The following is a 54,481-nucleotide window of genomic DNA, read 5'->3' as shown; positions in this document are numbered from 1 at the left end:
CCAAGGCGATCATTGCCCATGTCGAGGGCAACCGCTTTGCCCTGCTGGAGCGCCTGACCCAGGAGCTGCTGGACCTGGTGATGAGCAACGCCTCGGTGCAGTACGCCGAAGTCGAAGTCGACAAACCCCACGCCCTGCGTTTTGCCGAGTCGGTGTCGATCACCCTCGCGGCCAGCCGCGCCAGCGCCTAGAAAACTGCCACAAGTGGCAAGTGCCCGCCTGGGCGCTTGCCCCTGTCCCGGAGAAACCCCATGACTGAACAACAACGCCTGGAACTGGAAGCCGCGGCCTTTCGCCGCCTGGTGGCCCACCTGGACAGCCGCAAGGACGTGCAGAACATCGACCTGATGAACCTCGCCGGGTTCTGCCGCAACTGCCTGTCCAAGTGGTACAAGGCCGAGGCCGACGAACGCCAGATCGAGGTCAGCCTCGATGACGCTCGTGAAGTGGTGTATGGCATGCCCTACGCCGAATGGAAAAATCTCTACCAGAAAGAAGCCAGCGCCGAGCAGCAAGCGGCGTTCGCCAAAGGAAAACCCCAATGACTGACCTGAACACCCTGCGCGCCAGCCTGAACAGCGGTGAACACGCTTTTGCCGACACCCTGGCCTTTGTCGCCGCCGGCTATGACTACCAGCCCCAGGCCTTCAACAACGGCGGCGTGGAAAACGCCGCCGGGCAGAACGAAGGTTCGTGCAAGACCTTGGGCCTGGCCCTGCTGGAAGGCCTGAGCGACGAAGAGGCCCTGCTGGCCTTCGGCGAACACTACCGCTCGGTACTGGCCACCCCCGAAGGCACTGACCACGGCAATATCCGCGCCCTGATCGTTCACGGCCTGGCCGGGGTCAAGTTCTCCACCCAGCCGCTGACCCGCCGCTGATCCGCATTCTGTAGGAGCGCTGGCTCGCCGGCGAAGGCGTCAGCACAGCGGCGCAAGGCTCGAGGGCCTGTTCGCCGGCAAGCCGGCTGCTACCGTGCAACACCCATAAAAAAACCGGCTTGCGCCGGTTTTTTTATGGGTGGCAAATCAGAACGAAGCGTTCTGCAGGCCGTCCAGGTAACGCTCGGTGTCCAGTGCCGCCATGCAACCGGCACCGGCCGAGGTGATGGCCTGGCGGTAAACGTGGTCGGCCACGTCGCCGGCAGCAAAGATGCCCTCGACGCTGGTGGCGGTGGCATTGCCGTCACGGCCGCCCTGCACGACCAGGTAACCGTCCTTGAGGGTCAGCTGGCCTTCGAACAGCGAGGTATTCGGGGTGTGGCCGATGGCGATGAACACGCCGTCGACCTTCAGCTCGTCGAAGCTGCCGTCGTTGTTCTTCAGGCGGGCACCGGTCACGCCCATGTTGTCACCCAGGACTTCGTCCAGGTTGGCATTGAGCTTGAGGATGATCTTGCCTTCGGCCACCCGGGCGTTGAGCTTGTCGATCAGGATCTTCTCGGCGCGGAAGGTTTCGCGACGGTGGATCAGGGTCACGGTGCTGGCGATGTTGGCCAGGTACAGCGCTTCTTCAACAGCGGTGTTACCGCCACCGACCACTGCCACCGGCTTGTTGCGATAGAAGAAGCCGTCGCAGGTGGCACAGGCGGAAACACCCTTGCCCATGAACGCTTCTTCCGAAGGCAGGCCCAGGTAGCGAGCGCTGGCACCGGTGGCGATGATCAGGGCGTCGCAGGTGTAGGTCGCGCTGTCACCGGTCAGGGTGTAGGGCTTGGCTGCGAAGTCCACGGCATTGATGTGATCGAAGGCGATTTCAGTCTCGAAACGCTCGGCGTGCTCGCGCATCCGCTCCATCAGGGCCGGGCCGGTCAGGCCATGCACGTCACCGGGCCAGTTGTCGACTTCGGTAGTGGTGGTCAGCTGGCCACCGGCCTGCATGCCGGTGATCAGCAGCGGCTTCAGGTTGGCACGGGCGGCATAGACGGCGGCGCTGTAACCGGCAGGGCCGGAACCGAGAATAATCACACGCGAATGGCGTACTTCAGACATGACTCACTCCTATCGACCGGCCCGGCTAGCCTGGCGCGGAACGCCGGATTGCCGGCTGGAATAAAAAAGGACGGCGAAACCTTGGGGAAGGCTTGAACTCGTCCGTCCAAAAAATAATGGGTGAAGCGTATAGAGGGGGCGAAGATTAAGGAAATACGGTTTAACAATCCAGCTCATAGGCGGTCTCTATCCTCAGGAGGCCTATTTGAAAGGGTCTTTGTTACCGTTGATGTCGACTGCTTCGCCGTGCTTTCGCCCCCAGGACAAAGCCGGTAAGGTCGGCGCGTTTTCATTCTGCTCGGAGCGCTCTATGCCCGCCCCTGTCCTGTCCGGCCCGCAATACCTGCGTGAAGGCCTGAAGCTGGTCCTCAGCCCCGGCCTGCGCCTGTTCGTGCTCCTGCCCCTGGCAATCAACCTGGTGCTGTTCGTCGGATTGATCTATTTCGCCGGCCATCAATTCAGCCTCTGGGTCGATGCGCTGATGCCGTCCCTGCCCAGTTGGCTGAGTTTCCTCAGCTATGTCATCTGGCCGCTGTTCGTGGTGCTGGTGGCCTTCATGGTGTTTTTCAGCTTCACCATGCTGGCCAACATCATCGCCGCCCCCTTCAACGGCTTTCTATCGGAAAAAGTCGAAACTGTGGTCCGTGGCACCGATGATTTCCCGCCCTTCAGCTGGGGCGAACTGATCGCCATGATCCCCCGCACCCTGTCCCGGGAAATGCGCAAGCTCGGCTACTTCCTGCCCCGCGCCATCGGCCTGTTCATCCTGTCGCTGATCCCGGTGGTCAACCTGATCGCCGCGCCGCTGTGGCTGCTGTTCGGCGTCTGGATGATGGCCATCCAGTACATCGACTACCCGGCGGACAACCACAAGATGAGCTGGCAGGACATGCTCGCCTGGCTGCGCCAGAAGCGCTGGCAGAGCCTGGGCTTTGGCGGCATCGTCTACCTTGCGCTGCTGATCCCGCTGGTCAATATCCTGATGATGCCGGCCGCCGTGGCCGGTGCCACGCTGTTCTGGGTGCGTGAACGCGGGGTGGAGAACCTGCCGGCCAAATAAGGCCGGGGCGTCATAAATCCATCATCGCAAGGTCACAATGGCGACATGGCCTCAGCCGACACTGAGGCCATGACGACAGCTCTGCATATCACCCTCATCACTGAAACCTTCCCACCGGAAATCAATGGCGTGGCCAATACCCTTGGCCGCCTCTGCGAGGGCCTGCGTGCCCGTGGGCATCAGGTTGAGCTGGTGCGCCCGCGCCAGGGTTGCGACCAGAGCCGGGCCAGCGACGAAGCCCTGCTGCTGTGCCGGGGCTGGCCGCTGCCGGGCTACCCGGGGCTTCAATGGGGCCAGTCGTCGATGCACAAGCTGCTGCGACGCTGGAAACGCCAGCGCCCGGACGTGCTCTATATCGCCACCGAGGGGCCGCTGGGGCTGTCTGCGCTGCGGGCCGCCAAGCGCCTGGGAATCTCCGTGGTCAGCGGCTTTCACACCAACTTCCAGCAGTACTCCAGCCAATATGGCCTGGGTTTGCTGACCCGCTTGCTGACCCACTATCTGCGCTGGTTCCACAACCGCTCGCAACTGACCCTGGTACCCAGCGCCAGCCAGCACCTGGAGCTGGAGCGCCGGCATTTCGAACGCCTGGCCCTGCTGTCCCGGGGCGTCGACAGCCAACTGTTCCACCCAGCCAAGCGGCTCGATACGCTGCGGGCCGACTGGGGCCTGGGCACCGATGACCTGGCGGTGATCCACGTCGGGCGCCTGGCGCAGGAGAAGAACCTGGGCCTGCTCAAGCGCTGCTTCGAACGCCTGCAGGCGACTTATCCACAGCGCAGGATGAAGCTGATCGTGGTGGGTGACGGCCCGCAACGTGGGGCTCTGGAAAAAAGCCTGCCCGAGGCCCTGTTCTGTGGCAGCCAGCGGGGCGAAGCCCTGGCCGCCCACTACGCCTGCGGGGATCTGTTCCTGTTTCCCAGCCTCACCGAAACCTTCGGCAACGTGGTGCTGGAGGCTCTGGCCTCGGGGCTCGCGGTGGTGGCCTACGATCAGGCTGCCGCAGCACAGCATATCCGCCATGGCTACAACGGTGTGCTGGCCATGCCCGGCGACGAAAGCGCCTTCTGCGACGCTGCCAGCTGGCTGCTGGAAGAACCGGAAACCTTGCGCCGGGTACGCCTCAACGCCCGCCAGCATGCCAGCCGCCAGGGCTGGGCCGCGGTTATCGAGCAGTTTGAAGATCGCCTGCGCAGTGCCTGCGAGCACGGGCCGGCCGAGGATTACGAAGGGCTTATCGAAGCGACGGTCAAACCCCGCAGCGCCGTGGAGACACTCGGCACGGCAAGGGGGCTGCCCCCCTCGCCGCCCGGAGCAGGCAGTTAAACCAGGGTCATCAGCGCGTCACGGCTGAATGGCAGGATGTCCTGCTCGCGACCTTCACGGACTTTCTGCGCCCAATCCGGATCCACCAGCAGTGCACGGCCCACGGCCACCAGATCGAACTCGTCGTTGTTCAGACGCTGCAGCAGGTTTTCCAGGCTGGCCGGCTGCGCCACCTTGTCGGTGTTGACCATGAACTGCAGGAACTCGCCGTCCAGGCCGACGCTGCCCACGGTGATGGTGGGCTTGCCGGTGAGTTTGCGAGTCCAGCCCGCCAGGTTGAGGTCGGAACCTTCGAACTCCGGCTCCCAGAAGCGGCGGGTCGAGCAGTGGAAGATATCCACACCGGCATCCGCCAGCGGCTTGAGGAAGGCCTCCAGAGCTTCCGGGGTCTGCACCAGGCGCGCGCTGTAGTCCTGCTGCTTCCACTGGGAAAAACGCAGGATGATCGGGAAATCCGGACCGACGGCAGCCCGCACGGCCTGGATCAGCTCAATGGCGAAGCGCGAGCGCTGGGCCAGGTCGCCACCGTATTCATCGGTACGCTGGTTGGTGCCTTCCCAGAAGAACTGGTCCACCAGGTAACCATGGGCGCCATGGATCTCCACGCCGTCCATGCCGATGCTCTGGGCATCCTTGGCGGCCTGGGCAAAGGCAGCGATCACCTCCTGGATGTCCTGGTGGGTCATGCCGTGCACCAGCACCTTGCCGTCCTTGAGCTTCTCGGTCGGGCCGTAGCCGGGCACGCTGGCGTCCGGCTCGGTGCCCAGGCGCCGCACATTGCCCACATGCCAGAGTTGCGGGACGATCTTGCCGCCTTCGGCGTGGACCGCATCCACCACCTTCTTCCAGCCGGCCAGGGCCGCCTCGCCATGGAACTGCGGCACATTGGGGTAACCATTGGCAGCCTGGTGACCCACCGTGGTGCCCTCGGTAATGATCAGGCCGACACCCGCAGCAGCGCGGCGGCGGTAATACTCAATGACCTTGGAGTTGGGCACGCCACCGGGGGAAAACGACCGGGTCATTGGTGCCATCACCACGCGGGTCGGCAGTTCCAGCGCGCCGAGTTGAAAGGGTTTGAACAAGGCTTGAACAGGCATGCTGCGCTCCGAGAAAAAGGCTTGAGTCGATATTCGACGCACAAGACTGCGCCGGGTACCGGCCCCGGCGCACTTATGATGAGGATAATATTCCCCCCTCAATGCGCTGCCCAGCATTATTGATTTGAGTGATTTAGATGCAAAAACGCCGCATTGCAGCGGCGTGAAAGAGGTGCCCGTCAGTGGTTAGCTCAGGGCCTTTTCGATGGCCTGGATCACTGTCGGATCATCGGGAGCGGTACGCGGCGAGAAACGCGCCAGTACCCGGCCGTCCTTGCCCAATAGGAATTTCTCGAAGTTCCAGGTGATGTCCCCGGGAAACTCGGCGCCTTCGCCCGCCAGCAGGCGGTACAGCTGATGGCGCTCGGGACCGTTCACGTCCAGTTTGCTGCTCAAGGGAAAGGTCACCCCGTAGTTGAGGCTGCAAAACTCCTGGATCTCCTGCTCAGTGCCCGGTTCCTGCCCGGCGAACTGGTTGCAAGGCAACCCCAGCACGCTGAATCCCTGGGCCTTGTATTGCTGGTAGAGATTCTCCAGCGCCGCATATTGTGGTGTCAGACCACATTTGGAGGCGACGTTGACCACCAGCACGACGTGCCCCTTGAAGGGCGCGAGCGGCAGCTCCTGACCATCCAGGGCTTTCAATTTAAGGTCGTGAAAAGCACTCATGACGAACTCCAAATTCCTGTGTTCTTACAGAAAACAGCCTCTCGACAGTACAGCCAAAAGCCGCGGACTAAAAAGGCGCCCTCGGGCGCCTCTCCAGTAAGCTTGAGCTTAGCGCAGAAAATCAGTGGTGATGGCCACCTTCGCCATGGACGTGACCATGAGCGATTTCTTCCTGGCTGGCGTCACGGATGGCAACGATCTTGACCTGGAAGTTCAGGCGCTGACCGGCCAGCGGGTGGTTGCCGTCGACGGTCACGTCGTCGCCGTCCAGGTCACGGATGGTCACGATCTGCATCTGGCCGTCCGGAGCGGAAGCGTGGAACTGCATGCCCACTTCCAGTTCGTCGACGCCTTCGAACATGCTGCGGCTCAGGGTGCTGACCAGTTCGGCAGCGTATTCGCCGTAGGCATCTTCAGGTTCTACGGAGACTTTCAGTTCGTCACCAACTTGCTTGCCTTCCAGGGCCTTTTCCAGACCAGGAATGATGTTACCTGCGCCTTGCAGGTAAACCAGCGGGGCGCCGCCGGCAGAGCTGTCGATGACCTCACCAGCGTCGTTGGTGAGGGTATAGTCGATGGAGACAGCCTTATTGGCGGCGATCAGCATGGGGCGGGACCTTTTGCATAAGAATGAAGAACGTCCAAGTTTAGCGAAGCAATCGCTCGAAAGCGAACGGAACCCGGACCAACGGAACGTGAAAAATCACTCGACAATCTGCGGTTTTCATCAGGATGAAGAGGGCCATTGGGTGGCTGAACTGTCCTGCGGGCATACCCAGCACCTGCGCCACCAACCGCCCTGGCAGTCCCGGGCCTGGGTCCTGGAGCCGCAGTTGCGGGCGGAAAAAATAGGCCAGTGCTTTGCCTGCGGCTGGTGTGCTCAAGCCCCGGATAACGATAACCTTAGCGCCTGACTTCAGGCAGACGGCCAAAGACCGTCGCCTTTGCCATGCACCTTCTGAGAATTCGCATGCAAACTTTTTTCATCGCGCCCACCGATTTTGGAGTGGGTCTGACCTCCATCAGCCTCGGGCTGGTGCGTACGCTGGAACGGGCTGGCCTCAAGGTCGGCTTCTTCAAACCCATAGCCCAACCTCACCCCGGTGACACCGGCCCCGAGCGTTCCACCGAACTGGTGGCGCGCACCCATGGCCTGAAACCGCCACAACCCCTGGGCCTGGCCCATGTGGAGCGGATGCTCGGCGACGGCCAGCTGGATGAGTTGCTGGAAGAAATCATCACCCTCTACCAGCAGGCGGCCATCGGCAAGGATGTATTGATCGTCGAAGGCATGGTGCCGACCCGCAGCGCCAGCTACGCCGCCCGGGTCAACCTGCACCTGGCAAAAAGCCTGGATGCCGAGGTGATCCTGGTATCCGCCCCGGAAAACGAAGTGCTCACCGAGCTGTCCGGCCGGGTCGAGTTGCAAGCGCAGCTGTTCGGCGGCCCGCGGGACCCGAAAGTACTGGGGGTGATCCTCAACAAGGTGCGCACCGACGAAAGCATGGAGGCGTTTTCCGCGCGCTTGAAGGAACATTCGCCCTTGCTGCGCAGCGGCGACTTCCGCCTGCTGGGGTGCATCCCCTTCCAGCCGGAGCTCAATGCCCCGCGTACCCGGGACGTGGCCGACCTGATGGGCGCCCAGGTGCTCAACGCCGGCGACTACGAAAGCCGGCGCATGACCAAGATCATCATTTGCGCCCGCACCATGCGCAACACCGTGGAACTGCTCAAGCCCGGCGTGCTGGTGGTGACCCCGGGCGACCGTGACGACATCATCCTCGCCGTGAGCCTGGCGGCCATCAACGGCGTGCCCCTGGCCGGCCTGCTGCTGACCAGCGACACCCTGCCCGACCCGCGGATCATGGAGCTCTGCCGGGGCGCCCTGAACGCCGGCCTGCCAGTGCTTTCGGTGAGCACCGGGTCCTACGACACCGCCAACCAGCTCAATGGCCTGAACAAGGAAATTCCCATCGATGACCGCGAGCGCGCGGAAATCATCACCGACTTCGTCGCCAGTCACCTGGACGCCAACTGGCTGCACCAGCGCTGCGGCACCCCACGGGAAATGCGCCTGTCACCTGCGGTGTTCCGCTACCAGTTGATCCAGCGCGCCCAGCAGGCCAACAAGCGTATCGTCCTGCCCGAAGGCAGCGAGCCGCTGACCGTGCAGGCCGCCGCCATCTGCCAGGCCCGAGGCATCGCCCGCTGCGTGCTGCTGGCCAAGCCCGAGGACGTGCACGCGGTGGCCCGGGCCCAGGGCATCGAACTGCCCGAAGGCCTGGAGATTCTCGACCCGGACCTGATTCGCCAACGCTATGTAGAGCCCATGGTGGCCCTGCGCAAGAGCAAGAGCCTCAACGCTCCCATGGCCGAGCAGCAGCTGGAAGATCCGGTGGTGATCGGCACGGTGATGCTGGCCCTGGATGAAGTCGATGGCCTGGTTTCCGGGGTCATCCACTCCACTGCCAACACCATCCGCCCGGCCCTGCAGTTGATCAAGACCGCGCCGGGCTGCAGCCTGGTGTCCTCGGTGTTCTTCATGCTGTTCCCCGAGGAAGTGCTGGTGTATGGCGACTGCGTGATGAACCCGCACCCCAGCGCCAGCGAGCTGGCGGAAATCGCCCTGCAGAGCGCCGACTCGGCAGCCGCCTTCGGTATCACCCCGCGCGTGGCGATGATCAGCTACTCCAGCGGCGACTCGGCCAGCGGCGAGGAAGTGGAGAAAGTTCGCGAAGCCACCCTGCTGGCTCACGAAGCCCAGCGTTCGCTGCTGATCGACGGGCCGTTGCAATACGACGCCGCGGCCAACGAAAACGTCGCCCGGCAACTGGCCCCCAACAGCCAGGTCGCGGGCAAGGCCACGGTCTTCGTGTTCCCTGACCTCAACACCGGCAACACCACCCACAAGGCGGTGCAACGCAGCGCCGATTGCGTGAGCCTGGGGCCGATGCTGCAAGGCCTGCGCAAACCGGTGAACGACCTGCCCCGGGGCGCCCAGGTGGACGACATCGTCTACACCATCGCCCTTACCGCGATTCAAGCCGCCAACCGACCTATGGATGTCTAAATGCTGGAATTCCTACCTGCCGTGGTGCGCGGAATCATCGCCTCGCTCCTGTTGGCGCTGAACACCATCCTGCTGTGCTCGTTCCTGTTCTGCGTGGCGTTGGTCAAGGCCCTGCCCTTCGCCCTCACCCAGCGCTTGAGCCTGTGGCTGATGAACCACACCCACGAAGCCTGGATCAGCAACAACAAGGCCTGGATGCAGTTGGTATGCCGTACCCGTTGGCACGTGCAGGGCCTGGAAGGCCTGGATTACCAGCACTCCTACCTGGTCACCAGCAACCACCAGAGCTGGGTCGACATCATGGTCCTGCAGTACGTGCTCAACCGGCGTATCCGCCCCCTGAAGTTCTTCCTCAAGCAGGAGCTGATCTGGGTGCCGGTGATTGGCCTGGCCTGGTGGGCCCTGGGCTTTCCGTTCATGAAGCGCTACTCCAAGGCGTACCTGGAGAAGCACCCGGAAAAGAAAGGCAAGGACCTGGAAACCACGCGCAAGACCTGTGCGAAGTTTCGCAACAACCCGGTGGGCATCTTCAACTTCGTCGAGGGCACGCGCTTTACCGACGCCAAGCACGCCCAGCAACAATCGCCGTTCCGCTACCTGCTCAAGCCCAAGGCCGGCGGCATCGCCTTTGTCCTGGATGCCATGGGCGAGCAACTGCAGTCGATCATCGATGTGACCATCCACTACCCAGCGGGCCGCCCCGGTTTCTGGGACCTGCTGTGCGGCAGGGTCAAGGATGTGGTGGTGCGTTTCGAAGAGGTGCAGATCCCGGCGCAGTTCCTTGGCAAGAACTACGAGCAGGACACGGCCTATCGCCAGGAATTCCAGGGCTGGATCAACCAGCAGTGGCTGGACAAGGATGCGCTGCTCGAAACGCTGCATCGGGAGTATCCGGCAAGACCCTGAGGGCCTTTTCGCTGGCAAGCCAGCTCCTGCGGTCCTGCACCCTACTTACCGGCGAACGCTATCTGAAGCGCACAAAAAAGCCCGCAGCCGATCACTCGGCTGCGGGCTTTTTGCTATGGCTTAGATCGCGCCGCGGCCGCGCAACAGGTCCAGCACCTGCTTGACGCTTTCTTCCAGCGACAGCGACTGGGTGTCGATCACCAGATCGGCATTCAGCGGCACGTCATAAGGGAAGGACTCGCCCGGGATGTTATCCCCGCCGGCCGCGTACAGGCCTTGCGGATCACGCTCGGCGCACACCGCAGGCGATGCCTGGACATACACCGTCAGCAGACGCTCCTTGCCGATCAGGTCCTTGGCCTGCTCGCGCCCTTCGGCACTCGGTGCCACGAACGCGGCCAGGGTCAGCAGGCCGGCTTCGTTGAACTGACGGGCGACGTGGGCCGCACGGCGCCAGTTCTCGGTCCGCCCGGCACGGTCCTGGGGCAGGCCCTTGTTCAGGTCATGCCGCAGGTTCTGGCCATCGAGCACATACACCGCGCGCCCCATGTCGAACAGCTTGCGCTCGACCGCGTAGGCCAGGGTGCTCTTGCCCGCACCCGACAGGCCGCTGAACAGCACGGTAGCCGGTTGCTGGCCGAAACGCTGGGCACGCTCTTCGGTGGCTACATGAGCCAGCTTGCCGTGTTGGGTGACGCTGCCATGGGCCACCGGCTGGGCGATGATCATGCCGGCGCCGACGGTGCCGTTGGTCAAGCGGTCGATGACGATGAAAGCACCGGTGGTGCGATTGCTTTCGTAACCATCCAGGGCAATCGGCGCGTCGAGGCTGATCTTGACCTTGCCGATCTCGTTCAGTTGCAGCGCGCTGGCCGCGCCCTCTTCCAGGGTGTTCACATCGACCTTGTGATGGATGCTGGCAATCGAGCCCGGCACATAGCTGGTGGCGCGCTTGATGTCGTACTTCTTGCCCGGCAGCATCGGCTCTTCGGCCATCCATACCAGCATGGCTTCGAAGCTGTCGGTGACCGGCGGCACGTTGTCGGCATGCACCAGCAGGTCGCCGCGGGAGATATCGATTTCATCTTCCATGGTCAGGGTCACGGCCTGGCCCGGGCCGGCCTGTTCCAGTTCACCTTCGAAGGTGACGATGGACTTGACCCGGCTGCTCTTGCCCGACGGCAACACGACGATCTCGTCGCCCTTGTGCACGATGCCGCTGGCCAGGGTGCCGGCAAAACCACGGAAGTTCAGGTTCGGACGGTTGACGTACTGCACCGGGAAACGCAGGTCGGTGAAGTTGCGGTCGCCGGCCACCTCCACGGTCTCGAGGATTTCCATCAGCGACTGGCCGGTGTACCAGGGCGAGCGCTCGCTCTTGTTCACCACGTTGTCGCCCTTGAGCGCTGACATCGGCACGAAGTGCAGGCTGGTGGGCTGCAGCTTCAGGCCCTTGGCGAACTTCAGGTAGTCGGCCTTGATCGATTCGAACACGCCTTCATCGAAGTCCTTGAGGTCCATCTTGTTGATGGCCACGACGATGTGCTTGATGCCCAGCAGGGAGGCGATGAAGCTGTGGCGACGGGTCTGGGTCTGCACGCCGTAGCGGGCGTCCACCAGGATGATCGCCAGGTCACAGGTGGATGCACCGGTGGCCATGTTGCGGGTGTACTGCTCATGGCCGGGGGTGTCGGCGATGATGAACTTGCGCTTGGCGGTGGAGAAATAGCGGTAGGCGACATCGATGGTGATGCCCTGCTCACGCTCGGCCTGCAGGCCGTCGACCAGCAACGCCAGGTCGATGTCGTCACCGGTGGTGCCGACCTTCTTCGAGTCCCGGGTGATGGCTTCCAGATGGTCTTCGTAGATCATCTTCGAGTCGTGCAGCAGGCGCCCGATCAGGGTGCTCTTGCCGTCGTCGACGTTACCACAGGTCAAAAAGCGCAGCAGCTCCTTGCGTTCGTGCTGGCCCAGGTACGCGAGGATGTCCTCGCTGATCAAATCAGATTGATGCGACATGACAGCCCCTTAGAAATAACCTTGACGTTTCTTGTCTTCCATTGAGCCGGCGCCATCGTGGTCGATGACCCGGCCCTGGCGCTCGGAAGTTCGCGTCAGGAGCATTTCCTGGATGATGTCCGTCAGGCTCTCGGCCTCGGACTCCACCGCGCCCGTCAACGGGTAGCAGCCAAGGGTACGGAAACGTACTTTCTTTTTGACGATGCGGGCTTTCTCTTCATCGGACAGATGCTCGAGGATGCGCTCGTCATCGATCATGATCAGGGTGCCGTTCTTCTCGATCACTTCACGCTCGGCGGCGAAGTACAGCGGCACGATCGGGATGCCTTCGAGGTAGATGTACTGCCAGATGTCCAGCTCGGTCCAGTTGGACAGCGGGAACACACGGATCGACTCGCCCTTGTTGACCTTGCCGTTGTAGACGTTCCACAGCTCGGGGCGCTGGTTCTTCGGGTCCCAGCGGTGCTTGCTGTCGCGGAACGAGTAGACGCGCTCCTTGGCGCGGGACTTCTCTTCATCGCGGCGGGCACCGCCGAACGCGGCGTCGAAACCATGTTTGTCCAGAGCCTGCTTGAGGCCCTCGGTCTTCATGATGTCGGTGTGCTTGGCACTGCCGTGGGTGAAAGGGTTGATGCCCTGGGCCACGCCATCCGGGTTGACGTGGGTGATCAGGTCCAGGCCCAGCTCTTCGACCATGCGGTCGCGGAACTTGTACATTTCCTGGAATTTCCACTGGGTATCGACGTGCATCACCGGGAACGGCAGCTTGCCGGGGAAGAACGCCTTGCGAGCCAGATGCAACATCACGGCGGAGTCTTTACCGATGGAGTACAGCATCACCGGGTTGTCGAACTCGGCGGCCACCTCGCGGATGATGTGGATGCTTTCCGCCTCCAGCTGTTTCAGATGCGTCAGTTTGTCGACCATGGCTACTCACGAAAGCTTTCTTATGGACGGCCATCGGGCCGTGTTCGAGCGGGGCATGCTAGCACAGCGACCTGCTTCTAATCAGGGAGCCAACTAGAACGAAACGGTATATGAATATACCGCTCCGTTAGGCCCCAAGCGCCACTCTGCGGGAGCTGGCTTGCCAGCACAGGCGCTTTCGGGCGCACCTTCGGGCTGACCGGCAAGCCGGCTCCTGCCGGGGGTCAGATGGGGTTGGGGCAATCGATGAACAGGTGTTCGAGGGCAAAGCGCCGGGCCAGGTAGTCACCCAGGGCCTGGACGCCATAACGCTCGGTGGCGTGATGGCCGGCGGCAATGAAGCTGATGTCGTTTTCCCGGGCACTGTGGAAGGTCTGCTCCGAGGCTTCGCCACTGAGGTACAGGTCGACGCCGGCCTGCACCGCCTGGTCGATGTAGCCCTGGCCGCCACCGGTGCACCAGCCGACCCGACGGATCATCTCGCTGCCTTCGATCAGCAGCGGCTCTCGCCCCATTGCCTCTTGCACCCGGCGGGCAAAGTCCCGCGCGGTCATCGGCTCGCTGAGGGAACCCACCAGGCCGACGACCTTGGGGTTTTCCGGGTCCAGGGGGCCTTCCACGGTGATGTCCAGCTGACGGGCCAGTTGCACGTTGTTGCCCACTTCCGGGTGCAGGTCCAGGGGCAGGTGATAGGCCAGCAGGCTGATGTCGTGCTTGAGCAGGGTTTTCAGCCTACGCTGCTTCATGCCGGTGATGCAGGGGTTCTCGCCCTTCCAGAAGTAGCCGTGATGCACCAGCACCAGGTCGGCCTTGGCCTCCACCGCAGCGTCCAGCAACGCCTGGCTAGCGGTCACGCCACTGACGATGCGCATCACCTGCGGGCGCCCTTCGACCTGCAGGCCATTGGGGCAGTAATCGGCAATACGTGAACTGCCCAGGTAACGGTCCGCTTCTTCCACCAGTGTGCTCAGGGCAACGGCCATAAAAGACTCCTAAATATCCCGTTCAGAGGCACGCGCGGCCTCGTATAATGCGCGACATTATGGGCCGTGCGCAGCCCTTCGTAACCACCCAGGACTTGCTCAATGCTCAAGGCTCTGCGTTTTTTTGGCTGGCCGCTACTGGCCGGCGTGCTTATCGCGTTGTTGATTATCCAGCGCTACCCGCAATGGGTGGGCCTGCCCAGCCTCGACGTCAATCTGCAGCAAGCCCCGCAAACCACCAGCACGCAACAGGGGCCGGTGTCCTACGCCGACGCCGTGGTGATCGCCGCGCCCGCGGTGGTCAACCTGTACACCACCAAGGTCATCAACAAGCCGGCTCACCCGCTCTTTGAAGACCCGCAGTTCCGGCGCTTCTTCGGCGACAACCTGCCCAAGCAGCAGCGCATGGAATCGAGCCTGGGCTCGGGGGTGATCATGAGCCCCGAGGGCTACCTGCTGACCAACAACCATGTGACCTCCGGTGCCGAGCAAATAGTGGTGGCCCTCAAGGACGGCCGCGAGACCCTCGCCCGGGTGATCGGCAGCGATCCGGAAACCGACCTGGCGGTGCTCAAGATCGACTTGAAGAACCTGCCTTCGATCACCGTCGGCCGTTCGGAAAACGTCCGCGTCGGCGACGTCGCGCTGGCCATCGGCAACCCGTTCGGGGTCGGCCAGACCGTGACCATGGGCATCATCAGTGCCACCGGGCGCAACCAGCTGGGCCTGAACAACTACGAAGACTTCATCCAGACCGACGCCGCCATCAACCCGGGCAACTCCGGTGGCGCCCTGGTGGACGCCAACGGCAACCTGACCGGGATCAACACCGCGATCTTCTCCAAGTCCGGTGGCTCCCAGGGCATCGGTTTTGCGATCCCGATCAAGCTGGCCATGGAAGTGATGAAGTCGATCATCGAGCACGGCCAGGTCATCCGCGGCTGGCTGGGGATCGAAGTGCAACCCTTGACCCAGGAGCTGGCAGAGTCCTTCGGCCTGGCCGGGCGCCCGGGAATCGTGGTGGCGGGGATCTTCCGCGACGGCCCGGCGCAGAAAGCCGGGATGCAACTGGGTGACGTGATCCTCAGTATCGATGGCGAACCTGCCGGCGACGGCCGGCGTTCGATGAACCAGGTGGCGCGGATCAAACCGACGGACAAAGTCTCGATCCTGGTCATGCGCAACGGCAAGGAACTCAAGCTGACGGCAGAAATCGGCCTGCGACCACCGCCCGCGCCCGTCAAAGAAGAAGAGTGAAGCTGGGCCCGGCCATGCCGGGCTAACAGCATACACTCTCATTAGTCATGTTATATTGTTTCAATATCGCTATTGGAACAGCCCCATGACGTCCCGAAGAATCCTCCCCTTGGCAGGCCTGACCCTGGGCCTGCTGGCAGATCCGCTGCTGGCCAAAGAACCTGAGCCGCTGGAACTTGAAACCACCCGTATCAGCACCGAATACGAATCCGCCACGGGCCCGGTCAAGGGCTACCGGGCCACACGCTCGGCCAGCGCGACGAAGACCGATACGGCGATCCGCGACATTCCCCAATCCATCAGCGTGATCCCCGCCAGCGTGCTCAGGGACCTGGGCAGCAACAACGTCGAACGCGCCCTGGAGTTTGCCGGCGGGGTTTCCAAGCAGAACAACTTCGGCGGGCTGACCCTGTATGAATACAGCGTGCGCGGCTTCACCACCTCGGAGTTCTACAAGGACGGCTTCAGCGCCAACCGCGGCTATCCCAGTACCCCGGACGCCGCCACTGTCGAGCGCATCGAAGTGCTCAAGGGGCCGGCCGCCAGCCTCTACGGCCGTGGCGACCCCGGCGGCACGGTGAATATCGTCACCAAGAAACCCCAGCCCGAAGCCTTCGCGACCTTGCAGACCAGTGCTGGCAGCTGGGACCGCTACCGCACCGCCCTGGACCTCAACACCCCGCTGGATGCCCAGGGCAACCTGCTGTCCCGAGTCAACCTGGCCGTGGAGGACAACCACAGCTTTCGCGACCACGTGGACAGCCGCCGGGTGTTCGTCGCGCCTTCCTTCAGCTGGCAGTTGAACCCGGACACCAGCCTGCTGCTGGAAAGCGAATGGGTGCACCACAGCTCGACCTTCGACCGCGGCATCGTGGCACCGAACAATCGCTGGAGCGGCGTCTCCCGCTCGACCTTCCTCGGCGAACCCGATGACGGCAACATCGACAACCACAACAACATGCTCCAGGCCACCCTGGAACACCACCTCAATGACAGCTGGAAACTGCGTCTGGCCAGCCACTACAAGGAAGGCAAACTCTGGGGCTTCGCCTCCGAAACCCGACCGCTGAACGCCGACCGGCACACGGTCAACCGGCGCTACCGCGAGCGGGACAACAACTGGCATGACAGCATCACCCAGCTGGAACTGCGCGGCCTGTTCGACCTCGGCAGTTGGCAGCATGAACTGCTGATCGGCAGCGAATACGAGAACTACCGCAAGAACGAGCGGGTCACCAGCATTGCCGGCGGCGCCTATGCCATCGATATCTACGACCCGATCTACGGTCAGGCCAAGCCCAACGGCAAACGCTCTGGCACGGACTTTTTCGAGCATGTCGAAAGCCAGGCCCTCAACCTGCAGGACCAGATCATCTTCACTGACCGCCTGCGAGGCATGGTCGGCGCCCGCTTTGAACACTTCGAGCAAAAGATCGACGACCACACCACCGGCAAGCGCAGCCGCCAGAACCACGATGCCCTGACCCAGCGCGCCGGCCTGCTCTACCAACTGACCCCGCAGGTGGGGCTGTTCGCCAACGCCTCCACCTCGTTCAAGCCCAACAATGGGCTGGATGCGGGCGGCAAGACCTTCAAGCCCGAGGAAGGCGTCGGCTATGAAGTGGGGATCAAGAGCGAGCTGTTCGACCAGCGCTTGAGCGCCACCCTCGCCGCCTTCCATATCGACAAGGAAAACGTCCTGGCCCTGGACCCCGGCACCGACGCCAGCCGCGCCATGGGCAAGGCCCGCAGCCAGGGCTTCGACCTGCAGTTCAGCGGCCAGTTGACCGACGCGGTGCGCGTGATAGGCGCCTATGCGCTGATTGATGCGCAAGTCACCAAGGGCGACCCGGCAATCCCCGCCGGCAGCCGCATTCTCGGCGTGGCCAAGCACAGCGCCAGCCTGCTGGGGGTCTATGAATTCCAGGACGGCCGGCTCAAGGGCTCGGACATCGGCGCAGCCCTGACCTATGTCGGCGACCGCTCGGGCGAGGCCGGAGGCCGCTTCGAGCTGCCCGCCTACCGCACCCTGGACCTGCTGGCCCACTACAAGGCCAGCGACAACCTGACCCTGGGCCTGAACCTGAACAACCTGTTCGACGAGAAGTACTACGAACGCTCCTACAGCAACTACTGGGTCAATCCCGGCGAACCGCGCAATTTCACCCTCAGCCTCACACTCAACCTGTAGAAGAGAGCCGCCATGCACAGCCTCAAATCCATCGCCCTGCTGGGCCTGCTCGCCACACTAGGCGCCACCCAGGCCTCGGCCCACGGCCTGTGGACCGAACAACGACGCGGCAATATCGAAGTGATCTACGGCCACGGCGCCGAAGACGACGCCTTCAAGGCCAAGAAGATCAGCGGTGCCTGGGCCTATGACGGCGCGGCCAGAATGATTCCGGTGACCGTGCAACGCCTGGCGGACCACGCACGCCTGCAACCGCTCAAGCCGCCGGCGGTGCTGGCCGTGGCACTGGACAACGGCCCCTGGTCGCAAACCGTGGACAAGCGCTGGGTCAACCAGGGTCGCAGCAAGGTCCCGGGGGCCATCGCCTCGACTCACACCTACAAGTACAGCCTGGCGATCTATCAACCGGGAGCGAAGCTGCCCAAGCTGGAACAGCTCAAGCTGGTGATCCTGCCGGAAGTCGACCCGCTGACCGTCGGCCCGGGCAAGAACCTGCCGGTGCGGGTGCTGCTGGATGGGCAGCCCGTGGCCGGGGTGAAGTTGATTGGCGATTACCGCAATGCACCGAGCACCCTGAGCACCGAGACCGATGCCCAGGGACGTGCCCAAGTGCTGGTGAGGAACGAAGGCTTGAACGTGATTGCCGCAGAGCTGGAGGTAGCGCTCAAGGACAACCCGGATGTGGCCTCACGCGGCCTGTTCAGCTCCCTGACCTTCCTCGGCGAGCCGCACCACGAATAAAGGTACGGCCGCCTCGGAAGCCAGGCGCCTGGACTACAGCTCGCCCAGGCCGTCGATCAGCGCCTGGTTCTGTTCCTGTGTGCCGATGCTGATCCGCAGGAACTGAGCGATCCGCTGCTGCTTGAAGTGGCGCACTATCACCCCTTGCTCGCGCAGCTTGGCCGCCAGGCCGGCTGCGTCGTGCCGCGGGTGACGGGCAAAGATGAAGTTAGCCGCCGACGGCAGCACTTCGAAGCCCTTGGCCTGCAACTGCGCCACCACCCATTCGCGACTGTCGATCACTTGCTGGCAGGTCTTGGCGAAGTACTCACGGTCCTCGAAGGCCGCAGCCGCTCCGACGATCGCCAGGCGATCCAGCGGGTAGGAGTTGAAGCTGTTCTTGACCCGCTCCAGGGCCTCGATCAGATCCGGGTGCCCTACCGCCAGGCCCACTCGCAAGCCGGCCAGGGAGCGCGACTTGGACAGGGTCTGGGTCACCAGCAGGTTCGGGTAGCGATCCACCAGGCTGATGGCGGTCTGGCCGCCGAAGTCGATGTAGGCCTCATCCACCACCACCACGGAGTCCGGGCTGGCCTTGAGGATCTGCTCCACCGCATCCAGGGCCAACAGGCAGCCGGTGGGCGCATTCGGGTTGGGGAAGATGATCCCGCCGTTGGGCCTGGCGTAGTCGGCCACGCGGATCTGGAAATGCTCGTCCAGCGGCACCGCTTCGTGCTCGATGCCGTACAGGCCGCAATACACCGGGTAGAAGCTGTAGCTGATGTCCGGGAACAGCAGCGGTTTTTCCTGCTGCAGCAGGCCATGGAAAATGTGCGCCAGGACTTCGTCGGAACCGTTGCCGAGGAACACCTGGTTACCCTGCACCCCGTAGTAACTGGCCACCGCCTGCTTGAGCAGGTCACCGTTGGGGTCCGGATACAGGCGCAGGTTATCGTTGAGTTCGGCCTGCATCGCCGCCAGGGCCCTGGGCGACGGGCCATAGGGGTTTTCATTGGTGTTGAGCTTGACCAGCTTGGTCAGCTTCGGTTGTTCGCCCGGCACGTAGGGCACCAGGTTCTTGACGAACGGACTCCAGAATTTGCTCATGTTCATTGCCCCTGATCTTGGTCGTCGACGATGCGGTATTCGGCGCTGCGGGCGTGGGCGGTCAGCGACTCGCCACGGGCCAGCACCGAGGCGGTGCGGCCCAGCTCGGACGCGCCCTGCTCGGAGCAGAAGATGATCGACGAACGTTTCTGGAAGTCATACACCCCCAGCGGAGACGAGAAACGCGCGGTGCCGGAAGTCGGCAGCACGTGGTTCGGCCCGGCGCAGTAATCCCCCAGCGCTTCGCTGGTGTGGCGGCCCATAAAGATCGCCCCGGCGTGGCGGATCTGCGGCAGCCAGGCTTGCGGGTCGGCCACGGACAGCTCCAGGTGCTCGGGGGCAATGCGGTTGGCCACTTCAATGGCTTGCTGCATGTCGCGGACCTTGATCAGGGCTCCACGGCCGTTGATCGAGGTGTTGATGATTTGTGCGCGCTCCATGGTTGGCAGCAGCTTGGCGATGCTTGCCGCGACTTTATCCAGGAACTCGGCATCCGGGCTGACCAGGATCGCCTGGGCGTCTTCGTCGTGCTCGGCCTGGGAGAACAGGTCCATGGCGATCCAGTCCGGGTCGGTCTGGCCGTCGCAGACCACCAGGATTTCCGACGGGCCGGCGATCATGTCGATGCCGACCTGGCCGAACACATGGCGCTTGGCGGTGGCCACATAGATGTTGCCCGGGCCGACAACCTTGTCCACCTGGGGCACGCTTTCGGTGCCGTAGGCCAGCGCGGCCACGGCCTGGGCGCCGCCGATGGTGAACACCCGATCGACCCCGGCGATGCAGGCGGCAGCCAGTACCAGTTCGTTGACCTCGCCACGCGGGGTCGGCACCACCATCACCACCTCGGTAACGCCCGCCACCTTGGCCGGAATCGCGTTCATCAGCACCGACGACGGGTAGGACGCCTTGCCCCCCGGTACGTACAGGCCGGCGCGGTCCAGCGGCGTGACCTTCTGGCCCAGCACCGTGCCGTCGGCCTCGGTGTAGGTCCAGGAGTCCTGTTTCTGCTTCTCGTGGTAGCTGCGCACCCGCGCCGCGGCCTTTTCCAGGGCTTCGCGCTGGGCCACGGTGATCCGGGTCAGGGCCAGCTCCAGGCGCTCGCGCGGCAGGATCAGGTCTGCCATGGAGGCCACTTGCAAGCCGTCAAAACGCTGGGTGAACTCCACCAGCGCCGCATCGCCGCGCTCGCGCACGGCCTTGATGATGTCCAGCACCCGCTGATTGACCGAATCGTCAGAGACACTTTCCCAGCTCAGCAGATGATCCAGATGACGGGCGAAATCCGGGTCGGCAGCGTTGAGTCGGCGAATTGCAGTCGGAGCGGTCATAGCGAAGGCCTCAATGATTGGCGAATGCACAAAAGGGCAAGCTTGGATTTGCAAAGCTCAGGCGCCCCAAGACTACCAAGCCATCCGCGTGGGCACCTGAGTATTCTGGCTATGACGCGGATAGATGGGCGCGGCTCAAGGCCACGCATGTGAATCAGCCGCGGTGTCGCGATTCCACTGCCTTGCGCAGGGTATCGATCAACGCCTGGATACGGGCGTGCTGCATCTTCATCGATGCCTTGTTGACCACCAGGCGGGAGCTGATGGTAGCAATCAGTTCCTGGGGTTCCAGGCCGTTGGCCCGCAGGGTATTGCCAGTGTCGACCACGTCGATGATCTTGTCGGCCAGGCCGATCAGCGGCGCCAGTTCCATGGAACCGTAGAGCTTGATGATGTCCACCTGACGACCCTGCTCGGCGTAGTAGCGCTTGGCTACGTTGACGAACTTGGTGGCCACGCGCAGGCGGCCCTTGGGTTCTGCGGCGCCAATGGCACCGGCAGTCATCAGCTTGCACTGGGCAATCTGCAGGTCCAGTGGCTCATACAGGCCCTGGCCGGTGTACTCCATCAGGACGTCCTTGCCGGCCACCCCGAGGTCGGCAGCGCCATGCTCGACATAAGTCGGCACGTCAGTGGCACGCACGATCAGCAGGCGGACATCGTCCTGGGTCGTGGGGATGATCAGTTTGCGGCTCTTGTCCGGATTCTCGGTTGGCACGATGCCCGCTTCAGCCAGAAGCGGCAGCGTGTCGTCGAGGATACGGCCCTTGGACAGTGCGATGGTCAACATGAGTAACGTAAGTCCTTATGCGGCGACTGATGCCCGGACGCAAACGGCGCCAGACATGCGTCGAGCCTGAAGACAGGCTCGACGTGAAACAGATTCGACTGTGGGCACCTCCCTGTGCCCGTCATGCAACTAGCCCGGTACGCGGCGGATCTTGGCGCCGAGCATCTGCAGCTTCTCTTCGATGCACTCGTAACCACGGTCGATGTGGTAGATGCGATCGATCAGGGTGTCGCCTTCGGCCATCAGGGCCGAGATCACCAGGCTGGCCGAAGCCCGCAGGTCGGTAGCCATGACAGGCGCGCCCTTGAGGATTTCGGTACCGGTAACGATGGCGGTGTTGCCTTCGACCTGGATCTTGGCGCCCATGCGGTGCAGCTCATAGACGTGCATGAAGCGGTTTTCGAAGATGGTCTCGATCACCGCGCCAGTACCTTCGGCAATCGCGTTCAGGGAAATGAACTGCGCCTGCATGTCGGTGGGGAACGCCGGGTACGGAGCGGTACGCACGTTGACCGCCTTGGGGCGCTTGCCGTGCATGTTGAGTTCGATCCAGTCGCTGCCGGTGGTGACTTCAGCGCCGGCTTCCTTGAGCTTTTCCAGAACGGCTTCAAGGATGGTCGGATCGGTGTCCTTGACCTTGACGCGGCCGCCGGTGACGGCTGCAGCCACCAGGTAGGTGCCGGTTTCGATACGGTCGGGCATGACCTTGTAGATCGCCGAATGCAGACGCTCGACGCCATCGATGGTGATGGTGTCGGTGCCGGCGCCGGAAATCTTCGCGCCCATGGCGATCAGGAAGTTCGCCAGGTCCACGACTTCTGGTTCGCGAGCGGCGTTCTGCAGCACGCTGCGGCCACGGGCCAGGGCGGCAGCCATCATGATGTTCTCGGTACCGGTCACGCTCACGGTATCGAAGAAGAAATTCGCGCCGCGCAGGCCACCCTCAGGCGCCTTGGCCTTGATGTAGCCGCCTTCGACGTCGATCACCGCGCCCATGGCTTCCAGGCCGCGGATGTGCAGGTCTACCGGACGCGAGCCGATGGCGCAACCGCCAGGCAGGGCCACTTCGGCTTCGCCGAAACGGGCAACCATCGGGCCCAGTACCAGGATCGAGGCGCGCATGGTTTTCACCAGCTCGTAGGGTGCCACCAGGGTCTTGATGGTACGCGGGTCGATTTCGACGCTGAGCTTCTCGTCGATCACCGGCTCGATGCCCATGCGACCGAACAGCTCGATCATGGTGGTAATGTCGTGCAGGTGCGGCAGGTTGGCCACGGTGACCGGGCCATCGCACAGCAGGGTTGCCGCCAGAATCGGCAGCGCGGAGTTCTTGGCCCCGGAAATGCGGATCTCGCCATCAAGGCGAACGCCGCCGGTAATAATCAATTTATCCATAACAGTCTCGACGCCCTTGGGCTCAGGTGCGCTCGGCCCAGGCCGCGCGGCTGAAAAATTTCATGGTGATCGCGTGGATGCTGCCATCGGCAATCCATGGATTCAAATGGGCATAGATGCTCTGCTGACGCTTCACCGGGCTCAAGGCCGACAGTTCGTCGCTAATCACGTTCAGCTGAAAGTTGCAGCCTTCGCCCTCAACTTCTACCTGAGCTCCGGGCAGCTTTCCCTCAAGAAAGCTCTTCACTTCGTTGGCCTGCATGCTCAACCTCAATCGGCGCCCTGTGCGCGCGGGTCGGACATCATACAAAAAAGCCCCGCGCCTGCGAACCCCGCATAGCAGGACTCTGACGGGGGGCTTCTATATAGGGATGTGGGTTATTGGGGATGGGCGAAGATTTCGGTGACTCCGGAGACCTCGGCGATCTCGCGCATGTCCTCGGGCAGCGCACGAACGCTCACCGCCTTGCCCAGTGCCTGGCCATCACGCATGAAGGCCAGTAGCAGCGCGAGGCCGACGCTGGAGGACTTCTCCACCGCCGAGCAATCGAGCACCAGCGCCGGTGCCTGGCTCGACTTGATCAGTGCCTGGCCCTGCTTGCGCAGGCCCGGGCCGCTGCGGTAATCCAGCACGCCGCTGATCAACAGTTCCCCGGCGTCACCGAGGCGCACGGCCGATTCACTCATTGCGCAGCCTTTTGTGCAGCGTCTTCGGTCACTTCCTTGGCCTTGGCCACCTCACCGGCCCAGCCGTCGATGGTCTTGTCCAGGTTGTTGCCATTGCGCTGCATCGCGTCGGCGAACTGATCACGGAACAGCTTGCCGATATTGATGCCGTTGATGATCACGTTACGCACTTTCCACTCACCGTTGATCTTTTCCAGGGTGTAGGACACTGGGTAGATCGCGCCGTTGTTGCCCTTGACCTGCATATCGACGCTGGTGCGGGTGCCGCTTTCATCCTTGGCCGGAGAAACCGTGATGCCCTGGTTGTTGTACTCCAGCAAGGCATTGCCATAGAACTGCATCAGGCTGCGCTTGAAATTTTCCTGGAAGCGCACCATCTGCTCCGGCGTGGCCTTGCGCGAATACTTGACGGTCATGATGCTGCGGGAAATGCCGTCAGCATCCACCACAGGACCGACGATGCTGTTCAAGGCATTGTAGAAGTCGTTCGGGCTTTGCTTGTACTTCTCTTTATTGGCCGCCAGGTCAGCGAGCAGACGGGTGGTCGTGTCCTGCACCAGATCATGCGCGGAAGGCGTGCTTGCCGCGTTGGCCAGCAACGGCAGAGCCGCCAGCAGCACCAACAGGCCACGTCGCAAGATAGATATCATCGAAAAACTCCTCATTTGGCGTCTTTGCTAACGGTATTGAGCAGGAATTTACCGATCAGGTCCTCCAGCACCAGCGACGACTGGGTGTCGTGAATGGTTCCACCATCCTTGAGCAAGGCTTCTTCCCCGCCCACGCTGATACCGATGTATTTTTCACCCAACAGGCCAGCAGTCAGGATAGATGCAGTGGAGTCAGTCGGCAGATTATCCACGCGCTTTTCCAATTGCATCGTTACCCGGCCAGTGAAGCTGTCACGGTCCAGATCGATCGCCGTGACCTTGCCGATGGTCACGCCGGCCATGGTCACTTTGGCTCTGACCGTCAAACCGGCGATATTGTCGAAGTAGGCGTAAAGTTTATAAGTATCGGTGCTCGCGGTTGGAGACAAGCCACTGACTCGCAGGGCAAGCAACAGCAAAGCCAGGATGCCGGCCAGCAGGAAAAGGCCGACACCGATTTCCAGGGTGCGGTTTTGCATCAGAAATCTCCAAACATCAAGGCGGTCAGAATAAAGTCCAAGCCGAGTACGGCCAACGAGGCATACACCACGGTCTTGGTAGTGGCACGGCTGATCCCCTCTGAAGTGGGCTCACAGTCATAGCCTTGGAAAACGGCGATCCAGGTCACTACAAACGCAAAAACAATACTTTTGATCACACCGTTGAGCACGTCACCACTGAAGGTCACGCTGTTCTGCATGTTCGCCCAGTAGGAGCCGTCGTAGACTCCCAGCCAGTCGACAGCGACCCACGAACCGCCCCAGATGCCCACCACGCTGAAAATCATCGCCAGCAACGGCAGGGAAATGAAGCCGGCCCACAGGCGCGGCGCAATGATGTACTTGAGCGGGTCGACACCGATCATCTCCAGGCTGGAGAGCTGCTCGGTGGACTTCATGTTGCCGATTTCCGCGGTCAGCGCCGAACCGGCACGCCCGGCGAACAGCAGCGCAGTCACTACCGGCCCCAGCTCCCGCAACAGGGTCAGGGCCACCATCTGCCCCACCGCCTGCTCCGAACCGTAGCTGGAAAGGATATTGAAGCCCTGCAGCGCCAGCACCATGCCGATGAAGATCCCGGACACGACAATGATCACTAGGGACATCACGCCCACTGAGTGCAGTTGCTTGACCAGCAGGCCAAAGCTGCCGCCTATGCCACCGCGGCCCAGCAGCGCATGGAACAGGAACAGCGTGGAACGCCCCAGTACCGCCAGGACATCGATGCCTGAGCGACCGAAGAGGCGAACCCTCTCGATTAGCGATATTTTGCGCATCAGCGCTTCCTCAGAAGATCTGCGCGGTAGTCCGTCGCTGGAAAGTGGAACGGCACCGGGCCGTCGGGATCGCCCTTCATGAACTGACGGATACGCGGATTATCGGAGTCCATCAGCTCTTCGGGAGTTCCCTGGCCCAACACCTGGCCATCGCCCACTACATATAGGTAGTCGGCAATGCTCGCGGTTTCCGCCAGGTCGTGGGAAACCAGGATGCTGGTGATACCCAGGGCATCGTTGAGCAGCCGGATCAGGCGCACCAGAACGCCCATGGCAATGGGGTCCTGGCCCACGAAAGGCTCGTCGTACATGAGGATCTGCGGATCCAGGGCAATCGCCCGGGCCAGGGCGACCCGGCGCTTCATGCCGCCGGACAGCTCGTCGGGCATCAGGTCGACCGCGCCGCGCAAGCCCACCGCCTGTAACTTGAGCAGGACGATGTCACGAATCATTTCGTCCGGCAGTTGGGTGTGCACCCGCAGCGGAAAGGCCACGTTCTCGAACACGTCCAGGTCGGTGAACAGTGCGCCGCTCTGGAACAGCACGCCCATCTGCTTGCGCGCGTCGAACAGATCGCTGCGCGAAAGGCTCGGCAGATTCTGGCCATTGACCCACACTTCGCCGCTGCTGGGCCGCAACTGCATGCCCATCAAGCGCAACAGGGTGGTCTTCCCACAGCCGGAAGGCCCCATGATGCCGGTGACCTTGCCCCGCGGAATACGGATATCCACGTTATTGAAAATGCTGCGCGTACCGCGCTTGAAGGACAGTCCCTTCAGCTCGACCGCGTAGGCGTTATCGGCACTCATCTAAACTCCTTGCGATGCAGCCTATCACTCGGACGCTTGGCTCCCTGCCGGGAGTACATGCCCCTGGGCAGGCCGAACTGGCGGCGAACTATATCACTGCTGATACGGAGCCCCCAAGGCCGACGCCACCCCCGTTCAGGTCGACGACAGGCAAAAACCAGGCTTTCCTCACGCCCGGCAGACAAAGCCTGACGAACTTGCGTGAGGGATTTGTTCATTACCGCTATAATCGCCGCCTTTTCATCGGGCTATACGATTTCAGACATGAGCCAATCCAGCGACCTGATTCAATCAGCACAACGCACCATCCGCCTCGAACTACAGGCAGTAGAAGGCTTGCTGCCCCATATCGACGCAGATTTCGTACGCGCTTGCGAGATGATTCTGGCCAGCAAAGGCCGCGTAGTGGTGGTCGGCATGGGCAAGTCCGGGCACGTCGGCAACAAGATTGCCGCTACCCTGGCCAGCACCGGGACCACGGCCTTCTTCGTCCATCCTGCCGAAGCCAGCCATGGCGACATGGGCATGATTACCCGCGATGACGTGATCCTGGCCCTCTCCAACTCCGGCTCCACCAACGAAATCGTCACCCTGCTGCCCCTGATCAAGCGTCTGGGCATCCAGTTGATCAGCCTCACCGGCAACCCCGAGTCGCCGCTGGCCAAGGCGGCTGACGTCAACCTCAACGTCCACGTCGAGCACGAAGCCTGCCCGCTGAACCTGGCACCGACCTCCTCGACCACCGCCGCCCTGGTCATGGGCGACGCCCTGGCCGTGGCGCTGCTGGAAGCCCGGGGTTTCACTGCCGAGGACTTTGCCTTCTCCCACCCGGGTGGTGCCCTGGGCCGTCGCCTGCTGCTCAAGGTGGAGAACGTCATGCACGAAGGCAGCGATCTGCCCCAGGTGCAACGCGGCACCCTGCTCAAGGACGCGCTCATGGAAATGACCCGCAAGGGCCTGGGCATGACCGTGATCCTGGAGGCCGACGGCCGCCTGGCCGGGATCTTCACCGACGGCGACCTGCGTCGCACCCTGGATCGGGCCATCGATATACACCATGCCACCATCGATTCGGTGATGACCCCTCATGGCAAGACCGCACGTGCCGACATGCTGGCCGCCGAAGCCCTGAAAATCATGGAAGACCACAAGATCAGCGCCCTGGTGGTGGTGGACAAGGAAGACCGGCCGATCGGCGCCTTGAACATGCACGACCTGCTGCGCGCGGGAGTGATGTGATGAGTGCCGACCTGCTGCAACGCGGTAAAAACATCAAGCTGGCGGTATTCGATGTCGACGGCGTGCTGACTGACGGGCGCCTGTACTTCCTCGAAGACGGCAGCGAGTTCAAGACCTTCAACACCCTGGACGGCCAGGGCATCAAGATGCTCATGGCAGCCGGCGTACAGACGGCGATCATCAGCGGGCGCAAGACCCCGGTGGTAGAGCGCCGGGCCAAGAACCTGGGGATTCCCCACCTGTACCAGGGCCGCGAAGACAAGCTGGTGGTATTGGACGAGCTTCTTGGCCAACTGGGCCTAAGCTATGAACAGGTCGCCTATCTGGGCGACGATTTGCCCGACCTGCCGGTGATCCGCCGCGTGGGGCTGGGCATGGCGGTGGCCAATGCCGCAGCGTTTGTCCGCGAACACGCCCACGGCGTCACCGCGGCCCGCGGCGGCGAAGGTGCCGCCCGCGAGTTCTGCGAACTGATCCTGCGTGCCCAGGACCGCCTTGAAGCAGCCAATGCCGCTTACTTATAGAGCCTTCCCATGCTGAGCAAAAAGATTCGCAACATCCTGATCTTCGGGACCATCGCCCTGCTGTTCGCAGCGGTCGGTTACTGGAACATCAGCCCGGAACGCTTCCTCGACAAGCCGGTGGCCCAGGTCGACGAAAGCGCCATTGACTACTACGTGATCAACGCCCGCAGCGTGCAGTACCTGCCCGACGGCAAACTGCAGTACGAAATGACCTCGGACAAGGTCGAGCACGTCAAGGCCAGCGAAGTGACCCTGCTGACCAAGCCGGACCTGCAGATGTACCGTGGCACCACGTTCCCCTGGCATGTCCAGAGCGAACGCGGCGAGGTCAACCCGGACGGCACCGAGGTCGAGCTGATCGATTCGGTACGGGTTTCCCGCACCGACGAGCACAACCGCAACCTGCTGATCACCACGACCCGCATGACAGTATTCCCGCAGAAGCAATATGCGCAGACCGAGCAAGCCGTTAGAATCGACGGCGCCGGCGGCGTGACTACGGCCAAGGGAATGAAAGCGTATTTGAAAGACGGCAGGATGAACCTGCTATCGAACGTAAGAGGACAGTATGAGGCTCGTTAAAACCCTCCCTATTTTGCTCAGTCTGGGCGCAGCACTGGGAAGCGTGAGCGCCTGGGCTCTGCCGAACGATAGCCAACAGCCGATCCGCATCCAGGCCGACGACGCCCAGCTGGACGACAAGAACGGCGTGGCCACCTACAAGGGCGATGTCATCATCACCCAGGGCTCGATGAAGATCACCGGTAACACCGTGACCATCACCCGGTCCAAGACCGGTGAAATCGACGTGGTGACCTCGGTGGGCAACCTCGCCTACTTCGAGCAACTGCAGAAGCAGACCGACCCGAAACCGGTCCAGGCCTACGCCGTGACCATCCAGTACCATGCCCAGCAGAACCGCATCGTGCTGATCGACAAGGCCAAGGTCATCAACGACGGTAATACCACCGAAGGCGAGAAGATCGTCTACGACACCGTCAAGCAGGTTGCCAACGCCGGTCGCGCCAATGGCAGCTCGGTTACCGCGCCGCGTCCGCGGATCGACATGGTCATCCAGCCGAAAAAGAAAACCGACGAGCAAAAGGCCCAGTAATGGCAACTTTGAAAGCTCAGCACCTGGCCAAGAGCTACAAGAGCCGCCAGGTCGTGCGTGATGTCAGCCTGTCCATCGACAGCGGTCAGATCGTCGGCCTGCTCGGCCCCAACGGCGCCGGCAAGACCACCTGCTTCTACATGATCGTCGGCCTGGTCCAGGCCGATCAGGGCCGCGTCCTGATCGACGACCTGGATGTCAGCCACCAACCGATGCACGGCCGCGCACGCGCCGGTATCGGCTACCTGCCCCAGGAAGCCTCGATCTTTCGCAAGCTGTCGGTGGCCGACAACATCATGGCCATCCTCGAGACCCGCAAGGAGCTCGACAAGGCCGGCCGTCGCCAGGAACTGGAAAGCCTGCTGCAGGAATTCCACATCAACCACATCCGCGACAACCTCGGCATGAGCCTGTCCGGTGGTGAGCGGCGCCGCGTGGAGATCGCCCGGGCCCTGGCCACCGCGCCCAAGTTCATCCTGCTGGACGAACCCTTCGCCGGTGTCGACCCGATCTCGGTGGGCGATATCAAGCAGATCATCCACCACCTCAAGGCCAAGGGCATCGGGGTGCTGATCACCGACCACAACGTCCGGGAAACCCTGGACATCTGCGAGACCGCCTACATCGTCAACGACGGGCAACTGATCGCCGAAGGCGACTCCGAGACCATCCTGGCCAACGAACTGGTCAAGGAAGTCTATCTGGGCCATGAGTTCCGCCTGTAAGGGCTGATGTGTTGGGCTGGACGCCAGGGCGCCGGGAACAATAAAACCCTACAAACTTTATTGTTACAGCGCTCTAGGCAAACACTTCAGTTTCAGGCATATAATTTGCTTATGTTTGGCGCTCCGGCGCCCTGTAGTGGATGGCGCATGTGCGCCGGCAAATAAGGTGTTAAGCCCCTGCCATGAAACCATCGCTAGTCCTTAGAATGGGCCAGCAGCTGACGATGACACCGCAGCTGCAACAGGCCATCCGCCTGCTCCAATTGTCGACCCTGGACCTGCAACAGGAAATCCAGGAAGCCCTGGAGTCCAACCCGATGCTCGAACGCCAGGAAGAAGGCGACGACTTCGACAACAGCGACCCCCTGGCCGACAACACCGAGTCCAAACCCAATACCGAGATCCAGGAGCCCTCCTACCAGGAAACCGCCCCCACGGTGGACAGCCTCGAGGACGGTGAGTGGAACGAGCGCATCCCCAACGAACTGCCGGTCGACACCGCCTGGGAAGACGTCTACCAGACCAGCGCCAGCAGCCTGCCCAGCAGCGATGACGACGAGTGGGACTTCACCACCCGCACTTCCGCGGGCGAGAGCCTGCAGAGCCACCTGCTCTGGCAACTGAACCTGGCGCCGATGTCGGACACCGACCGCCTGATTGCCGTGACCCTGATCGACTGCATCAACAATCAGGGCTACCTGGACGAAACCCTCGAGGAGATCCTCGAAGCCTTCGATCCGGAACTGGACATCGAACTGGACGAGATAGAAGCCGTCCTGCACCGCATCCAGCAATTCGAACCCGCGGGCATCGGTGCCCGCAACCTGGGCGAGTGCCTGTTGCTGCAACTGCGCCAGTTGCCGGCGAAAACGCCCTGGCTGGGCGAGGCCCAGCGCCTGGTCAGTGACTACATCGACCTCCTGGGCAGCCGCGACTACAGCCAGCTGATGCGGCGCATGAAGCTCAAGGAAGATGAGTTGCGCCAGGTCATCGAGCTGGTGCAGAGCCTCAACCCCCGTCCCGGTTCGCAGATCGAATCCAGCGAAGCCGAATACGTGGTCCCGGACGTCATAGTGCGCAAGGACAACGAACGCTGGCTGGTGGAACTGAACCAGGAATCCGTGCCGCGCCTGCGGGTCAACGCCCAGTACGCCGGTTTTGTACGCCGCGCCGACACCAGCGCCGACAACACCTTCATGCGCAACCAGTTGCAGGAAGCCCGCTGGTTCATCAAGAGCCTGCAAAGCCGCAATGAAACCCTGATGAAGGTCGCCACCCAGATCGTCGAGCACCAGCGCGGCTTTCTCGAATATGGCGATGAAGCGATGAAGCCGCTGGTTCTGCACGATATCGCCGAGGCGGTGGGCATGCACGAATCGACGATTTCCCGGGTGACCACGCAAAAATTCATGCATACCCCACGGGGCATATATGAGCTGAAATACTTTTTCTCCAGCCACGTCAGCACTTCGGAAGGCGGTGAATGCTCGTCCACGGCGATCCGCGCGATCATCAAAAAATTGGTGGCCGCGGAAAATCAGAAAAAGCCGTTGAGTGACAGCAAGATCGCTGGTTTACTGGAGGCACAAGGCATTCAGGTAGCCCGTCGTACCGTCGCCAAGTACCGCGAATCCCTTGGGATCGCGCCTTCCAGCGAACGTAAGCGGTTGATGTAGCCGCAGGGCTGGCCACAGCGTTTCAGAGTGTGTTTGAAAAGGGCCTGGTGTCGTTTTCAAACGTAGTCTAGGTGGCAGGCAACCCAGCCTGCCGCGTTATGCACTGGCAACGAAGGAGAAGCTGTATGCAAGTCAACATCAGTGGACACCAACTCGAAGTGACTGAACCCCTGCGCGTCTACATCGGCGAAAAACTCGACCGGCTGGAGAGGCACTTCGACAAGATTACCAATGTGCAGGTCACCATGGCTGTCGAGAAGCTGAAGCAGAAAATCGAAGCCACCCTGCACATCCACGGTGGGGAGGTCGTTGCCAACGCAGAACATGACGATATGTATGCCGCAATCGACCTGCTCACGGACAAGCTTGACCGCCAACTGAAAAAGCATAAGGAAAAGCAACTCCACCTTCTCCAAGGCACGGGTCGCTAACACTCCCCTCCCATGATCCGACTTGAAAGCATCCTGACCCCCGGCCGTTCCCTGGTGAACGTGCCGGGCGGCAGTAAAAAACGCGCCCTCGAACAAATTGCCAACCTGATCAGCCGTGAAGTGCCTGATCTGGAGATGCAGGATGTCTTCGAGAGCCTGATTGCCCGTGAAAAACTCGGTTCCACCGGTTTTGGCAACGGCATCGCCATTCCCCACTGCCGCCTCAAAGGCTGCGAGTCGCCCATCAGTGCGCTGATGCACCTGGACGCTCCGATCGATTTCGACGCCATTGATGGCGCACCGGTCGACCTGCTGTTCGTCCTGCTGGTTCCGGAAGCCGCGACCGATGCACACCTGGAACTGCTCCGGCAGATCGCCAGCATGCTCGATCGCAAGGAAGTCCGTGACCGGCTGCGCAGCGCCACCAGCAACGAAGCCTTGTATCAGGTCGTTCTGGACGAGCAAAACGGTCAGTAATCATGCGTTTGATCATCGTTAGCGGCCGCTCCGGCTCAGGTAAAAGCACCGCCCTCGATGTTCTCGAGGACCACGGCTACTATTGCATCGACAACCTGCCAGCCGGCTTGCTGCCGGAACTGGCTGAACGTGCGTTGATCCACACCGAACTGGCGCAACCGCTGGTGGCGGTGTCCATCGATGCCCGCAACCTGCCCAGTCATCTGTCGCGCTTCCCCGAATTGCTGGAAGAAGTGCGCAGCCGGCATATCCAGTGCGATGTGCTGTACCTGGATGCCGACGAAGAGACCCTGCTCAAGCGCTTCTCCGAGACCCGTCGGCGCCACCCGCTGAGCAGCGCCAACCGCTCCCTGGCCGAAGCCATCCACGATGAAACCCAACTGCTGGGGCCGATCGTCGACCTGGCCGATCTCAAGGTCAACACCACCAACCTGAACCTTTACCAGCTGCGCGACACCATCAAGCTACGACTGTTGAACCAGCCGGAACCCGGTACCGCGTTCCTGGTGGAGTCCTTCGGCTTCAAGCGCGGCATGCCGGTAGATGCAGACCTGGTGTTCGACGTGCGCTGCCTGCCCAACCCGTATTGGAAGCCCGAGTTGCGCGCCCAATCAGGCCTGGATGCGCCCGTGGCCGAGTATCTGGCGGCGCAACCCGATGTCGAGGAAATGTTCCAGGACATCTCCAGCTACCTGCTCAAATGGCTGCCACGCTTTGCCGCCAGCAACCGCGCCTATGTGACCATCGCCATCGGCTGCACCGGCGGGCACCACCGCTCCGTGTACCTGACCGAGCGCCTGGGCCAGGTCCTGCAAAAATCCCTGAAGAACGTCCAGGTTCGCCACCGCGACCTTAGCTGAAAGGATCTACCCCGCGATGCCAGCTCTGGAAATCGAGATCATCAATAAACTGGGCCTGCATGCCCGTGCCTCGGCCAAGTTCGTCGGCGTGGCCGGTCAGTTTCCCTGCCAGATCCGCGCCGGCAGGACCCCGGACTCCATGGTCGACGGCAAAAGCATCATGGCCATGATGATGCTGGCCGCCGGCAAGGGCACCAGGATCCACCTGAAGACCGAAGGCGAGCAGGAACAGGAAGCGATGGATGCGCTGGTGGCACTGATCAACAACTTCTTCGACGAAGGCGAGTAGGCCCGGGCGGGCCCCTCACCATACGGCTCTCAGGCGAGTGCCATATCCATGACCATCATCAGGCAGAAACCGATACACAGGCCAAGGCTGGCAAGCTTGTCATGGCCATTGCGACGCGACTCCGGAATCACTTCATGAGTGACCACCAGCAGCATCGCCCCCGCCGCCAGGGCCAGGCCCAAGGGCAGCAATACCTGCGCCAGGCTCACCAGCCAGGCGCAGAGCAAGGCAAAGACCGGTTCCACCAGACCTGAAGCCGCACCAATCAGGAATGCCTTGACCCGCGACATCCCCGCCCCCGCCAATACCAGGGCAATCACCAGGCCTTCCGGCACATCCTGCAGGGCAATGCCCATGGCCAGGCTGTCCGCATCCGGCATGCCGCCTCCGGCCGACACCCCCACCGCCATCCCTTCAGGAATGTTGTGGGCAATGATGGCGAAGACGAACAGCCAGATACGCGGGGCAATCACCGGATGCTCTGGCGTGCCCACCAGCACCTCCGGGCTGCCCCCCGAGACCTTGAGATCCACCAGGAACAGGCCAAAGGCCCCGAGCATGATGCCGGCGCAGATCAGGCCGCTGGAGCCCCAGGCAGACAAGCCCAGGTCCTGGGCCGCAGCGATGCCGGGGACGATCAGCGAAAATGCCGTGGCCGCCAGCATCACTCCGGCACCAAAACCCAGCAGGGTGTCGCTCACCGCCACCGGCATCCGCCGGATCACCAGCACCGGGACCGCCCCCAGCGCCGTGCCCAGCGCGCAGATCGAACCGCCCTGCAAGGCGCGCAGCAAGCGCGGCTCCAGGTTCAGCCAGCTCAACCCTTGAGCCACCAGCAACGCCGTGCCCGCCAACAGCAACAGCGAACCGAAGGCATAACGAAACATTCGCCCGCTGCTGATTGCCAGTGTTTCAGTGCCCATAGTCGGCCTTAGATCTTGTTTTGATGGAAAGGTATCAAGCCATCGCGGCCTGGTAGCGCTGAGCGACTTCCGGCCAGTTGATGACGTTGTAGAAGGCGTTGATGTATTCCGGGCGGCGGTTCTGGTAGCGCAGGTAGTAGGCGTGCTCCCACACATCCAGACCGAGGATCGGCGTATTGCCGTTCATCAGCGGGCTGTCCTGGTTACCGCTGCTTTCCACCACCAGTTTCTTCTCCGGTGTCACGCTGAGCCAGGCCCAGCCACTGCCGAAACGGGTGAGTGCGGCCTTGGTGAAGGCTTCCTTGAAGCTCTCGAAACCACCCAGTTGCTGCTCGATGGCTTGCCCCAGGGCGCCTTGGGGATGGCCGCCACCGGCGGGCGTCATCACCGCCCAGAACAGCGAATGGTTGGCATGCCCGCCACCCTGGTTGATCACCGCAGCACGCAGTTTTTCCGGCAGTTGCTGAACGCTGGCTACCAGCTTTTCCACCTCCCACCCTGCCCATTCGGTCCCCTCGACGGCGGCGTTGAGGTTGTTGATGTAGGTCTGGTGATGCTTGGTGTAGTGGATTTCCATGGTTTGCGCATCGATGTGCGGTTCCAGGGCGTCGTAGGCGTAAGGCAGTGCAGGCAAGGTAAAGGACATATCAATGGGCTCCGTAAGAGGGGCTGTCTGGTTGCGAGCTGTCGGCTGACAGGCCCGCGACGTTGCTGTCCAGCAAACGGTGAGTGCGCGGGTATTCGCCGTGATCACCGATGAAATTCAGTAGTTCGACGTAGGTCTTGCTGCTTTGGCGCAAGGCCGCTTCCCGCAGGGCTGTGGGCAAGCGGCTGTCCTGCATGGTCTGCAGCAACCGCTGATGGATGGCGCAGAGGTATTCCGCGCTCTCCTCCGGCTGATTGAGGCGCAGGTGCAGGTCTGCCAGGTTGTGATGGGAAATCACACAGGCCGCCACCGCTTCGTCGGCATCCGACCAGCGCTCGAACAGCACCTGGGCCAGGGCCAGCGCCTGCAGGTAGAACTCGCGAGCATCCACCAGCTCGCCCTGCATAAAGAGGCGATTGGCCCTTTCGATCGTGCGTTTCCAGTGCTCCATGGTGAGCCTCCAAAGCGGTGTCGGTGGGTTACACGCCGCCGGCAGTGAGCTTTTCCGGGTCCAGCAGGACCTCCAGCTGGCTGCGTGGCAGATCGGTATGTTCAAGGGCCACGTCGATCACCGGGCGCCCCTGCTTGTAGGCGGTCTTGGCGATCTGCGCAGCCTTCTGATAGCCGATGATCGGGTTCAGCGCCGTGACCAGGATCGGGTTGCGCGACAGCGCTTCCTTGAGCTTGGGCTCGTTGACCTTGAAGCTGGCGATGGCCTTGTCTGCCAGCAGGCGGCTGGAGTTGGCCAGCAACTCGATGCTGCTCAGCAGGTTCTGGGCAATGATCGGCAGCATCACGTTGAGCTCGAAGTTGCCCGATTGCCCGGCCACAGTGATGGTGCTGTCGTTGCCGATGACCTGGGCGGCGACCATCGCGGTGGCTTCAGGAATCACCGGGTTGACCTTGCCGGGCATGATCGACGAACCGGGCTGCAAACCTTCCAGCTCGATCTCGCCGAGCCCGGCCAGCGGGCCGGAGTTCATCCAGCGCAAGTCGTTGGCGATCTTCATCAACGACACCGCGGTAGCCTTGAGCTGGCCGGATACCGTCACCGCAGTGTCCTGGGAGCCGATCAGGGCGAAGAGGTTCTTGCCCGGGGTGAATTGCACCTGGGTCAGCTTGCTCAACTGCTGGCTGAAACGCGCAGCGAACTCGGGATGCGCATTGATTCCGGTACCCACAGCGGTACCGCCCTGAGCCAGGGATTGCAGGCTCGGCAGCAGATCCTGCAGGTGGCTGATATTGGCCTTGAGTTGCTGCGCCCAGCCCTCCAGCACCTGGCTCATGCGCACCGGCATCGCGTCCATCAGGTGAGTGCGGCCGGTCTTGATGAAGGGGTGCACCTGTACCGCCTTGCGCTCGATGACCTCCACCAGATGCACCAGGGCCGGCAGCAGTTGCTCATGCAGGGTCAGCGCGGCGCTGACATGAATGGTGGTAGGGATGATGTCGTTGCTGCTCTGGCCGCAGTTGACATGGTCATTGGGGTTGACCGGTTCACCCAGCAGGCGGCTGGCCAGGGTTGCCAGTACTTCATTGGCGTTCATGTTGGAACTGGTGCCAGAGCCGGTCTGGAAAATGTCCACCGGGAAGTGCGGCATGAAATCACCTTCCAGCAGACCCTGGGCGGCATCGACGATGGCCTTGCCCTGGGCTTCGCTGATCTGCCCCAGTTCGACGTTGGCCTTGGCCGCAGCCGCCTTGGCCAGGATCAGCGCACGGATGAAGGCTGCCGGCATGCGTTGCCCGCTGATGGGGAAGTTGTCCACCGCACGCTGGGTCTGTGCGCCGTACAGGGCCAGTTCCGGTACCTGCAGTTCGCCCATGCTGTCGCGTTCGATACGGGTATTACTCATCGGGAAATCCTTGCACCAGTTCTATCAGGGGAATGGAAGGCAGCAGCGAGCAGGTCGCCAACTGCCAGGCGTGGCTCTGCCAGCGCTTGAGCCGGCAATTGCACAAAGACAACCGCTCCATGTCGCGCAACGGCCGCCAGGCCTGGTCCAGGCACTGGCTGCGCCAATGCCAGGGCAGCGCTGTATCGGTTGCGGTATCGATCAATAAACGGAAGGAAGTTTCAGCGACGGTCCAGGCCGACATCGCGGTACAGCAGGCCAGGTAGCGGCCTTCGGCGAGGTAATGCTCGATCAGACGGGGTTCGTCCGGTTCCAGTGCGCAACGGATCTGGCGGCTCATCCAGCGCCAGCTTTCGAGGTAAGGCTGCTCGTGCAAGGCAGAACTCATGACCTGGGCTCATCGAATAATGATTTTCATTATTAAATGATATTGAGAATCAAATCAATCTGGCTTGTATGATTTTTGTCCAACTCTTATAGGGCCCGCCTTGCCGGCGAATGAGCCCTTGAGCCTGGTGCCGGATGTCAGGACGCTTTCGCTGGCAAGCCAGCTCCTACAAAAATGGCGGCCATAAAAAACGCGCCACCTCGGGGAGGTGGCGCGTTGGGGGTGAAGCTGGGCGCGGTCAGCTGCCGGCGACGGTCATGCGTTCGATCAGCACCGAGCCGGTGCGGATGTTGCTACGCAGCTCCAGGTCGTTACCCACTGCGAGGATCTGCTTGAACATGTCCCGCAGGTTGCCGGCAATGGTCACTTCCTGCACCGCGAACTGAATCTCGCCGTTCTCGACCCAGAAACCCGCCGCACCGCGGGAGTAGTCCCCGGTGACCATGTTCAGGCCATGGCCCATCAGCTCGGTCACCAGCAGGCCACGGCCCATGCGCCGCAGCAGCGCGGCCTGGTCTTCGTCGCCATGGGTGACGAACAGGTTGTGCACGCCACCGGCGTTGGCAGTGCTCGGCATGCCCAGCTTGCGTCCGGAATAGGTGCCCAGTACATAGGACACCAGCTCACCGTCCTGGATGAACGGCTTGGCGTAGGTGGCCAGGCCATCGCCGTCGAAAGCCGAACTGCCCATGGCGCGCATCAGGTGCGGGCGCTCATCGATGGTCATCCACTGCGGAAACAGTTGTTGACCCAGGGCGCCTTCGAGGAAGGACGACTTGCGGTACAGGTTGCCACCGGAAATCGCCCCGAGAAAACTGCCGAACAGGCCACCGGCCAGTTCTGCGGAAAACAGCACCGGCACCTCACAGGTCGGCACTGGACGGGCACCTAGCCGGCTGGCCGCGCGCTGGGCGGCACGCTGGCCAATGCTCACCGGGTCGGCCAGCAACTGGCCCTGGCGATTGACGTCGTACCAGTAGTCGCGCTGCATCTGGCCATCCGCCTCGGCAATCATCACGCAGCTCAGGCTGTGGCGGGTGGACGCATAACCACCAATGAAGCCGTGGCTGTTGCCATACACCCGACAGCCCTGGTGGGTGCTGAGGGTGGTGCCGTCGGCATTCTTGATCCGGCTGTCGGCAGCAAAGGCCGCTGCCTCACAGGTCAGGGCCTGCTCGATGGCTTGTTCGGGGGTGATGTCCCAGGCGTGGAACAGGTCGAAGTCCTGCAGGTCCTTGGCCATCAAGGCCGCGTCGGCAAGGCCCGAGGCTTCGTCTTCGGAGGTGTGCTTGGCAATCGCCAGGGCCGCCGCCACGGTTTCGCGAATGGCCTCGGGGCCGCTGGCAGACGTACTGGCCGAACCCTTGCGCTGGCCCAGGTAGAGGGTGATGCCAAAGCCCTGGTCGCGGTTGAACTCGACGGTTTCCACTTCCCGCTGGCGCACCGAAGTCGACAGCCCCTGCTCCAGGGACACCGCCACTTCACAGGCGCTGGCCCCCTGGCGCTTGGCCTCGGCGATGATCTGCTCGACTTGCTCCTGCAGGGCCGGCAAAGCCTGTGGGCCGACGCTTTGTGCTGCACTCATGCTGTTCTCCACTCAAATTCTGCTTTCGATTAAGGCCGGCGAGCGACCGGGCCGGACAAGCGGCCCTCGACTGGTTATCATGGCGGCGTTTCTTTGCGGACTGCCACCATGGTTGATTCTTACGACGACTCCCTCGATGGGGAGAAAAGCAAATCCCAGGTCAAACGCGAGCTGCATGCTCTGGTTGATCTCGGCGAGCGCCTTACCACTCTCAAGCCCGACTTGCTGAACAAACTGCCCCTGACCGACGCCTTGCGCCGGGCCCTGGCGGATGCACCCAAGCACGTCGCCCATATCGCCCGAAAGCGCCACCTGCAGTTCATCGGCAAGCTGATGCGGGACCAGGACACCGATGCGATTCTGCAACTGCTTGACCAACTCGATGCCTCCACCCGGCAGTACAACGAACGCTTCCATAACCTGGAGCGTTGGCGCGACCGCCTGATCGGCGGCGGCGATGACGTGCTGGAAAAGTTCGTCGGCGAGTACCCGGACGCCGATCGCCAGCAACTGCGCTCCCTGATCCGTCAGGCCCAGCATGAGCTGGCGCATAACAAGGCACCGGCCTCAAGCCGTAAAATCTTCAAGTACATCCGCGAGCTGGACGAGACTCAACGCGGCCTGCGCTGAGCCTTGCCACGGGTGAGCTGCCCTGCAGCTCACCCGACGCCCTCCCTCCTTATGCCCCAGTGCCACCCACGGTGATCGCATCGATCTTCAGGGTCGGCTGGCCGACGCCCACTGGCACCGATTGCCCATCCTTGCCGCAGGTGCCGACGCCACTGTCCAGGGACAGGTCATTACCCACCATCGATACCCGGCTCATGGCTTCCGGACCGTTGCCGATCAAGGTCGCGCCCTTGACCGGGGCGGTGATCTTGCCGTCCTCGATCAGGTAGGCCTCACTGGTGGAGAACACGAACTTGCCGCTGGTGATATCCACCTGGCCGCCGCCGAGGTTGGCGCAATAGATGCCCTTCTTCACCGAAGCGATGATTTCCGCCGGATCGCTTTCGCCACCCAGCATGTAGGTGTTGGTCATGCGCGGCATCGGCAGGTGCGCATAAGACTCGCGGCGACCGTTGCCGGTGCGGGCCACGCCCATCAGCCGGGCATTGAGCTTGTCCTGCATGTAGCCCTTGAGCACGCCGTTCTCGATCAGCGTGGTGCATTCGGTCGGGGTGCCTTCATCGTCCACGCTCAGGGAGCCGCGACGTCCGGCCAGGGTGCCGTCGTCGACGATAGTGCAGAGCTTGGAAGCCACCATCTCGCCCATGCGGCCGCTGTAGGCCGAACTGCCCTTGCGGTTGAAGTCACCCTCCAGGCCGTGGCCCACGGCTTCGTGCAGCAGCACTCCGGACCAGCCGGAGCCCAGCACCACCGGCAGGGTTCCGGCCGGCGCCGGAATGGCTTCCAGATTGACCAGCGCCTGGCGCAGGGCTTCACGGGCATAGCCCATGGCCCGATCTTCGCTGAGGAAATAGCGGTAATCGGTACGCCCGCCGCCGCCATGGCCACCGCGCTCGCGGCGACCGTTCTGCTCGACGATGACGCTGACGTTGAAACGCACCAGCGGCCGCACGTCCGCCGCCAGGCCGCCATCGGTAGAGGCCACCAGGATCCGCTCCCAGACCCCGGCCATGCTCACGCTGACCTGCTGGATGCGCGGATCCAGGGCGCGGGTTGCGGCGTCAACGCGCTTGAGCAGCTCGACCTTCTCGGCCCGGCTGATGACTTCCAGGGGGTTGTCCGGCGCATACAGCTGCGCCACGTCCTGGGTCGAGAACGCCTGCACGGTGCCGTTTTGCCCGGCCCGGGAAATCGAGCGCGCCGCCCGGGCGGCGAGGCCCAGGGCCTCCAGGGTGATGGCATTGCTGTAGGCGAAGCCGGTCTTCTCACCGGATTGCGCACGCACCCCAACCCCCTGGTCGAGGTTGAAACTGCCTTCCTTGACGATTCCGTCTTCCAGGGACCAGGACTCGGAAATCTGCCCCTGGAAATACAGATCGGCGGCATCGATGCCCGGGCCGGCCAGATCCCCCAGCACGCCTTGCAAGCTTTCGATGGTCACGCCGCCCGGGGCTAGTAGATGTTCACTGACAGAGGACAACAACCCGCTCATATGTTTTGGCCTTAAATTCGTCGTACTTATGCAAGCCGTTGCACGCCTTGCGAGAAAATGCGCCGGTGACTGAACACCGGCATCCGCGCCCGGATGGACGCCTGTTCGCTGCTGTCGCGCTCGGCCAGCAGCACGCCTTGACCTTGATCCTGTTGCGCCACTATCCGCCCCCAGGGGTCGACGATCGCCGCATGGCCGTAGGTTTCCCGCGGGCCGGGATGCACGCCGCCCTGGGCCGCCGCCAGCACATAGCACTGGGTCTCGATGGCACGGGCGCGAATCAGCACCTCCCAATGAGCCGCACCGGTGACCGCGGTAAACGCCGAAGGCGCGGTGATCAACTCGGCGCCAGCGGCGCGCAACTCGCTGTACAGCTCGGGAAAGCGCAGGTCATAACAGACTGTAAGACCGACCCTCCCCACCGGAGTATCCGCCACCACCACCCGGTCTCCATGAGCATAGTCATCGGATTCACGGTAGCGTCCGCGATTGTCCGCCACATCGACATCGAACAGGTGCAGCTTGTCGTAGCGCGCCACGAACTGCCCCTGGTCATCCACCAGCAACGAACAGGCATTGGACTTGGCCTCGGGCTGATCGACGGGGGGCAACGGCAAGGTGCCGGCCACTATCCATAACCTGAGGTCGCGGGCGGCCTGTTTCAACCATGGCAGGATCGGACCTTCGCCCAGCGCTTCGGCGCGACCAATGGCCGCCATGTCGCGGCGCCCCATGGCGGCGAAGTTTTCCGGCAGGACGGCCAGCTTTGCACCGCCGGCAGCAGCCTGTTCGAGCAGGCTCCGAGCCTGCTGCAGATTGGCCAGGACATCGCTCTGGCTGACCATTTGAATCACCGCAAGAGACATGGCGAACTCCTTGTAGGGTAGGCGGCCATGCTACTCCATAGGCGCGAATCGAGGATTCTCAAAACGGTTTGTCGAAGGTGATTTTCGGCTCTTTCCATGGGCCTTTGACGTTGTATTTGACGCTGGCGAAGCGCGCCACGCGGTCACCGATCAGCTTGTCGATCAGGAACAACGCCCCGCCCACCGCCGGCGCACCGACAATCAGCGCGGCAATCGGCAGGTTGTTGGTCACCGGCAGGGTCACCAGCAGCTTGGCGTCGACCTGGTCGGCCACCATGTCCAGGGTGCCATTGAGCTCCAGGTTGCTCGACGGCCCGGTCAGGGTGATCGGCTCGCGAGTGACGTAAACGCCATTGCTCGCCGCCAGCACGCCCCGGACCCGGTCATAGCTCAGGCCCTTGCCGAACAGGTCGGAGAAGTCCAGGCGCAGGCGACGACCGATGGAGTTGAAGTTGAGCAGGCCGAACACCCGCAAGGCCTGGGCCCCGCCCTCGACTTCGACGAACTGGCCCTTGCGCAGGGTAGCGTCCAGGCTGCCGGAGAAGCGCTTCAAGCCCACCCAGGCCGGCGAGCCCGGCCAACGGCCATCGACGTCCAGGTGAAAATCTTCACTGGTCACGGTCGGGGCGAAGCCCCAGCCCTTGAGCACGTCCGCCAGGTTCTTGCCGCCAATGCGGCCCCGGTACCAACTGTTGCTGGCACCGGCCTGGCCTTCCCAGCCGCCCTCGCCCTGCAACTGCATGCCCTTGAGGCCCAGGTCCAGGCCATTGAAGACCATGCCCCTGGACGTCGGCCGCACCTTGAGCGCCCAGCGGCCGATCAGGTCCTGGCCCTGGAACAGCTGGGCAATGGAAATATCCAGGGGCGGAACGCTCTTGGGATCCACCGAGGCCAGGGGGTCGGGCGCATTTTCATCGGCCTGCGCTGCCGGATCGGCAGCCGGCAGGCGCACGTACGCCATGTCGATGGCCATCGGCGCCGCCTTGGCATCGGGAATCCCGACCTTGCCTTTGGCCTGCTGGCTGTCGATCTGCAACTCCCAGGCAGCGGGCTTGCGCGCCAGCAACAGGTTGACCTGGTCCAGGGTGGTGCCGAAGGCACTGAGCTTGCCAACCTTGAAGTCCGCACTGCTGAGCAACTGTTTGGCGCTGCCTCCCGGGTCCTGCCCGGCGTAGCGATCCACGAGGGCTTTCCAGGGTTCCACATCCAGCTCGGAGAGAATCCCTCGTATCCGCAGCCCTTTACCCGGCGGCAGCAAGGCCGCGCCATCGCCGAGGAACAGCTCGCCCCGACCCTCGGCGAGCTTGCCGCTGGGCGCCGCAAAGGTGAAGTCGGCCAGTTCGCCGTAGTTGAACCAGTAGCGCCGCTCGGCCCCTTGCAGAGTCATGCGAAATACACTGTTGCGCCCGGTGCTGGCCGCCATGCCGAACGGCGCCGGCAGGTCCACCGCTACGCCCTTGAGACTGGAACTGACCATCAACTGGCTGTCGGCTCCGTCCAGGTTCAGTTGCAACTGGTAGGGCACCTCGCCGGACACCGGCAACGGCTGGCCGACTTGCAACCAGTCGGTAAGTTTCTTGACCGCAACCTGGCCCTTGGCAACCACTCGAGTGTTGGGTTTGCCCGGCTTGCCATCGGCGAAGATCTGCGCCGTGACCGGCCGCTCGAACGCCTGGGCACTGATGCCCTCGCCACTCAGGCCCTTGGCACTATCGAAGCGGAAATCACCCTTGAGCTGGGTCAGTTCCAGCTCAGGCTCACTGAGCTTGAGGCGCGCCTTGTCGGTCTTGAACGCCACCACGATCTTCGGCTCCTGGCCCTTGACCAGGGGAATATCCAGATCCAGCTTGCCTTGCAGCTCGCCCTCGCCATGCCAGCCGGCAAAGGTCGAGCCGGTGCCGATCGGCGCTTCCTGGAGAATTTTCACGCCATCGCCCAGGCCACCGGCAAAGGCGCCATCGATGTACATGTGGCTGTCCTGCCCGCTGGCAGCATGGGGAATGTTGACGAAGACATCCCGCACCTTGGTGTCCAGCAACTGGCCTTTGCTGGCGACGATGCGCACGCCGCTGTCTTCAATGAACACATCGCCGCTGACCTTGGTCAGGTGCGGCCAGCCCGGCTGGAACGCCAGCTCGGTGTCATGCACCTTGAAGAACAGGCTGATGCTGCGGGCGGCCTCGACGGCGTCATGGTTCAGCGAACCCTGGTACTGGAAGAAGCCCTGGTCCACCGCGCCCTTGAGGATCGCCGTGCGCAGCCATTCATCCACACCGGCGTTGAGCACCTGGGGCAGGTACTTGGCGGTGTAGCGCCCATCGCCGTCCACCAGGCCGACTCGCAGGTCCATGTAGTCTTCCTGGCTGTGGTCGAAATGCAGGCGGATCAGGAAGTCGCCGGCGATCTTGCCCTCTTCGCCCAGCACCTTCAGGTAGGGGGCAATCAGGGTGAAGCCTTCCTTGTCGAGCTTCCAGGTCAGGGTGGCGTTGGCCTGGATGTACTGCCAGGGCTTGGCGAAAATCGGGTACAGGTGCAGGGAGAAATCCTTGCTGTCCATGCGCAGCTCGCCCTTGCCCAAGTCGCCGCTGATGCTACCGCTGACATTTCGTGCTGCCGGAGCACCGTGATAGGCATCGAAGCCAACCCGGTCGAGGTTGGCAGCGAAGCTCAGGCGCTGGTCGCCACTGTTCTGGGGACGATAGTCGAGCAGCACGTTGCGCAGGCCGCCAGTGACTTTCAGTCGGTCGATGGCCGTGGCCAGGCCTTCCGGCAAGGGGGCCAGGGCATCGAGGATCGGGGTGATCGGCTTCAGGTCCAGGCGGTCGGCCTGCACATGCCAGAGTTCTTCCTGCTGCTCGGTCGCGTTGCGCTGCTGCACCTGCACACGGGATTCCCAGCGGGTCTCGCCGAGGTTCAGCGCCAGGGAGTCAAGCTGCACCTGCAGGCCCTGCTCGTCACGCTGGAAGTAGGCATTCAACGCCAGGTTGCTCAGGGACACCGGCGTGCGCTCGGCATAGGCCCCGGTGAATTGCGGGGCATTCAAGCGCAGCGTGGCGTTTTGCACCCCACCCTTGGCCCACTTCAGCCACAGCTCGCCACCCGCTTTGAGCTCGGAGAGTTTCCACTCCCGGGTCAGCCGGGCCGGCACCCAACGCGACCAGTCGCTTTGCGGCAGGCTCAGGTACAAGTCGGCCCGGGCATCGCGCCAGGCCTCGGCCCGCATCCTGGTCCGCAGGTTCATTGCCAGGGGCTGGCCGTCCGGCAGCGTCAGGCGCAGGTCCAGGCGCTGGCGGCTGGTACCGCTGCGCAGATTGAGCCCGACGTAGGTCAGGGCCACGGGCTGGTGGTCCAGAGGCTGCAAGGTGACCTGGCTGTCCAGCAGCGACAGCTCGGCAACCTGTTGCAGGCGGCCCAGCAACTGCTGGGGGTCCATCGGCTGGTCCTGTTGCACCGGCAGGCCTTCAAGCTGCCACTGGCCGTCCGCGCCCTCTTTCAGGCTCAGGCTCAGGCCGCTGAGCTCCAGGCGGCCGATCCGCAGGTCACGGGCCAGCAGGCTGCCGAGCATATCCGGCGCCACGCTCACCTGATCCAGGCGCAGCGCATTGGCGCCCTCGCCCACCTGCACGTCGTGGGCCAGCAGGATCGGCGACAAGCCGCTCCAGCGCCCCTCCAGGCTACCGATATGCACCGGCAAGCCCACGGCCTGCTGCACCTTGGCCTCGACCTCGGGCTGGTATTCGGCCACCAGCGGGGTCAGTTCCCGGCCCAGACTGACATACAAGGCAGTCGCCACCAGCGCCAGCGCACAGAAGCCAAGCCCCCAGCGAATCAGCGTGGTGAACAGGCGCATCAGCCGCTCCATTTCAGTTGGCTCCCAGGGTAAAAGTCATGCAAAAAGCTGAAGCCAGCCATTTCCACGGATGTAGAACACGCGGAATCAGAGCAGCACCACGTCGTATTGTTCCTGGGAATACATGGTTTCGACCTGGAACCTGATGGTCCGGCCGATAAAACCCTCCAGCTCCGCCACGTTGCCCGACTCTTCGTCCAGCAGCCGGTCGACCACCTTCTGATTGGCCAGCACCCGATACCCTTCTGCCTGATAAGCCCGGGCCTCGCGGAGGATTTCTCGGAATATTTCGTAACAGACGGTTTCCGGGGTTTTCAACTTGCCCCGCCCCTGGCAACTGCTGCAAGGCTCGCACAGCACCTGCTCCAGGCTCTCGCGGGTACGCTTGCGAGTCATCTGCACCAGGCCCAGCTCGGTGATGCCGATGATGTTGGTCTTGGCGTGGTCACGCTCCAGCTGCTTTTCCAGGGTGCGCAATACCTGGCGCTGGTGCTCTTCATCTTCCATGTCGATGAAGTCGATGATGATGATCCCGCCCAGGTTGCGCAGGCGCAGTTGCCGGGCAATGGCGGTGGCCGCCTCGAGGTTGGTCTTGAAGATGGTTTCCTCAAGGTTGCGATGACCGACGAAGGCCCCGGTGTTGACGTCGATGGTGGTCATGGCTTCCGCCGGGTCTACCACCAGGTAGCCTCCGGACTTGAGCGGCACCTTGCGCTCCAGGGCTTTCTGGATTTCGTCCTCGACGCCGTACAGATCGAAGATCGGCCGCTCGCCGGGGTAGTGCTCCAGGCGGTCGGCGATTTCCGGCATCAGTTCGGCCACGAACACCGTGGTCTTCTGGAAGGTTTCCCGGGAGTCGATGCGGATCTTCTCGATCTTCGGGCTCACCAGGTCGCGCAGGGTGCGCAGAGCCAGGCCCAGGTCCTCGTAGATCACATTGGGCGCGCCGATGGTCTTGATCTGCGCGCCGATCTGGTCCCAGAGCCGGCGCAGGTAACGGATGTCCATCATGATCTCATCGGCCCCGGCGCCTTCGGCGGCGGTGCGCAGGATAAAACCACCGGCCTCCTTGATGCCTTCCTGGGCCACGCAATCACTGACGACCTGCTTCAGGCGCTCACGCTCGGCTTCGTCCTCGATCTTCAGCGAGATACCGACATGGGCGGTACGCGGCATGTACACCAGATAGCGGGAAGGGATCGACAACTGAGTGGTCAGGCGCGCGCCCTTGGAACCGATGGGGTCCTTGGTGACTTGCACCACCAGGCTCTGCCCTTCGTGCACCAGAGCGCTGATGCTCTCTACCGCAGTGCCTTCGCGGGTGGAAATTTCCGAGGCGTGGATAAACGCCGCCCGGTCCAGGCCGATGTCGACGAAGGCCGCCTGCATGCCCGGCAAGACCCGCACCACCTTGCCCTTGTAGATGTTGCCGACGATCCCCCGGCGCTGGGTGCGCTCGACGTGAACCTCTTGCAGCACTCCGTTTTCGACCACCGCCACGCGTGATTCCATCGGCGTGATGTTGATCAGAATCTCTTCACTCATGGCAGTGTCTCGTTCAGGCGTGTTCATAGAGGGCCGCAGCAATCGGGTACGGCGCTTTAGCGCACTGGAAGGTTTTGCCAACAGGGTATGCCGAAATGCCCGAGCAGTTCTGCGGTTTCGCACACCGGCAAGCCGACCACCGCGGAATAACTGCCATTGAGGCCGGCGACAAACACCGCTGCCAGTCCCTGGATAGCATAGCCACCGGCTTTGTCGCAGGGCTCGCCGCTGGCCCAGTAGAGCGCGGCCTCTGCAGGCGAGATCGGGCGAAAACGTACCAGGCTGCGCACCACTCGCGACTCGCAGCGTTCACCGTCAAGCAGGGCAATGGCGGTGAACACTTCATGCTCACGCCCCGAAAGCGCCATGAGCATCTGCAACGCATCAGCCTGATCCAGCGGTTTGCCGAGAATCCGCCCATCGAGCACTACCGCGGTGTCGGCCCCCAGCACACAGGCCGGGGCCTGGGATTCACTGCTGGTGATCAGCCCGCGCCCCGCCGCAGCCTTGCCTCGGGCCAGGCGCTCGACGTAGGCGGCAGGTGACTCATCGGCTAGCGGGGTTTCATCGATGTCCGCACTGATGGCGGTGAACGGCACGCCGATCTGCGTCAGCAACTCACGCCGACGAGGCGAACCGGAAGCGAGGTAAAGCGGATTCATCAAGACATCTCCCTGTCGAGGTGCGGGCCAATGCCTGACCGAATTAATTGATTTTGAAACGTCGACGCAAGCCGCGCAGGCCGAAGCTGACCCAGGGCCACAATAAGGCACTGACCAGGGCCGGCAGCACCAGGGCCAGGGTCGGCTGGCGGTTGCCGGTCAGGGCGCTGAGCCAGAGTTGCACCAACTGCGCCAGGCCGAAGATCACCAGGATCACCAGGCTCTGCTGCCACATCGGGAACATCCGCAGGCGCTGTTGCAGAGACAGTACAAGGAAGGTGATCAGCGTCAGGATCAGGGCATTCTGCCCCAGCAGGGTGCCGTAGAGCACATCCTCTGCCAGCCCCAGGCACCAGGCAGTGACCATGCCGACCTTGTGCGGCAGGGCCAAGGCCCAGAACGCCAGCAACAGCGCCAGCCACAGCGGACGCAGGATCTCCATGAACTGCGGCAAGGGCGAGACGCTCAGCAGCAGCCCGATAAGGAAGGTCAACCAGACGATCCAGCCATTTCGCGAATAGGTGCTACCCGCCATTATTCTCTTCCTCCGGTGGTGGCCGGTGCTGCTGCCGGTGGTTTGGCAGCGGCCGGTTTCACCACAGGTTTATGGACCGGCTTGGCCGGAGCGTGAGCCGCGGGTTTGGCCGGGGTCGCCGGCGCAGCAGGAGTCGCAGTGGCGGGAGCAGCCCCGGCGTTTGCCGCCGCGGCCGGCTTGGGCACGGTGGCCGGGACCACTGGCGCGGCGCTGGCGCCCTGCTGGTCCTGGGCTTCCTGGGCCTGGGCGGCATCGTTGGCACGCTCTTCGGCGGTACGCGGATCGCTGAATACCAGCAGCAGGTAGCGGCTGCGATTCAGCGCAGCGGTGGGTACCGCCCGCACAATGGCGAACGGCTGGCCGGAGTCGTGGATCACTTCCTTGACCGTGGCCACCGGGTAGCCGGCGGGGAAACGCTGGCCCAGACCGGAGCTGACCAACAGATCGCCTTCCTTTATATCCGCGGTGTCGGCCACATGGCGCAACTCCAGGCGCTCCGGATTGCCGGTGCCGCTGGCGATGGCGCGCAGGCCGTTGCGGTTGACCTGCACCGGAATGCTGTGGGTGGTGTCAGTGAGCAGCAGTACGCGGGAGGTGTAGGGCATCAACTCCACCACCTGGCCCATCAGGCCACGGGCATCGAGCACCGGCTGGCCGAGGAACACGCCATCGCGCTCACCCTTGTTGATGATGATGCGGTGGGTAAAGGGGTTCGGGTCCATGCCGATCAACTCGGCCACTTCAACCTTCTCGTTGACCAGCGCCGAGGAATTGAGCAACTCGCGCAGGCGCACGTTCTGCTCGGTGAGGGCCGCGAGCTTTTGCATGCGCCCCTGCAGCAGCAGGTTTTCGGTCTTGAGTTTTTCGTTTTCAGCGACCAGCTCGGTACGGCTGCCGAACTGACTGGCCACGCCTTGCCATAGCCGCTGCGGCAGGTCGGTGATCCAGTAGGACTGCATCAACACCAGCGACATTTGGCTACGCACTGGCTTGAGCAGTGTGAAGCGGGCATCGACCACCATCAGTGCGACCGAGAGAACGACCAGCACCAGGAGGCGCACGCCTAATGAGGGGCCTTTGGCGAAAAGCGGTTTAATAGGCCGCTCCTCCCAGGCAAATGTTGTGTTTATTCATACGGCATCAAACCGGCCTGGATGCAGATTGACAGAAGATAAACGCCACAGGCAGCACTGCAAAGTGCTGCCTGTGAGCGCAACAGCATAGATGCAACCGGCGAAGTTATTCGCTGGAGAGCAGGTCCATGGTGTGTTTGTCCATCATTTCCAATGCACGGCCACCGCCGCGAGCGACACAGGTCAGCGGGTCTTCGGCAACGATCACCGGCAGGCCGGTTTCCTGGGCCAGCAGCTTGTCCAGATCACGCAGCAGCGCGCCACCACCGGTCAGCACCAGGCCGCGCTCGGCGATGTCCGAGGCCAGTTCCGGAGGCGATTGCTCCAGGGCGCTTTTCACCGCCTGAACGATGGTTGCCAGAGACTCTTGCAGAGCCTCCAGCACTTCATTGGAGTTCAAGGTGAAGGCACGTGGCACGCCTTCGGCCAGGTTACGGCCGCGGACGTCGACTTCACGCACTTCGCCGCCCGGGTAGGCGGTGCCGATTTCCTGCTTGATGCGCTCGGCGGTGGATTCACCGATCAGGCTGCCGTAGTTGCGACGCACGTAGGTGATGATCGCTTCGTCGAAACGGTCGCCGCCAACCCGTACGGATTCGGCGTAGACCACACCGTTCAGGGAGATCAGGGCGATTTCAGTGGTACCACCACCGATGTCCACGACCATCGAACCGCGGGCCTCTTCAACCGGCAGGCCGGCACCGATCGCAGCGGCCATCGGCTCTTCGATCAGGAACACTTCACGGGCACCGGCGCCAAGGGCCGATTCACGGATGGCGCGACGCTCAACCTGGGTGGACTTGCATGGAACGCAGATCAGCACACGTGGGCTGGGCTGCAGAAAGCTGTTTTCGTGAACCTTGTTGATGAAGTACTGCAGCATCTTTTCGCAAACGCTGAAGTCGGCGATCACGCCGTCTTTCATCGGACGAATGGCTGCGATGTTGCCCGGGGTACGACCGAGCATGCGCTTGGCCTCAGTACCAACCGCGACAACACTTTTCTGATTACCGTGGGTCCGAATGGCCACAACCGATGGTTCATTCAGGACAATACCGCGCTCGCGCACGTAAATAAGGGTGTTGGCAGTGCCCAGGTCAATGGAAAGATCGCTGGAAAACATGCCACGCAGTTTCTTGAACATGGGAAAGGGACCCTAGGCAACGCGTGGGTAAAAAAGTGCGGCAAACTCTAACAACGACAGGGATTTTGGGCAAGGCGCCAATATGTTAAATTGGCCGCTTTTCTGTGCACCAACCCCCACAATCGCGGCCATAAGACCGTAGAAATGCGGTAGTGTTCCGACAATCTAACACGCGGACGAAATCCGTTTTTGTTTTCCACTGGAGAATCCCATGGCGCTTGAACGCTCCGACGTGGAAAAAATCGCTCATTTGGCCAGCATCAAGCTCAATGAAGGCGATCTTCCACACATCACCTCCGCCCTGAACAGCATTCTCGGGCTGGTGGATGAAATGCAGGCAGTCGATACCGACGGTATCGAGCCCCTGGCCCACCCCCTGGAAGCCAGCCAGCGCCTGCGCGCAGACGTTGTGACCGAGTCCAATCATCGCGAGGCCTATCAGTCCATCGCACCAGCGGTCGAAAGCGGCCTGTACCTGGTTCCGAAAGTCATCGACTAGACTAAAGGGAAAGAGCCTGCAATGCATCACATGACTCTGGCCGAGATCGCCCGCGGCCTCGCCGACAAGAAATTCTCCTCTGTAGAACTGACCCAGACCCTGCTGGCGCGCATCGCCCAGCTGGATCCGCAGATCAACAGCTTCATCAGCCTCACCCAGGACCTGGCACTGTCCCAGGCCAAGGCCGCCGACGAGCGTCGCGCCAATGGTGAGAGCGGTGCCCTGCTGGGCGCGCCGATCGCCCACAAGGATCTGTTCTGCACCCAGGGCATCCGCACCAGCTGCGGCTCGAAGATGCTCGACAACTTCAAGGCGCCCTACGACGCCACCGTGGTCGCTAAGCTGGCCGCTGCCGGGGCCGTGACCCTGGGCAAGACCAACATGGACGAATTCGCCATGGGCTCGGCCAACGAGTCGAGCTGGTACGGCGCGGTGAAAAACCCGTGGAACCTGGAACACGTGCCCGGCGGTTCGTCCGGTGGTTCCGCTGCGGCGGTCGCTGCGCGCCTGCTGCCAGCCGCCACGGCCACCGACACCGGCGGCTCGATCCGCCAGCCCGCCGCCTTCACCAACCTCACCGGCCTGAAGCCGACCTACGGTCGCGTTTCCCGTTGGGGCATGATCGCCTACGCTTCCAGCCTCGATCAGGGCGGCCCACTGGCGCGCACCGCCGAAGACTGCGCGATCCTGCTGCAAGGCATGGCCGGCTTCGACCCGAACGACTCCACCAGCATCGATGAACCGGTGCCGGACTACAGCGCCGGCCTCAACGGCTCGCTGCAGGGCCTGCGCATCGGCGTGCCGAAGGAATACTTCAGCGCCGGCCTGGACCCGCGCATCGCCGAGCTGATCCACAACAGCATCAAGGAGCTGGAAAAGCTCGGTGCGGTGATCAAGGAAATCAGCCTGCCGAACATGCAGCACGCCATCCCCGCGTACTACGTGATCGCCCCGGCGGAAGCCTCTTCCAACCTGTCGCGGTTCGACGGCGTGCGCTTCGGCTACCGTTGCGAGAACCCGGAAAACCTGGAAGACCTGTACAAGCGCTCCCGCGGCGAAGGCTTCGGCAGCGAAGTGCAGCGCCGGATCATGGTCGGTGCCTACGCACTGTCCGCCGGCTACTACGATGCCTACTACCTCAAGGCGCAGAAAATCCGCCGCCTGGTGAAGAACGACTTCATGACCGCGTTCAACGAAGTCGACATCATCCTCGGCCCGACCACGCCCAACCCGGCCTGGAAGCTCGGCGCCAAGAGCAGCGACCCGGTCGCTGCATACCTGGAAGACGTCTATACCATCACCGCCAACCTCGCGGGCCTGCCGGGCCTGTCGATGCCGGCCGGCTTCGTCGACGGCTTGCCGGTCGGCGTGCAACTGCTCGCTCCGTATTTCCAGGAAGGCCGCTTGCTCAACGTTGCGCACCAGTATCAGTTGAACACTGACTGGCACACCCGCACCCCAACCGGCTTCTGAGGAGACACACATGCAATGGGAAGTCGTGATCGGGCTGGAGATTCATACCCAGCTCACCACTCAATCGAAGATTTTCTCCGGTAGCTCCACCGCCTTCGGTGCCGAGCCCAACACCCAGGCCAGCCTGATCGACCTGGGCATGCCCGGCGTGCTGCCAGTGCTGAACCAGGAAGCGGTGCGCATGGCGGTGATGTTCGGCCTCGCGGTTGACGCCGAGATCGGCCAGCACAACGTGTTTGCCCGCAAGAACTACTTCTACCCGGACCTGCCCAAGGGCTACCAGATCAGCCAGATGGAGTTGCCGATCGTCGGCAAGGGCCACCTGGACATCCCCCTGGAAGACGGCACCATGAAACGCGTCGGGATCACCCGCGCGCACCTGGAAGAAGACGCCGGCAAGAGCCTGCACGAAGAGTTCAACGGCGCCACCGGCATCGACCTGAACCGTGCCGGCACGCCGCTGCTGGAAATCGTTTCCGAGCCTGACATGCGCAGCGCCAAGGAAGCCGTGGCCTACGTCAAGTCGATCCACGCCCTGGTGCGCTACCTGGGCATCTGCGACGGCAACATGGCCGAGGGCTCCCTGCGTTGCGACTGCAACGTCTCGATCCGCCCCAAGGGCCAGGTCGAGTTCGGCACCCGCTGCGAGATCAAGAACGTCAACTCGTTCCGCTTCATCGAGAAGGCGATCAACAGCGAGATCCGTCGCCAGATTGAGCTGATCGAAGACGGCGGTAAAGTGATCCAGCAGACCCGCCTGTACGACCCGAACAAGGACGAGACCCGTCCGATGCGCAGCAAGGAAGAAGCCAACGACTACCGTTACTTCCCCGATCCGGACCTGCTGCCCGTGGTCATCGAGGATTCCTTCCTCGACCAGGTACGCGCCACCCTGCCGGAACTGCCACCACAGAAACGCGAACGCTTCCAGGAGCAGTTCGGCCTGTCGGTCTACGACGCCAGCGTACTGGCCACCAGCCGTGAGCAGGCGGACTACTTCGAGAAGGTCACCAGCATCGCCGGTGACGCCAAGCTCGCCGCCAACTGGGTCATGGTCGAGTTGGGCAGCCTGCTGAACAAGCAGGGCCTGGAAATCGACGAAGCCCCGGTCTCGGCCGAACAACTGGGCGGCATGCTGTTGCGGATCAAGGACAACACCATCTCCGGCAAGATCGCCAAGACCGTGTTCGAAGCCATGGCCAATGGCGAAGGCAATGCCGACGAGATCATCGACAAGCGTGGCCTCAAGCAAGTCACCGACAGCGGCGCGATCTCTGCGGTGCTCGATGAGATGCTCGCAGCCAACGCCGAACAGGTCGAACAGTACCGTGCCGCCGATGAGGCCAAGCGCGGCAAGATGTTCGGCTTCTTCGTCGGCCAGGCGATGAAAGCATCCAAAGGCAAGGCCAACCCGCAACAGGTCAACGAGCTGCTCAAGAGCAAGCTCGAGGGCTGATCGGGGTTTAACCGCAAGCGGCCCCGGCCGCTTGCGCGTGACGAGGGAGCGTGCTCCCGCTCGGTCCGACAGCGACTGCAAACCGGCCGGCGCCGCTCCAGCAAGGAACATCGCCGTCGGCTTGCGGTCTGCCAGACAGACCAGCGGGAGTACGCTCCCTCGCCACATCAACCATCGGAGCTCCCGAATGAAGCGTCTGG

General features: G+C 62.7%; 57 protein-coding genes (2 of these 57 running past the window's edge). 26 read left to right on the top strand and 31 right to left on the bottom strand.

Annotated features, from left to right (window positions below; all coding sequences use genetic code 11):
• The 3 genes in view from folX to PFLCHA0_RS04815 are tightly spaced (at most 60 nt apart) and all read left to right on the top strand, a layout consistent with a single transcriptional unit that may run on beyond the window.
• On the top strand, positions 1-191 hold the 3' portion of the coding sequence (gene folX / locus PFLCHA0_RS04825; RefSeq protein WP_011059302.1) for a dihydroneopterin triphosphate 2'-epimerase. 190 nt of this gene lie to the left of the window's left edge; the window shows 191 of its 381 coding nt (coding positions 191-381); its start codon lies beyond the left edge, outside the window; the stop codon is at positions 189-191.
• Between the two features lie 60 nt (positions 192-251).
• A complete protein-coding gene (locus PFLCHA0_RS04820) occupies positions 252-545 on the top strand; it encodes a DUF1244 domain-containing protein (RefSeq protein WP_011059301.1) in 294 nt (97 codons plus the stop codon).
• Positions 542-880: a HopJ type III effector protein gene (locus tag PFLCHA0_RS04815; RefSeq protein WP_015634180.1), complete on the top strand. Its 339-nt coding sequence runs from the start codon at positions 542-544 to the stop codon at positions 878-880. The genes PFLCHA0_RS04820 and PFLCHA0_RS04815 overlap by 4 nt, the downstream gene beginning before the upstream one ends.
• Positions 881-1,027: 147 nt before the next feature.
• On the opposite strand, the gene trxB is transcribed toward PFLCHA0_RS04815, so the two are convergent.
• Positions 1,028-1,990 (bottom strand): thioredoxin-disulfide reductase, encoded by a 963-nt coding sequence (gene trxB / locus PFLCHA0_RS04810; protein WP_015634179.1) that lies wholly within the window; start codon positions 1,988-1,990, stop codon positions 1,028-1,030.
• 310 nt (positions 1,991-2,300) lie between these two features.
• Here trxB and cysZ point away from each other — a divergent pair, with 310 nt between their 5' ends.
• Both cysZ and PFLCHA0_RS04800 read left to right on the top strand, forming a co-directional pair.
• Positions 2,301-3,050, top strand: a complete 750-nt coding sequence (cysZ, locus tag PFLCHA0_RS04805; RefSeq protein WP_015634178.1) for a sulfate transporter CysZ — start codon at positions 2,301-2,303, stop codon at positions 3,048-3,050.
• A gap of 45 nt (positions 3,051-3,095) precedes the next feature.
• On the top strand, positions 3,096-4,376 hold the full coding sequence (locus tag PFLCHA0_RS04800; RefSeq protein WP_015634177.1) for a glycosyltransferase family 4 protein: 1,281 nt from the start codon (positions 3,096-3,098) through the stop codon (positions 4,374-4,376).
• Here the strand turns inward: PFLCHA0_RS04800 and PFLCHA0_RS04795 are convergent.
• The 3 genes from PFLCHA0_RS04795 to PFLCHA0_RS04785 form a co-directional block, all read right to left on the bottom strand.
• A complete protein-coding gene (locus PFLCHA0_RS04795; protein WP_041115990.1) occupies positions 4,373-5,476 on the bottom strand; it encodes an NADH:flavin oxidoreductase in 1,104 nt (367 codons plus the stop codon). The two genes, PFLCHA0_RS04800 and PFLCHA0_RS04795, sit on opposite strands and share 4 nt — an antisense overlap.
• A 186-nt stretch (positions 5,477-5,662) precedes the next feature.
• Complete coding sequence (locus PFLCHA0_RS04790) at positions 5,663-6,145, bottom strand: glutathione peroxidase (protein ID WP_015634175.1); 483 nt, start codon at positions 6,143-6,145, stop codon at positions 5,663-5,665.
• 121 nt (positions 6,146-6,266) lie between these two features.
• On the bottom strand, positions 6,267-6,752 hold the full coding sequence (locus PFLCHA0_RS04785) for an FKBP-type peptidyl-prolyl cis-trans isomerase (RefSeq protein ID WP_011059294.1): 486 nt from the start codon (positions 6,750-6,752) through the stop codon (positions 6,267-6,269).
• Here PFLCHA0_RS04785 and PFLCHA0_RS31045 point away from each other — a divergent pair.
• From PFLCHA0_RS31045 to PFLCHA0_RS04770, 3 genes are read left to right on the top strand one after another with little or no spacing between them, the layout of a single operon-like run.
• Positions 6,721-7,059 (top strand): DUF3565 domain-containing protein, encoded by a 339-nt coding sequence (locus PFLCHA0_RS31045; RefSeq protein WP_015634174.1) that lies wholly within the window; start codon positions 6,721-6,723, stop codon positions 7,057-7,059. The genes PFLCHA0_RS04785 and PFLCHA0_RS31045 overlap by 32 nt on opposite strands.
• 56 nt (positions 7,060-7,115) lie before the next feature.
• Positions 7,116-9,215 carry a phosphate acetyltransferase gene (pta, locus tag PFLCHA0_RS04775; protein WP_019096051.1) on the top strand — a complete coding sequence of 700 codons (2,100 nt, stop codon included), beginning with the start codon at positions 7,116-7,118 and terminating at the stop codon, positions 9,213-9,215.
• A complete protein-coding gene (locus PFLCHA0_RS04770) occupies positions 9,216-10,121 on the top strand; it encodes an acyltransferase (protein ID WP_015634172.1) in 906 nt (301 codons plus the stop codon).
• Positions 10,122-10,241: 120 nt separating this feature from the next.
• Here PFLCHA0_RS04770 and cysN read toward each other — a convergent pair whose 3' ends face one another.
• The 3 genes from cysN to PFLCHA0_RS04755 form a co-directional block, all read right to left on the bottom strand.
• A complete protein-coding gene (gene cysN / locus PFLCHA0_RS04765; protein ID WP_015634171.1) occupies positions 10,242-12,140 on the bottom strand; it encodes a sulfate adenylyltransferase subunit CysN in 1,899 nt (632 codons plus the stop codon).
• 9 nt (positions 12,141-12,149) lie between these two features.
• Positions 12,150-13,067, bottom strand: a complete 918-nt coding sequence (gene cysD / locus PFLCHA0_RS04760; protein WP_011059289.1) for a sulfate adenylyltransferase subunit CysD — start codon at positions 13,065-13,067, stop codon at positions 12,150-12,152.
• Between the two features lie 224 nt (positions 13,068-13,291).
• Positions 13,292-14,050, bottom strand: coding sequence for a Nif3-like dinuclear metal center hexameric protein (locus PFLCHA0_RS04755; protein ID WP_011059288.1), 759 nt, complete (start codon positions 14,048-14,050; stop codon positions 13,292-13,294).
• A gap of 102 nt (positions 14,051-14,152) precedes the next feature.
• Between PFLCHA0_RS04755 and algW the strand changes: the two genes are divergently transcribed.
• The 3 genes from algW (at position 14,153) to PFLCHA0_RS04740 (ending at position 18,239) form a co-directional block, all read left to right on the top strand.
• Complete coding sequence (gene algW / locus PFLCHA0_RS04750; protein WP_011059287.1) at positions 14,153-15,307, top strand: Do family serine endopeptidase AlgW; 1,155 nt, start codon at positions 14,153-14,155, stop codon at positions 15,305-15,307.
• Positions 15,308-15,392: 85 nt separating this feature from the next.
• The gene (locus tag PFLCHA0_RS04745) at positions 15,393-17,498 is read left to right on the top strand and encodes a TonB-dependent siderophore receptor (protein ID WP_015634170.1); all 2,106 of its coding nucleotides are present in this window, start codon (positions 15,393-15,395) and stop codon (positions 17,496-17,498) included.
• Between the two features lie 12 nt (positions 17,499-17,510).
• Positions 17,511-18,239, top strand: a complete 729-nt coding sequence (locus PFLCHA0_RS04740; RefSeq protein ID WP_015634169.1) for a DUF4198 domain-containing protein — start codon at positions 17,511-17,513, stop codon at positions 18,237-18,239.
• A 33-nt stretch (positions 18,240-18,272) separates the two neighbouring features.
• Here PFLCHA0_RS04740 and hisC read toward each other — a convergent pair whose 3' ends face one another.
• The 10 genes from hisC to PFLCHA0_RS04690 form a co-directional block, all read right to left on the bottom strand.
• A complete protein-coding gene (gene hisC, locus PFLCHA0_RS04735; protein ID WP_015634168.1) occupies positions 18,273-19,325 on the bottom strand; it encodes a histidinol-phosphate transaminase in 1,053 nt (350 codons plus the stop codon).
• A gap of 2 nt (positions 19,326-19,327) precedes the next feature.
• The gene (gene hisD / locus PFLCHA0_RS04730; protein ID WP_015634167.1) at positions 19,328-20,656 is read right to left on the bottom strand and encodes a histidinol dehydrogenase; all 1,329 of its coding nucleotides are present in this window, start codon (positions 20,654-20,656) and stop codon (positions 19,328-19,330) included.
• Positions 20,657-20,810: 154 nt separating this feature from the next.
• A complete protein-coding gene (gene hisG, locus PFLCHA0_RS04725) occupies positions 20,811-21,446 on the bottom strand; it encodes an ATP phosphoribosyltransferase (protein ID WP_011059282.1) in 636 nt (211 codons plus the stop codon).
• Between the two features lie 129 nt (positions 21,447-21,575).
• Positions 21,576-22,841, bottom strand: coding sequence for a UDP-N-acetylglucosamine 1-carboxyvinyltransferase (gene murA / locus PFLCHA0_RS04720; RefSeq protein ID WP_011059281.1), 1,266 nt, complete (start codon positions 22,839-22,841; stop codon positions 21,576-21,578).
• Positions 22,842-22,863: 22 nt separating this feature from the next.
• Positions 22,864-23,103 carry a BolA family protein gene (locus PFLCHA0_RS04715; RefSeq protein WP_011059280.1) on the bottom strand — a complete coding sequence of 80 codons (240 nt, stop codon included), beginning with the start codon at positions 23,101-23,103 and terminating at the stop codon, positions 22,864-22,866.
• A 116-nt stretch (positions 23,104-23,219) separates the two neighbouring features.
• A complete protein-coding gene (locus PFLCHA0_RS04710) occupies positions 23,220-23,528 on the bottom strand; it encodes an STAS domain-containing protein (RefSeq protein WP_011059279.1) in 309 nt (102 codons plus the stop codon).
• The gene (locus tag PFLCHA0_RS04705; protein ID WP_015634165.1) at positions 23,525-24,178 is read right to left on the bottom strand and encodes an MlaC/ttg2D family ABC transporter substrate-binding protein; all 654 of its coding nucleotides are present in this window, start codon (positions 24,176-24,178) and stop codon (positions 23,525-23,527) included. The genes PFLCHA0_RS04710 and PFLCHA0_RS04705 overlap by 4 nt, the downstream gene beginning before the upstream one ends.
• Positions 24,179-24,189: 11 nt before the next feature.
• Positions 24,190-24,657: an outer membrane lipid asymmetry maintenance protein MlaD gene (mlaD, locus tag PFLCHA0_RS04700; protein WP_011059277.1), complete on the bottom strand. Its 468-nt coding sequence runs from the start codon at positions 24,655-24,657 to the stop codon at positions 24,190-24,192.
• Positions 24,657-25,454, bottom strand: coding sequence for a lipid asymmetry maintenance ABC transporter permease subunit MlaE (mlaE, locus tag PFLCHA0_RS04695; RefSeq protein WP_011059276.1), 798 nt, complete (start codon positions 25,452-25,454; stop codon positions 24,657-24,659). The genes mlaD and mlaE overlap by 1 nt, the downstream gene beginning before the upstream one ends.
• The gene (locus PFLCHA0_RS04690) at positions 25,454-26,263 is read right to left on the bottom strand and encodes an ATP-binding cassette domain-containing protein (RefSeq protein ID WP_015634164.1); all 810 of its coding nucleotides are present in this window, start codon (positions 26,261-26,263) and stop codon (positions 25,454-25,456) included. The genes mlaE and PFLCHA0_RS04690 overlap by 1 nt, the downstream gene beginning before the upstream one ends.
• Positions 26,264-26,527: 264 nt before the next feature.
• Here PFLCHA0_RS04690 and PFLCHA0_RS04685 point away from each other — a divergent pair, with 264 nt between their 5' ends.
• The 10 genes from PFLCHA0_RS04685 (at position 26,528) to PFLCHA0_RS04640 (ending at position 33,598) form a co-directional block, all read left to right on the top strand.
• Positions 26,528-27,502, top strand: a complete 975-nt coding sequence (locus PFLCHA0_RS04685) for a KpsF/GutQ family sugar-phosphate isomerase (RefSeq protein ID WP_011059274.1) — start codon at positions 26,528-26,530, stop codon at positions 27,500-27,502.
• Positions 27,502-28,026, top strand: coding sequence for a KdsC family phosphatase (locus tag PFLCHA0_RS04680; protein ID WP_015634163.1), 525 nt, complete (start codon positions 27,502-27,504; stop codon positions 28,024-28,026). The genes PFLCHA0_RS04685 and PFLCHA0_RS04680 overlap by 1 nt, the downstream gene beginning before the upstream one ends.
• Before the next feature lie 9 nt (positions 28,027-28,035).
• Positions 28,036-28,608, top strand: a complete 573-nt coding sequence (gene lptC, locus PFLCHA0_RS04675; RefSeq protein WP_011059272.1) for an LPS export ABC transporter periplasmic protein LptC — start codon at positions 28,036-28,038, stop codon at positions 28,606-28,608.
• Entirely contained in the window at positions 28,595-29,140 is a 546-nt protein-coding gene (gene lptA, locus PFLCHA0_RS04670; protein ID WP_011059271.1) for a lipopolysaccharide transport periplasmic protein LptA, read from the top strand. The genes lptC and lptA overlap by 14 nt, the downstream gene beginning before the upstream one ends.
• Positions 29,140-29,865, top strand: a complete 726-nt coding sequence (lptB, locus tag PFLCHA0_RS04665) for an LPS export ABC transporter ATP-binding protein (protein WP_011059270.1) — start codon at positions 29,140-29,142, stop codon at positions 29,863-29,865. Before lptA ends, lptB begins: the two co-directional genes overlap by 1 nt.
• Before the next feature lie 182 nt (positions 29,866-30,047).
• On the top strand, positions 30,048-31,541 hold the full coding sequence (locus PFLCHA0_RS04660; protein WP_015634162.1) for an RNA polymerase factor sigma-54: 1,494 nt from the start codon (positions 30,048-30,050) through the stop codon (positions 31,539-31,541).
• Positions 31,542-31,666: 125 nt separating this feature from the next.
• On the top strand, positions 31,667-31,972 hold the full coding sequence (hpf, locus tag PFLCHA0_RS04655) for a ribosome hibernation-promoting factor, HPF/YfiA family (RefSeq protein ID WP_011059268.1): 306 nt from the start codon (positions 31,667-31,669) through the stop codon (positions 31,970-31,972).
• Between the two features lie 12 nt (positions 31,973-31,984).
• The gene (gene ptsN / locus PFLCHA0_RS04650; RefSeq protein WP_011059267.1) at positions 31,985-32,449 is read left to right on the top strand and encodes a PTS IIA-like nitrogen regulatory protein PtsN; all 465 of its coding nucleotides are present in this window, start codon (positions 31,985-31,987) and stop codon (positions 32,447-32,449) included.
• A gap of 2 nt (positions 32,450-32,451) precedes the next feature.
• A complete protein-coding gene (gene rapZ / locus PFLCHA0_RS04645) occupies positions 32,452-33,309 on the top strand; it encodes an RNase adapter RapZ (RefSeq protein ID WP_011059266.1) in 858 nt (285 codons plus the stop codon).
• A 16-nt stretch (positions 33,310-33,325) separates the two neighbouring features.
• Positions 33,326-33,598, top strand: coding sequence for an HPr family phosphocarrier protein (locus PFLCHA0_RS04640; RefSeq protein ID WP_011059265.1), 273 nt, complete (start codon positions 33,326-33,328; stop codon positions 33,596-33,598).
• A gap of 29 nt (positions 33,599-33,627) precedes the next feature.
• On the opposite strand, the gene PFLCHA0_RS04635 is transcribed toward PFLCHA0_RS04640, so the two are convergent.
• From PFLCHA0_RS04635 to pmbA, 6 genes are all read right to left on the bottom strand, one after another.
• On the bottom strand, positions 33,628-34,521 hold the full coding sequence (locus PFLCHA0_RS04635; protein ID WP_015634161.1) for a ZIP family metal transporter: 894 nt from the start codon (positions 34,519-34,521) through the stop codon (positions 33,628-33,630).
• A 34-nt stretch (positions 34,522-34,555) separates the two neighbouring features.
• A complete protein-coding gene (locus PFLCHA0_RS04630) occupies positions 34,556-35,167 on the bottom strand; it encodes a superoxide dismutase (RefSeq protein WP_011059263.1) in 612 nt (203 codons plus the stop codon).
• 1 nt (position 35,168) lies between these two features.
• A complete protein-coding gene (locus PFLCHA0_RS04625; protein ID WP_015634160.1) occupies positions 35,169-35,618 on the bottom strand; it encodes a hypothetical protein in 450 nt (149 codons plus the stop codon).
• 28 nt (positions 35,619-35,646) lie between these two features.
• Positions 35,647-37,023: a class II fumarate hydratase gene (locus PFLCHA0_RS04620; RefSeq protein WP_015634159.1), complete on the bottom strand. Its 1,377-nt coding sequence runs from the start codon at positions 37,021-37,023 to the stop codon at positions 35,647-35,649.
• On the bottom strand, positions 37,016-37,411 hold the full coding sequence (locus PFLCHA0_RS04615) for a hypothetical protein (RefSeq protein WP_011059260.1): 396 nt from the start codon (positions 37,409-37,411) through the stop codon (positions 37,016-37,018). The genes PFLCHA0_RS04620 and PFLCHA0_RS04615 overlap by 8 nt, the downstream gene beginning before the upstream one ends.
• A gap of 238 nt (positions 37,412-37,649) precedes the next feature.
• Positions 37,650-38,996: a metalloprotease PmbA gene (gene pmbA / locus PFLCHA0_RS04610; protein WP_011059259.1), complete on the bottom strand. Its 1,347-nt coding sequence runs from the start codon at positions 38,994-38,996 to the stop codon at positions 37,650-37,652.
• A gap of 108 nt (positions 38,997-39,104) precedes the next feature.
• On the opposite strand from pmbA, the gene yjgA reads away from it, so the two are divergent.
• Entirely contained in the window at positions 39,105-39,626 is a 522-nt protein-coding gene (yjgA, locus tag PFLCHA0_RS04605; RefSeq protein ID WP_011059258.1) for a ribosome biogenesis factor YjgA, read from the top strand.
• 49 nt (positions 39,627-39,675) lie between these two features.
• Here the strand turns inward: yjgA and tldD are convergent, their stop codons facing one another.
• The 8 genes from tldD to mreB all read right to left on the bottom strand — a co-directional run bounded on the left by tldD (position 39,676) and on the right by mreB (position 50,853).
• Positions 39,676-41,118 carry a metalloprotease TldD gene (gene tldD / locus PFLCHA0_RS04600; RefSeq protein WP_011059257.1) on the bottom strand — a complete coding sequence of 481 codons (1,443 nt, stop codon included), beginning with the start codon at positions 41,116-41,118 and terminating at the stop codon, positions 39,676-39,678.
• A gap of 26 nt (positions 41,119-41,144) precedes the next feature.
• Positions 41,145-41,984 (bottom strand): carbon-nitrogen hydrolase family protein, encoded by an 840-nt coding sequence (locus PFLCHA0_RS04595; protein ID WP_011059256.1) that lies wholly within the window; start codon positions 41,982-41,984, stop codon positions 41,145-41,147.
• Positions 41,985-42,042: 58 nt separating this feature from the next.
• Complete coding sequence (locus tag PFLCHA0_RS04590; RefSeq protein WP_015634158.1) at positions 42,043-45,846, bottom strand: YhdP family protein; 3,804 nt, start codon at positions 45,844-45,846, stop codon at positions 42,043-42,045.
• Positions 45,847-45,921: 75 nt separating this feature from the next.
• Positions 45,922-47,379: a ribonuclease G gene (rng, locus tag PFLCHA0_RS04585; RefSeq protein ID WP_011059254.1), complete on the bottom strand. Its 1,458-nt coding sequence runs from the start codon at positions 47,377-47,379 to the stop codon at positions 45,922-45,924.
• A 56-nt stretch (positions 47,380-47,435) separates the two neighbouring features.
• Positions 47,436-48,041, bottom strand: coding sequence for a Maf family protein (locus PFLCHA0_RS04580; RefSeq protein ID WP_011059253.1), 606 nt, complete (start codon positions 48,039-48,041; stop codon positions 47,436-47,438).
• A 43-nt stretch (positions 48,042-48,084) separates the two neighbouring features.
• Positions 48,085-48,576, bottom strand: a complete 492-nt coding sequence (gene mreD / locus PFLCHA0_RS04575; RefSeq protein ID WP_011059252.1) for a rod shape-determining protein MreD — start codon at positions 48,574-48,576, stop codon at positions 48,085-48,087.
• Positions 48,576-49,673 carry a rod shape-determining protein MreC gene (mreC, locus tag PFLCHA0_RS04570; protein WP_072451275.1) on the bottom strand — a complete coding sequence of 366 codons (1,098 nt, stop codon included), beginning with the start codon at positions 49,671-49,673 and terminating at the stop codon, positions 48,576-48,578. Before mreC ends, mreD begins: the two co-directional genes overlap by 1 nt.
• 142 nt (positions 49,674-49,815) lie before the next feature.
• On the bottom strand, positions 49,816-50,853 hold the full coding sequence (gene mreB / locus PFLCHA0_RS04565) for a rod shape-determining protein MreB (protein WP_002555108.1): 1,038 nt from the start codon (positions 50,851-50,853) through the stop codon (positions 49,816-49,818).
• Between the two features lie 211 nt (positions 50,854-51,064).
• Here mreB and gatC point away from each other — a divergent pair, with 211 nt between their 5' ends.
• From gatC to PFLCHA0_RS04545, 4 genes are all read left to right on the top strand, one after another.
• A complete protein-coding gene (gatC, locus tag PFLCHA0_RS04560; RefSeq protein WP_011059250.1) occupies positions 51,065-51,352 on the top strand; it encodes an Asp-tRNA(Asn)/Glu-tRNA(Gln) amidotransferase subunit GatC in 288 nt (95 codons plus the stop codon).
• 21 nt (positions 51,353-51,373) lie between these two features.
• Positions 51,374-52,825, top strand: coding sequence for an Asp-tRNA(Asn)/Glu-tRNA(Gln) amidotransferase subunit GatA (gene gatA, locus PFLCHA0_RS04555; protein ID WP_015634155.1), 1,452 nt, complete (start codon positions 51,374-51,376; stop codon positions 52,823-52,825).
• Positions 52,826-52,835: 10 nt separating this feature from the next.
• Positions 52,836-54,281, top strand: a complete 1,446-nt coding sequence (gatB, locus tag PFLCHA0_RS04550) for an Asp-tRNA(Asn)/Glu-tRNA(Gln) amidotransferase subunit GatB (RefSeq protein ID WP_015634154.1) — start codon at positions 52,836-52,838, stop codon at positions 54,279-54,281.
• Between the two features lie 187 nt (positions 54,282-54,468).
• Positions 54,469-54,481: the 5' end (the start) of a septal ring lytic transglycosylase RlpA family protein gene (locus tag PFLCHA0_RS04545; RefSeq protein WP_015634153.1), read on the top strand. 362 nt of this gene lie beyond the right edge of the window; 13 of the gene's 375 nt are visible here — the first part of the coding sequence; it begins with the start codon at positions 54,469-54,471; the stop codon falls past the right edge of the window.

Origin of the sequence: Pseudomonas protegens CHA0, assembly GCF_000397205.1 — a bacterium.
GTDB lineage: Bacteria > Pseudomonadota > Gammaproteobacteria > Pseudomonadales > Pseudomonadaceae > Aquipseudomonas > Aquipseudomonas protegens.
The sequence above is the reverse complement of the archived record's forward strand: the minus strand, read 5'-3'. Positions and strand labels throughout refer to the sequence as shown.

What these genes read in the sequence shown, in the direction of transcription:
- PFLCHA0_RS04615 (WP_011059260.1), bottom strand. Translation starts at nt 37,411, where the DNA reads ATGAGTTCTGCCTTGCACGAGCAGCCTTACCTCGAAAGCTGGCGCTGG.
- PFLCHA0_RS31045 (WP_015634174.1), top strand. Translation starts at nt 6,721, where the DNA reads ATGGAGACAGCCTTATTGGCGGCGATCAGCATGGGGCGGGACCTTTTG.
- mreD (WP_011059252.1), bottom strand. Translation starts at nt 48,576, where the DNA reads ATGGCGGGTAGCACCTATTCGCGAAATGGCTGGATCGTCTGGTTGACC.
- hisD (WP_015634167.1), bottom strand. Translation starts at nt 20,656, where the DNA reads ATGACCGCTCCGACTGCAATTCGCCGACTCAACGCTGCCGACCCGGAT.
- PFLCHA0_RS04625 (WP_015634160.1), bottom strand. Translation starts at nt 35,618, where the DNA reads ATGGAGCACTGGAAACGCACGATCGAAAGGGCCAATCGCCTCTTTATG.
- PFLCHA0_RS04815 (WP_015634180.1), top strand. Translation starts at nt 542, where the DNA reads ATGACTGACCTGAACACCCTGCGCGCCAGCCTGAACAGCGGTGAACAC.
- PFLCHA0_RS04620 (WP_015634159.1), bottom strand. Translation starts at nt 37,023, where the DNA reads ATGAGTAATACCCGTATCGAACGCGACAGCATGGGCGAACTGCAGGTA.
- lptC (WP_011059272.1), top strand. Translation starts at nt 28,036, where the DNA reads ATGCTGAGCAAAAAGATTCGCAACATCCTGATCTTCGGGACCATCGCC.
- pta (WP_019096051.1), top strand. Translation starts at nt 7,116, where the DNA reads ATGCAAACTTTTTTCATCGCGCCCACCGATTTTGGAGTGGGTCTGACC.
- mlaD (WP_011059277.1), bottom strand. Translation starts at nt 24,657, where the DNA reads ATGCAAAACCGCACCCTGGAAATCGGTGTCGGCCTTTTCCTGCTGGCC.
- PFLCHA0_RS04595 (WP_011059256.1), bottom strand. Translation starts at nt 41,984, where the DNA reads ATGTCTCTTGCGGTGATTCAAATGGTCAGCCAGAGCGATGTCCTGGCC.
- PFLCHA0_RS04770 (WP_015634172.1), top strand. Translation starts at nt 9,216, where the DNA reads ATGCTGGAATTCCTACCTGCCGTGGTGCGCGGAATCATCGCCTCGCTC.
- gatA (WP_015634155.1), top strand. Translation starts at nt 51,374, where the DNA reads ATGCATCACATGACTCTGGCCGAGATCGCCCGCGGCCTCGCCGACAAG.
- PFLCHA0_RS04685 (WP_011059274.1), top strand. Translation starts at nt 26,528, where the DNA reads ATGAGCCAATCCAGCGACCTGATTCAATCAGCACAACGCACCATCCGC.
- PFLCHA0_RS04690 (WP_015634164.1), bottom strand. Translation starts at nt 26,263, where the DNA reads ATGAGTGCCGATAACGCCTACGCGGTCGAGCTGAAGGGACTGTCCTTC.
- cysN (WP_015634171.1), bottom strand. Translation starts at nt 12,140, where the DNA reads ATGTCGCATCAATCTGATTTGATCAGCGAGGACATCCTCGCGTACCTG.
- hisG (WP_011059282.1), bottom strand. Translation starts at nt 21,446, where the DNA reads ATGTTGACCATCGCACTGTCCAAGGGCCGTATCCTCGACGACACGCTG.
- ptsN (WP_011059267.1), top strand. Translation starts at nt 31,985, where the DNA reads ATGATCCGACTTGAAAGCATCCTGACCCCCGGCCGTTCCCTGGTGAAC.
- tldD (WP_011059257.1), bottom strand. Translation starts at nt 41,118, where the DNA reads ATGAGCGGGTTGTTGTCCTCTGTCAGTGAACATCTACTAGCCCCGGGC.
- murA (WP_011059281.1), bottom strand. Translation starts at nt 22,841, where the DNA reads ATGGATAAATTGATTATTACCGGCGGCGTTCGCCTTGATGGCGAGATC.
- PFLCHA0_RS04680 (WP_015634163.1), top strand. Translation starts at nt 27,502, where the DNA reads ATGAGTGCCGACCTGCTGCAACGCGGTAAAAACATCAAGCTGGCGGTA.
- PFLCHA0_RS04740 (WP_015634169.1), top strand. Translation starts at nt 17,511, where the DNA reads ATGCACAGCCTCAAATCCATCGCCCTGCTGGGCCTGCTCGCCACACTA.
- hisC (WP_015634168.1), bottom strand. Translation starts at nt 19,325, where the DNA reads ATGAGCAAATTCTGGAGTCCGTTCGTCAAGAACCTGGTGCCCTACGTG.
- pmbA (WP_011059259.1), bottom strand. Translation starts at nt 38,996, where the DNA reads ATGAGTGCAGCACAAAGCGTCGGCCCACAGGCTTTGCCGGCCCTGCAG.
- hpf (WP_011059268.1), top strand. Translation starts at nt 31,667, where the DNA reads ATGCAAGTCAACATCAGTGGACACCAACTCGAAGTGACTGAACCCCTG.
- PFLCHA0_RS04635 (WP_015634161.1), bottom strand. Translation starts at nt 34,521, where the DNA reads ATGGGCACTGAAACACTGGCAATCAGCAGCGGGCGAATGTTTCGTTAT.
- PFLCHA0_RS04790 (WP_015634175.1), bottom strand. Translation starts at nt 6,145, where the DNA reads ATGAGTGCTTTTCACGACCTTAAATTGAAAGCCCTGGATGGTCAGGAG.
- PFLCHA0_RS04715 (WP_011059280.1), bottom strand. Translation starts at nt 23,103, where the DNA reads ATGCAGGCCAACGAAGTGAAGAGCTTTCTTGAGGGAAAGCTGCCCGGA.
- PFLCHA0_RS04590 (WP_015634158.1), bottom strand. Translation starts at nt 45,846, where the DNA reads ATGGAGCGGCTGATGCGCCTGTTCACCACGCTGATTCGCTGGGGGCTT.
- algW (WP_011059287.1), top strand. Translation starts at nt 14,153, where the DNA reads ATGCTCAAGGCTCTGCGTTTTTTTGGCTGGCCGCTACTGGCCGGCGTG.
- gatB (WP_015634154.1), top strand. Translation starts at nt 52,836, where the DNA reads ATGCAATGGGAAGTCGTGATCGGGCTGGAGATTCATACCCAGCTCACC.
- trxB (WP_015634179.1), bottom strand. Translation starts at nt 1,990, where the DNA reads ATGTCTGAAGTACGCCATTCGCGTGTGATTATTCTCGGTTCCGGCCCT.
- PFLCHA0_RS04660 (WP_015634162.1), top strand. Translation starts at nt 30,048, where the DNA reads ATGAAACCATCGCTAGTCCTTAGAATGGGCCAGCAGCTGACGATGACA.
- PFLCHA0_RS04630 (WP_011059263.1), bottom strand. Translation starts at nt 35,167, where the DNA reads ATGTCCTTTACCTTGCCTGCACTGCCTTACGCCTACGACGCCCTGGAA.
- PFLCHA0_RS04745 (WP_015634170.1), top strand. Translation starts at nt 15,393, where the DNA reads ATGACGTCCCGAAGAATCCTCCCCTTGGCAGGCCTGACCCTGGGCCTG.
- gatC (WP_011059250.1), top strand. Translation starts at nt 51,065, where the DNA reads ATGGCGCTTGAACGCTCCGACGTGGAAAAAATCGCTCATTTGGCCAGC.
- rng (WP_011059254.1), bottom strand. Translation starts at nt 47,379, where the DNA reads ATGAGTGAAGAGATTCTGATCAACATCACGCCGATGGAATCACGCGTG.
- yjgA (WP_011059258.1), top strand. Translation starts at nt 39,105, where the DNA reads ATGGTTGATTCTTACGACGACTCCCTCGATGGGGAGAAAAGCAAATCC.
- cysZ (WP_015634178.1), top strand. Translation starts at nt 2,301, where the DNA reads ATGCCCGCCCCTGTCCTGTCCGGCCCGCAATACCTGCGTGAAGGCCTG.
- PFLCHA0_RS04795 (WP_041115990.1), bottom strand. Translation starts at nt 5,476, where the DNA reads ATGCCTGTTCAAGCCTTGTTCAAACCCTTTCAACTCGGCGCGCTGGAA.
- cysD (WP_011059289.1), bottom strand. Translation starts at nt 13,067, where the DNA reads ATGGTCGACAAACTGACGCATCTGAAACAGCTGGAGGCGGAAAGCATC.
- rapZ (WP_011059266.1), top strand. Translation starts at nt 32,452, where the DNA reads ATGCGTTTGATCATCGTTAGCGGCCGCTCCGGCTCAGGTAAAAGCACC.
- PFLCHA0_RS04580 (WP_011059253.1), bottom strand. Translation starts at nt 48,041, where the DNA reads ATGAATCCGCTTTACCTCGCTTCCGGTTCGCCTCGTCGGCGTGAGTTG.
- PFLCHA0_RS04785 (WP_011059294.1), bottom strand. Translation starts at nt 6,752, where the DNA reads ATGCTGATCGCCGCCAATAAGGCTGTCTCCATCGACTATACCCTCACC.
- PFLCHA0_RS04640 (WP_011059265.1), top strand. Translation starts at nt 33,326, where the DNA reads ATGCCAGCTCTGGAAATCGAGATCATCAATAAACTGGGCCTGCATGCC.
- PFLCHA0_RS04800 (WP_015634177.1), top strand. Translation starts at nt 3,096, where the DNA reads ATGGCCTCAGCCGACACTGAGGCCATGACGACAGCTCTGCATATCACC.
- mlaE (WP_011059276.1), bottom strand. Translation starts at nt 25,454, where the DNA reads ATGCGCAAAATATCGCTAATCGAGAGGGTTCGCCTCTTCGGTCGCTCA.
- PFLCHA0_RS04705 (WP_015634165.1), bottom strand. Translation starts at nt 24,178, where the DNA reads ATGATATCTATCTTGCGACGTGGCCTGTTGGTGCTGCTGGCGGCTCTG.
- mreB (WP_002555108.1), bottom strand. Translation starts at nt 50,853, where the DNA reads ATGTTCAAGAAACTGCGTGGCATGTTTTCCAGCGATCTTTCCATTGAC.
- PFLCHA0_RS04820 (WP_011059301.1), top strand. Translation starts at nt 252, where the DNA reads ATGACTGAACAACAACGCCTGGAACTGGAAGCCGCGGCCTTTCGCCGC.
- lptB (WP_011059270.1), top strand. Translation starts at nt 29,140, where the DNA reads ATGGCAACTTTGAAAGCTCAGCACCTGGCCAAGAGCTACAAGAGCCGC.
- PFLCHA0_RS04710 (WP_011059279.1), bottom strand. Translation starts at nt 23,528, where the DNA reads ATGAGTGAATCGGCCGTGCGCCTCGGTGACGCCGGGGAACTGTTGATC.
- PFLCHA0_RS04755 (WP_011059288.1), bottom strand. Translation starts at nt 14,050, where the DNA reads ATGGCCGTTGCCCTGAGCACACTGGTGGAAGAAGCGGACCGTTACCTG.
- lptA (WP_011059271.1), top strand. Translation starts at nt 28,595, where the DNA reads ATGAGGCTCGTTAAAACCCTCCCTATTTTGCTCAGTCTGGGCGCAGCA.